This window comes from Parabacteroides sp. AM58-2XD (genome assembly GCF_003463685.1).
Lineage (GTDB): Bacteria > Bacteroidota > Bacteroidia > Bacteroidales > Tannerellaceae > Parabacteroides > Parabacteroides segnis.
Map to the genome: position 1 here is coordinate 1 of NZ_QSDP01000019.1, position 57671 is coordinate 57671.

A 57671-nucleotide genomic window follows, 5' to 3' on the forward strand; every position below is an offset into this window, starting at 1 on the left:
GAGAAATGTGGCTGAAGCCAAAAGAGAGAAACAACTTGTAAACCGTCAGCTGAAGCAGACGGCAAATGAACCTGTAATAGTCAAGTGACTCTGATTATGGTGGTTGTATAGGCGGGAATATGACACACCCCCTTCCCCCTCTCAAGAGGGGAGCCAGTTACAACCAGTTGCTATAAACAAACACTCATTTCTGATAAATTATGAACCGGAAAGATCGAATCAAGCAAGTGGCTCGTTTGGAGGAGGTAGTTGAACGCTATCTGCCTCTGAAACGGAGTGGAAGTTCGGCAAAGACTTTGGTAGGGCTTTGCCCGTTTCATGCCGACCGGCATCCGTCGTTGTGTGTAAATGTAAAAGAACAATACTATAAATGTTTTGCTTGTGGCGAGGGAGGCGACCTGTTCAAATTCGTACAGCGGATAGAAGGTTGCGATTTCCGTACGGCATTGAAGAAGCTGGCGGGGTGGTACGGTTTGCCGGATACCGGAGAGAATTACCAACCGGTCAAATATCCTCCGGTACGACCGAAGCGACAGCCGGTACCGGTAGAACCGGTCAGCCAACTCTGTATAAACAGCCTGCTCCGTAGCCACCGGATGATATTCGATTTGCTGGAAACCTATATTCCGGAAACGGATATTCTCCGCGAAACATATAAAACGTTTGAAGTTGGAATTGCTCCGGCTGCTCTGCCCGCCTCTTATGCGGATTTATGTGGCCGTATTATCTTTCCGGTACGGAATGAAAAGGGAGAACTAATTGCTTTTGCCGGACGATACCAAGGAGAAACGGAAGGGACGGATATCCGTAAATACGTCAATTCGCCGGATAGTCCGGTTTACCATAAAAGCGAAATTTTATATGGCTTATATCAAGCCCTGGAGGCAATCCGTGAACATCATTTTGTTTATATCACCGAAGGATACAAAGATGTGCTGGCCATGCATGCCGCCGGGTTCCGGAATACGGTGGCCTTATGCGGAACGGCATTAACCGAACAACATATAACGTTACTCTGCCGGTATACCCGGTACGCCATAATTATGCTCGACGGCGATGAAGCCGGGCAAACGAACGGGATACGATCGGCACGCTTATTGGTTGAAAAAGGCTTTTCGGTCGGACGGATCGTTCTTGAACCGGAGCATGATCCGGATTCCCTACTTGGTATGATGGGACGTGAAGATTTTACCGGATATATAAAAAGATTAACCCGTTTCAGTCGGTTGGAAGTTTATGAAACCGACCTGCTTCGGCAGATAAAAAAAAATATTGGAAGATTTACACCTGGCTTTGACGGTAACGGAACGGAAAGACTTATTTACCGGAATGATCCCCTTGCATAAACGCCTGGAGAAAGTTACGCAGCTACTGGCGCATTCTCCGGTATTGAAGGCGGAATGGTTATTGGATTAGTCGTTGAAAATAAATTCAAAACTTTTTTTAAAATAGAATATATGATTGTTGACCGAGAACGCAAAGTAATATACTTGCACAATCCGAAATGTGGCGGAACATTTTTAAGGAATATTTATATCGAGAAGTATGGAAAAACAGAAGCTACGAAATGGTGGAAACTTTTTTCAAAAGAATATGGAACAGATTTGGGGCATATAACGTATGATGATTTGCCACGTTTTATACCGGAATGGCAGGATTACAGGCTTGTTACGATGATCCGGAATCCTTATAATCGTTTTTATTCCGGAATAAAAGAGTTGAAAAAACAACTGGCTCCTTTTAACTTTTGTTCCATAAAAAACTTCAGATATTTTTATGAAAAGGAATGGTTAAGTTTGAACAAATACCAAAAAATATACGAATTATTGCGAAGTATATGTCCTGGGACATATACCGGTCTTCTGGTGAAGCTGAATCTCGCTTCACCAGAAGATGCATGTAAATATATTTCTTCATTAAAGCGTAGTAAGCAGGATGTTTTTTTGAGAAATAAAAGAATTCCCTGGATAGCTCCCCAAAGTAACTATATGGCTGACAAAGTAGAAATATTACGGTATGAATCGGAAAGCGATTGGGAAAAGTTGCTGGAAACTTTCGGTTTGTCTGCGTATAAAGATCGTTTGGCAATAGCAAAGGACTATGCGATACCGGACGATATTCGGAAGAAGATTGAAAAGCTATATCAGGAAGACCGGGAGTTGTTTCTGATGTATAGCGATTCTATAAAAACAAATTAAATATCCAAGATTCAAATGAATGTCGTACATGTTATTAATTCTATGAGTTCAACTTATGGAGGATCGGCTCGTGCAACCTTATTGACGGTTAGAGGGCTAAATGAACAAGGCGTAAAAGCGCAGGTGTTAACCAAGCAACTATTAAAGGGCGAAATACCGTTGTCTAATGAATCATTCATTCATTTTTTGCCTTTACCTCGTTTTTATTATGAACGGTGGGGATATGCGAAAGCCTTTCCACAGGCGCTGAAGTCAATCCACTCTGTGGATGCCTACCATGTGCAAGGACTTTGGCAATATCCAGGATATATTACTGCTAATCTGGCACGAAAAGAAGGAGTCCCTTATCTTATTACCTTGCATGGTTCTTTATATCCGGAGGCTTTAGCGCATTCTTCTTTGATAAAGAAAACGGCTTTGTCTCTGTTTCAATGTAAAATGTTACAGGATGCAGCCTGTATTCATACTACATGTACAGAGGAAATGGAGCATTACCGTTCATTAGGATTTACAAACCCTGTGGCTTTATTACCATATCCGATGGAGTGTAGTGAGAAAGCAGAACCTTCGTTGCCTGTTGGCGTGAAGCGTTTCGGATATTTGGGACGTATCCATTCTCGTAAGAGAGTAGAAAGGCTGTTTGAAATCTGGTATCGTCTAAATGAACCGGGGGAATTATTGGTTATGGGAGACGGCGAACCGGATTATATGCAGTTTCTTAAAAATGAAGTGAAGCGGTTAGGGTTGCAACAAGTTCGTTTTACCGGATTTGTAACCGGTGAAAAAAAGAACCGTTTACTGGCATCACTGACCTGTCTGGTTGTTCCCAGTGATTTTGAAAACTGCGGCCTAATTACTCCCGAGGCCTTATTACAGGAAGTGCCGGTTATAGCGACGACGGGTTCCCCTTGGCAGGAGTTGGAGACTCATCGTTGTGGCTATTGGGTGAATAATGATGTGGATACATTAACAGAAGCCGTGAGCAAAATTTTGAATTCGGATCATACAACTCTTCAGGAAATGGGGAAAAGAGGAAGGCAGTTGGTACTTGATAAATATGCCGTAGGGAGGGTTTCCGAGCAAATGGTACAACTATACGACTGGGTAACCGGGAAAATAGATAAACCTGATTTTATATATTATTGATGATGAAAAGGTAATTATATACTACTAAAAAATATTTTGAGCCATGGAATGAAAAATTCTTTGAGTTGATAGGACGGAGAATGGATTGGTAAAAAACGAATATAAAATGAATATAAAAGTTTCAGTAATAATTCCCATATATAACAGAGCTTACTGTTTGGCCCGTTGCCTGGACTCTGTTTTGTCCCAGACTTTTACGGATTGGGAATGTATTTTGATCGATGATGGTTCTACCGACGGGAGTTTATCGGTATGCCGCCATTATGCGGAGACAGACTCCCGTTTCAGGGTATATAATCAATCGAACAGTGGCGCTTCCGTTGCCCGTAACCGGGGATTGGAATTGGCATGGGGACAATACATTGCATTTATCGACAGCGACGATTGGGGGGAGAGTACTTATTTGCAACTATTATATGATGCTGCCGGCGAAGATACAATGTCGTTTTGCGGACAGGATGAATTTGATTGCCAGGGAATGCGAAGCAAGGAGATGCCGGTAAAAAGTGACGAGTCGTTTTCGTTGGATAATAGTGGAGCGGACTTGATTGCTTATTATTTTTTTGATTCGAAGCTCTTGTTCGGACCTGTGAATAAATTGTATGCACGAAAGATCATCGGGGATTATCACATTCGTTTCCCTGTCGGTATCGATTGGGGAGAGGATACGATTTTTAATTATACGTATTATAGTCATGTCAGTAAGCTGAAAGGTGTACCTTTTACTCTATATCATGTTATGAAACAACAGATTTCATTGACAACAGAGGCGAAATATGATTATTTCCTTTCTGATTCGAGACAAAAAAGATGGGATGGTTTCTCTGATTTTCTACAAAAGAAAGGTCTTAATCATCCCAGGCTGATGCAGGTTGCGGATAATTATTATATCTACCTCTTTTGTGAATCGACCGCCGGTTCGATTTTTGTACACGACCGATTGTCATGGATAGAGCGTTATAAACGGATGAGAGGGTTAGTCATGAATGCCGACCGAAGTAAATTCAAGAAGTATATCATTCGGCCGGGTGCATTGGCCTATAAGTCTGTTGCTGTGTATTTCAGACTTCCGGTTCTCCTTTTCTTGTTTTATGAAATTAAATATCTCTTTTTGAAAATCAAATAATCTATTAATAAATATTGAAGGATATGAATAAGAATGATTTGGCTAGAGAAATAGCGAGCCGCATGCCGGTAACGGTTACTATGGCTTCGAAATTACTGGATACCCTGTGTGTCGTAGTTGGAGAATCGATTCGGAAGGATGAGTCAGTCTTGATACAAAATTTCGGGCATTTCCAACCCTGGCAACAAAATGAACGTTTCGGACGCAATCCGCGTACGGGGGTAGAATGTCCGATTCACAAGCGGGTCAGCGTGAAATTTAAACCGGGGAAAAGATTACTGGAACTATTGAATGAGAGACATGAAGATAAAGACATATGTGATTAATTTGAAGCGATCCGCAGACCGCCGGGAGTATATCTTGAAAGAGACTGCCCGGTATGCCTGTATGGATGTCGAACTGGTGGAAGCGGTAGACGGATACCGGCTTTTACCGGAAGAAACGGAACGGAGGTTCGATGTCAAACGATTTACTTATCGTTATAAACGTTATCCGTTTCCGGGTGAGGTCGGGTGTACGCTAAGCCATCAGGAATGTTATCGCCGGTTATTAAATTCGGACGAAGAGGTCGCATTGATATTGGAGGATGATGTTGTTTTTCTTCAACCGGAGCTTGTGGATGCTGTTATGGCTGAATGTTGTGAGCTGCTGAAAAAGAAAAAAGGTGGAGTTTTTATCTATTCTCTTTTGCCTGTGAGTTCTACCAGGGGGAGAGATATGGGAAACGGATATAGCATTTATCGGGCTTGGTTCGGATTGGGAGCTTATGCCTATCTGATACACCGGAATGTTGCGAATAAACTGCTGACAGATATCCCGTCGGTACTGGTTGACGATTATCAGTATATGAATTTGAAGGGAATAAAGGTATATGGACTGTTCCCTCTATTTTCGACAGGCGATAGTATGGGAACGAATATTCAACAAGGCAAGCAGGATATAGAATACGTGACGAATATACCGGTTCGCTACAGATTGCAAAATCTGTTCAGAGGCGGGTGCCGGAAATTATTGCTTTTATTGCATATACTGTCTGTGAGATAACCGATTAATAAAATTAGATGTATGAAAATAATCAATTATTTATTTGCTGTATTGTTTTGTTCTCTTTTATTCTCTTCTTGCGGAAGAGTAAAAGATATCGCTTACTTGCAAGGAGATGACTTGTTTAAGCGGATGGAGGTCTCCGATTCCGTTGAAATAAAAATAAGGAAAAATGATATTTTGGATATTTCCGTTAGTTGTGCCGAACCTGAGTTATTACAGCCGTTTAACAACCTGTTATGGGGAAATAATTATTCCGGAAATTACGGAGGAGGATATAATAACCGTGGTTATCTGGTAGAACAGGACGGGACCATTAATTTCCCTCTGTTGGGAAAGCTCAAAATACAAGGATTGACCCGGCGCCAACTGATAGAGTTGATTCAGGACAAGCTGAAGAAAGGGGATTATATAAAAGATCCGGTGGTAACAGTTCGTTTTCAAAATTTTAGGATACAAGTGTTGGGCGAAGTGAATCGTCCCGGTTCATATAACATAACTTCTGATCAGGTCACTCTGTTCGAGGCTTTGGCGCTTGCCGGCGATTTGACAATCCATGGGCGTCGTAACCGGGTTGCCGTGGTCAGGGAAACGGATGGTGTACGGACGATTTTGTATCATGACCTGCGTTCGAGAGATGTTTTCAATTCTCCTAATTTTTATTTGCAGCAGAACGACCTGGTCTATGTGGAGCCTAACCGGGTACGAGCGGAAGCAAGTACCCAGAATCAGTTCACCAACGTCGGGACCTGGTTGTCTTTGATTTCGTTTCTGATGTCAACCTGCGTACTTATCTTTAAATAAAATACTTATGAATGATGATAAGCCTTATATAGAAGAATGGCATTTGAAAAGCGAGTTGAATATTCGTAAAGTCTGGGATGTATTGCTTATTAAATGGCATTGGTTTGCATTGTCGGTGTTCATCTGCCTCATGCTGGCTTTTGTTTACATACGTACTGTCCCGGTTGTTTATAAACGGGAAGCAGTTGTTCAGTTAAAAAATACAGCGAAATCGGAGGAAGCCTTCAATGAAAAACAGTTGTTTGAGGATGGCAATAATATCGACGAGGAGATTCTGATTTTTAAATCCCGTTTGTTGATGGGCGAAGTTATACGGCGGTTAGGATTGGATATCAACTATGCTGTGGATGACGGGTTGAAAAGCAGGGATTTATATACCGACTCTCCGGTGGAAATCAGTTTTCCGGATTCTTCTTTTTCCAAACCGGCTATTTTCTCCGTTATCCCTTTGCCGGAAGGCGGCTTTCGGATAAAAGGGCTGGAGGATGATCCGGATGGTGTGATGAAATATACTTTTGGCAAGCCGCAGAATAGCCCGCTGGGTAGGATGATTGTCAGGCGTACTTCTTTTTTCAATGACGAATGGCTGAATGTTCCGATACAGGTAACATGTAGTGATCGTAAATCGCTTATCAGTTTATATCTGGACGGGCTCGAAGTCGAGCGGTCGGCTAAAGATGTCAATTTATTAACGCTCACTTACCAGGATACGGATGCAAAGCGGGGAGAAGATATCCTGAATACGTTGATACAAGCGTATGTGGATGAGTCGATGCAGGATAAGAACATGATTATTCGCAGTACGGCACTTTTTATTGACGAACGTTTGCAGTTGATCAATGAAGAATTGGGCGATGTGGAGAATAATATTGAAAATTACCGGAAGCAGAATCAATCGGCGGATTTGGCTGAAGAAGCTAAAATCTATTTGGGAAACCGGAACAGGCATGATATGGAGATCACCGAATTGACCAACCAGAGGGAATTGGTTGAATTGGTACAGATGTATCTGCATGACCCGTTGAAAAACGAACATTTGCTTCCGGCTAACACTGGTATAACGAGTGTCGGTGTGGAGGGAATGATCGATAAATATAACACGACATTATTGGAACGGAATAAGTTGATGGTGAATGCGGGTGACAATAGTCCTGCCGTAAAAGAGCGAAGCAGCCAACTGGCCTCCTTACGGAATGCTATCGCCCAAAGCCTGAGAAATACGAAAGAGGCGATCGATATGAAGCTGGATTATACCCGTAGAATGCAGATGCTTGAAATCGGGAAGATCAGTAGTATTCCGACTCAGCAGAAATATGTTTTGTCGGTGGAACGTCAACAAAAAATCAAAGAAGAACTGTTTCTTTATCTATTGAACAAACGGGAAGAAAATGCATTGTCGCTGGCTACGGCCGACAGCAATCTGCGTATTGTGGATAGTGCTTATGCGGCCGAAATGGCGGGAGCAAATGCCTTGATTGTTTTATTGGTAGCCTTTCTGGTTGGTTTATTGGTTCCCGGTTTATGCTTCTATATCCGTCAGTTACTCGATGTAAAAGTACGTGGGCGTAGAGATATTGAGGAGAATTTGACCATTCCTTTTCTGGGGGAAATACCTCGTAAATCGAAAAAATCAGGTTTGGTGGTACACGAACAAGGGCGCGACGCTGTTTCGGAGGCGTTCCGTGTCATTCGTTCCAATCTGGACTTTATGCTGAGCAAGAAAGGAGAAGTACAGTCGATCATGTTTACTTCATTTAATCCGGGTTCGGGGAAAACTTTTATTTCAGCCAATTTGTCTGTGGCATTAGCATTGGCCGGTAAGCGGGTTATTTTGTTGGAAATGGATATTCGTAAAGGTTCGGCAAAGAGTGAAGATGGAACTGTGCCGGCAGGGATAACTAATTATTTATCCGGCAAGGTGTCGGGCATCAGGGATATTATCCGGAAAAGTGAATGGCATGATACCCTGGATGTTATTACCTCCGGGCCAGTTCCTCCCAATCCGGCAGAACTATTGCTCAGCAATCGTCTGGACATGCTGATGGAGGAATTAAGAAGGGAATATGACTTTATTCTGATAGATACTGTCCCTTATGGAGTAGTGGCGGATGCACAGGTAATTAACCGGATTGCCGATTTATGCATTTATGTGATCCGTGAAGGACGTTTCGACCGACGGTTATTGCCGGATGTCGAGAAACTTTATACGGATGGCAGATTGTCACATATGGCTGTTGTTCTGAATGAAGTCTGTTATGAGCAGGCAGGCTATTACGGCTATTATGGTTATTATGGCTATGGATACGGAAATAAAAAGGAATAGTGATGAAAATAAAGACTTATATAATAAATATGAAAGAATCCGTCGAACGAAGAGAACGGGTTCTGGAGGAGGTCTCCCGCTATTCTTTCCTGGATATCGAATGGGTGGAGGCTGTGAACGGGAAGCAACTTATGGAGGTACAGATAGGACAGTTATTTGACCGGAAAAGATTTTATTCAAGATATGACCGTGAACCGCTACCTGGAGAAATTGGCTGTACGCTAAGCCATAGGGAGTGCTATCGCAGATTGCTTTGGTCGGATTGCAAATATGCGTTGATCTTGGAAGATGATGTTTTTTTTCAGCATCCCGATGATGTTAATTGGATATTTGGAAATATGGATAAGGTAATGATTTCTGATAAAAGTTGTATTATCACACTGGCTTCCCATCAGCTTTATTTCACGAAAGATATTTCTAAGTTAGGAAGTTATTCTTTTTACCGGTTCATAAAAGCCGTGGGGACTTGTGCCTATTTGGTGAACCGGCATGCTGCTGAAAAATTATTATCGGTCAACAAACCGTTTATTGTTGCCGATGATTTTGAATATATGTTCAGGCATGGGATTTATCTGTTAGGGATATATCCGTATCTGGCATTTGGAGCTTCTTCCGAACAACTGGTTGAGTCGGAAATAATCCAGGATCGCAAATCATCCGGGATACGAAAGACTTCCTTTAAATACAGAATGACCAGATTTTTTGATTACAAATTATATGGTTTATTATGGAGGTTGAAGATCGTGAAATTCAGATTGTAAGTGGGCTATCACATTAATTGAAATGATCGGATGATACGTTTGTTAGCATTATATCTACTTTACTTATTTCAGAAAATCAGATATCTGGGCCGGGTTAATCTGGTCGGGTTCAGCATAATCCTTGCATTCAGGAATTCGTCTATTTCGATAGGTAAAGGGTCCGGACTCTGTAGTACGCCAGTATATAATTTGTTAGGCATGTATCAAAGGACGATACTGGTGGCAAGGCATGGAGGAACTATACATATCGGGGAAAATGTCGGTATATCCGGTTCGACGATTTATGCCATGAAAGAGATACGGATAGGAGATAATACGTTTATAGGAGCCAACTGTAAGATCGTAGATAATGACTTCCATGCATTTGAGCCGGGACTGAATTTTACGACCGATCCTCTTCATCTGAAAATGAAACCGGTTTCTATCGGCGAGAACTGCTTTGTCGGGATGAATTCAATTATTCTAAAGGGAACCGTTATCGGAAAAAACTCAATTGTAGGAGCCGGTAGTGTGGTGTGTGGCAAATTTCCGGAAAACGTGGTGATTGCCGGAAATCCTGCCAGGATAATAAAGTATAGGAGTATTGACAGTAAAGAATAATCAGATGAAAATTTCATTTATAGTGGTAGATATCACAGCCAAAGCCGGGACAGAAAGAACGACAACCTTATTAGCGAATACTATGGTGAGAAAAGGACATGAGGTGCGGATCATTTCCCTATTCCGTCAGAATATATCGCCGGCTTTCTTTCTTGAAAAAGAGGTGGGTATCGTTTATGTAACCAGTGAAGCGTATTCTATTCACAGTAGTCCATTTAAGCGTTTATTGCGGATAATCCGGTCTTTCTTTTCTTTTCGGGAAATGATACGTAAAAATGATTCCAGCCTGTTTATAGGGCAGAACTTTTTAGTTAACCTGTATTTATATTTTTCCGGTTTTTCTAAGAAATCGATTGCCTGCGAACATAACTTATATAATATCTATCCTTTGCCCATCCTTTTTTTTCGGGAATATGTCTATAAATCGTTTTATAAACTGGTGTCTCTCACTGAGAAGGATGCCGATAAATTCAGGCGGAGGCTGAAAAATGTCGAAGTCATACCTAATATGTTGACTTTTACACCAAAAGGGGAAGCTGATCTGACATTAAAAAGAATCCTCTCGATAGGGCGCCTTTCTAACCAGAAGGGATATGACTTATTACTGGAAGCTGTCAAATATATATGGAAAGATTATCCCGACTGGCATCTGGATATTTTCGGGGAGGGAGAGATGCATGCTTTTTTAGCGGAAAAGATAAAGATGTGTAATATGGAAAAATATGTATTCCTGAAAGGGTATACGCAAGATGTAATTTCTGAATATTTGTCTTCTTCCATTTATGTCATGTCTTCCCGTTTTGAAGGGTTTCCAATGAGTCTTTTAGAGGCGACTTCCTGCGGACTACCGGTTGTTTCCTTCGATTGTCCGGAAGGGCCTGCCGATATAATAGGAGAGGATAGAGGAATCCTGGTTCCACCGGAGGATATTTCCGGATTAAAGACGGCTCTTTTAAAGTTGATGGATAGTCTCGATAGGAGAAATGAGTATGGGGAAAATGGGAGATCGTTCGTATTTCAAAACTATAACTCCGAAGCGGTTTATAAAAAATGGGATATGCTATTCCAATCTTTTGTTAATTCTCAGAGTAAATAGAATATAAGTTCATTATTAATTTAATTCACAATTAACATGAAAACAGCATTAGTTTGTGGCGCCGGTGGTTTCATCGGTAGCCATATGGTTAAACGCCTCAAAAATGAGGGGTATTGGGTAAAAGGTGTCGATTTGAAGTATCCGGAATTTTCACCGACGGAAGCCGATGATTTTATGATCGGTGACTTGCGCGACATGGATGTATGTAACCGTGCCGTCGATCGTAAGTTTGACGAAATCTATCAGTTTGCTGCCGATATGGGGGGTGCCGGTTTTGTTTTTACCGGTGAGAATGATGCCGATATTATGCATAATTCGGTAATGTGTAACATTCATATGATGGATGTGGCTTATAAACGAAATGCGGGGAGAATTTTCTATTCGTCTTCTGCCTGTATCTATCCAGAACGTAACCAGATGGATGCTTTGCATCCGACTACTTCGGAGGATTCGGCCTATCCGGCAGGACCGGACAGTGACTACGGTTGGGAGAAACTGTTCAGTGAACGTATGTATATGGCTTACCATCGTAATAAGGGGCTGGATGTGCGTATTGCCCGTTTCCATAATATTTTCGGTCCGGAAGGAACCTGGGAGGGCGGACGTGAGAAGTCGCCGGCTGCTTTTTGTCGTAAGGTGGCTGAAACGCCCGATGGCGGAACGATCGAGATGTGGGGGGACGGAAACCAGACCCGTTCGTTTCTTTATATCGATGAATGCCTGGAAGGTGTGCGCCGCCTGATGAGTCAGGATGCGTTTATGGGACCGGTAAATATCGGATCGGACGAGATGATCAGTATCAACGGCCTGGCCGGAATGGTGATGGAGATTGCGGGCAAGAATTTGGATATAAAACATATTCCCGGTCCGCTGGGTGTTGTCGGCCGTAATTCCGATAACCGTCTGATTAAGGAGAAACTGGGATGGGCGCCTAACTGGCCGTTGTCTAAAGGGATGGCATTGACCTACCGATGGATAAATGAACAAGTACAGGAAAAGAATAAATGAAAATAGTCTGTATCTCACAGGTCTACTGGCCGGACACTGCTTCCGTGGCACAACATTTGGTTGATTTGCTGCAAGCTCTGTCCGACCACGGACATGATGTTACTGTCATTACCAGCCGTCATAATTATGAGCATCCGGAAATAATCTATCCGGCTGTGGAGTACTGTAACGGGGTCCGTATCTGCCGTATTTTTAATACCGGATTTGGCAAAAGGACGAAACTGGGACGCCTGGCGGATTTTCTGAGTTTCAATGTATTGATAATGTGCCGGCTGCTGGCGTTGAGACGGTCTGCATGCGATGTGATGCTCGGTTTGACCAGTCCGCCTTTGTTGTCGTATATCGGAATAAAGATAGCCCGGATGAAGAAAATACGTTTTGTATACTGGACGATGGATTTGCAGCCTGAACTTTCAATGGTTGCCGGTTATATTAAAACTGATGCGACTCCGGCGAAGGTTATGCAGAAGTGCGGAGATTATATATTCAGTCATTCCGATAAGATTATTGTCCTGGATGATTATATGAAACGGCATATTTCCGAACGTTTGCATACTGACGAGATGGGTATCGATGTGATTCCGGTATGGCCGGTGATGACTGCCGTTTATGAAGGCGGGCGGATGGAGAATCCGTTCCGGAGAGAAAACGGTTTTGGGGACAGGATCGTGATTATGTATTCCGGTAATCATTCTGTCATGCATCCGTTGACTACGTTGTTGGAGGCTGCGGTCAGGCTGAAAGAGGACAAGCGTTTTTTATTTGTCCATATCGGAGGCGGAGTCCGTCTGCAAGAAGTATGTGAATACAAAGAAAAATATCGGTTGGATAACATCCTGATTTTGCCTTATCAACCGCGTGAAAAGATTCATTTGTCATTGGGATCGGCAGATATCCAGGTTGTTTCTTTAGGGGAGGGTTGTGTAGGTTTTACGCATCCGAATAAGATATACGGAGCGATGTTCATTGGTAAGCCTGTATTGTATATCGGTCCTGACCGATCCCATATAACGGATATCCTGTGTCATTGTCTCGGAAATATATCCGTCTCCCACGGCGATTCGGATTTGTTGGTGCGGAAAATAGTGGCTTTTGCCGAAATGGATGAATCCGAGCGCAGCCGGGTTGGAATACGGAACCGGAGATATGCGGAAACTTATCTGCATCCGGATATTCTATTGGAGAAAATGATAGGCTCGATAGAGTCTGAGCCATTATAAGTTAATGGAAAGAGTTACTACAGGCTCCATAAACTAGTATAACCTTGGATTTAGTGCAAAAATACCTCATTATTGCCTTGGATTTAGTGCATTTGTGCTTTTATCATCTCTGAACATTTTCCATAAAAGAAACGCAGGTTGTGCAACTAGGATATCCAATTTGTTTATTCTATCTTTGTACAACCTGTTTTATTTATAAACGGGTTGTGTCTTATTGTTGAATTAAAATTTAATAGATAATTATGGATACCCCGAGATACAAAACGATTATCAGTGTATTGAACTCTTCTAATGAAGGTTTCGACGAGTATATAGAAATGAGTAAAAGAATCAGTCTGTTTGTGGAGACAGACGGGGCGAGTGAGGCTAATGGCATGATGGAGGAAAGCTATGTTGCCCAGTATACCGTACTTCAGGACATACTTTATAAACAAGCGCTGGAAAAGAAAAAGAACGAATCGTGTTGATGCGGTTTGTCATGATATAAATATTTAGTTGTGTTATTATGAAAAGCAAATGGTTGTGTCTCTTTTTTAGCTTAGGTCTTGTCGTGCAGGGTGTGTTTGCCCAGGAAAACCCGGTGAAGATGTGGTATGACGAGCCTTCGGACGATTGGATGAAATCGTTGCCGATAGGGAACGGACGGCTGAGCGGTATGGTGTTCGGTGGCGTAGAGAAAGAAAAGGTTGCCTTTAACGAGATTACGCTTTGGTCCGGGCAACGGGATGCGGGGCAGGAGAAGCCTTTTGGAAAAGAGGCTTTGAGAAATATACAGCAACTGTTCCTGGACGGTAAACTGGAGGAAGGGAATGCACAGGCTTCGGAGCAGTTGGTCGGTGTTCCTAATTCTTTTGGAACTCATGTGCCGTTCGGTGATATAGAGCTGGCTTTCGCACAAGGAAACAGAACTGTCGAAAATTATATACGTACGCTTGACCTGGCTAAAGGTGTTGCATCGGTTTCTTATCGGCAGGATGGGGTGACTTATAACCGTGAGTATTTCTGTTCTAATCCGGCTAATGTCCTGGTGATACGGTTGAGTGCTTCGGAGAAGGGAAAACAGAACTTTGAGGTTGGTTTGAATGTATTGAGAAAGTCTGACGTTACGACGGATAAGAATGCCATCAGTTTTTCAGGACAGGTCGATTTTCCTACATTCGGTTCCGGTGGTGTTCATTTTTACGGTGGGATAAAGGTTCTGGCGGAAGGTGGAAGCATCAGGCAGAACAAAAAAGTTTGTCGGTGGAGAATGCGGATGAAGTAGTGCTCATTGCTGACCTTCGCACCGATTTCGTTCCAGGGGATATGGAAGAAATGACTTCGTCTGCCTTGAACGGTGCTGAAAAGAAAGGATTTGACACGTTGAAACAAGAGCATGAAACAGATTTCGGCCGGTTATTCAACCGCGTTGCTCTTTCGTTGGGAGAAGGGAAGAATGAGATGGCTACCGATGAACGCCTGAATTTGTTGAAGGAAGGCAATGAAGACCCGGACCTGATTGCTTTATTTTTTCAGTATGGGCGTTATCTATTGATTTCTGCATCACGTGAAAACTCTCCGCTGCCTGCTAATCTTCAGGGTATATGGAATGATAATCTGGCGTGCAATATGCAGTGGAGTTGCGATTATCATCTGGATATCAATACGCAGCAGAATTACTGGGCGGCTAATGTCTGTAACCTCAGTGAATGTAATATTCCTTTGTTCGATTATATAGGAGCATTGGCCGAAGCCGGAACAAAGACTGCTAAGACTGTGTATGGTTGCGAAGGCTGGGTGGCTCATACCATGGCGAATGTCTGGGGATTTACTGCTCCGGGTTGGGGGACAGGCTGGGGACTTCATCCGACGGGAGGGGCATGGCTGGCTTCCCATTTATGGGATTATTACCGTTTTACCAACGATGAGGTCTTCTTATTGAGAGCTTATCCTGTATTGAAACAATCGGCTTTGTTTTTCCTCGATTATATGATAGAAGATCCGAATAGCGGTTACCTGGTGACCGGTCCGTCTACCTCTCCGGAGAATGCTTTCCTTTTGGACGGGAAGCAGTTGTCGCTTTCTATGATGCCGACATGCGACAGGGTGATTGTTTATGAGATACTGAATGCTTGCCAGAATGCTTCGGAGTTGTTGCAGGTGGATGAAGAGTTCAGAGGACGTGTGATAGATGCTATCGACAGATTGCCTCCTTTTAAAATAGGAAAATACGGACAGGTTCAGGAGTGGCAGGAGGATTATGAGGAGGCGGTTCCGAATCACCGTCATACCAGCCATCTGCTGGCGTTGTATCCTTATTCGCAAATCAGTTTGGACGGTACACCGGAGTTGGCGAAGGCGGCCGCTGTTTCTATCGACCGGCGCCTGAATGCCGCTGATTGGGAAGATGTGGAGTGGAGCCGGGCGAATATGATTAATTTCTTTGCCCGTTTGAAGGACAGTAAAAAGGCTTATGGAAGTGTGCTGGGGCTTATCAATGAGTTGAGCCGCGAGAATATGCTGACTATCTCTCCGAAAGGTATTGCTGGTGCGCCGACGGATATATTTGTCTTCGACGGGAATGAGGCGGGAACAGCCGGGATTGCTGAAATGTTACTTCAGAGTCATGAAGAGTATGCAGAGCTTTTACCTTGCCTGCCGGAAGAATGGAGTTCCGGTAGTTACAAAGGATTATGTGCCCGCGGAGGTTTTCAAATCGATCTTTCCTGGAGCGATAAGGCTGTTAAACATGCATTGGTTACTGCTAAGGTCAATAATACCTTAAAGTTGAAATTGCCCGAACGGACCGGGCATGAAAAGTACTATAAAAATAAGAAACAAATCGACCCTATCCTTCTTCCTTACGGTATTGTCAGGATCGACTTGCAAAAAGGGGATATCTTTGAAGTTGCTTACGATTGAGACAGTAGTCTGATGCCGGATTAATCCAGCATCAGACTCATATATGATTCCCGATTCGGGTATCCCATAACGATCCGGGTGAGTGTCTGAATGTCCATATCCTTCAGATTCTGTTCTGTAAACGGACTGTCTTTATGGGTGGACAGCCAATGATGTATCAGGCGCTCGATGTCGATTACGCGGGCCATTCCGACCGGACGGGTTGCCGGTACGACCGGAGGTGTTTTATAGATAGCCTTATTCACGTTGTTTTGCAAAGTGGCCTCTTGCAGTAAGAGGTTGGCTACCCGGTCATCATCATAAAAGAACTCTTTTACGTACACCTGTTTCTTGTCTTCGGAAAGTCCAGGTGTATGATCCGGCGGAAGAGTGAAGGCCATCCCTATCGGTTGGTCTTTTTCGTTTAATGCTGTCAGCATCTGTCCGCCATCCAGTTGCAGGTCGCGAAGAATGGTGACAAAGTCATCTTTGGTGTGCAGGACACAACATTGTCTTTCGCGGATTTTACGGTTGAAATAGTCGTACAGTTGATCCAGGGAAGGAACTTCCGGTGGTACAACGGTTATCTGAGGAGCGTAGACCGGTGTTTCCGGACGTATATACGTATCCTCGGAGCAGTCGAACGTTTCCGTATATCCCAGTTCCCGGTAATAATCGAATAACCAGGGATCGGCAGGAATCAGTGCCGCTACGGCAACCGAACGGTATTTCATTTCATCGAAAGCCTTTTGCATCAGTTGTTTCATCAGGCCTTTTCCCCGCATGGAAGGCAGGGTGCAAGCTCCGGAAATATAGGCTACGGATATTTCCGTACCATAATAAGTCATGGTATAAGGCAGCATCTGCAAGGCAGATACTACCTGTCCGTCCTTTTCGATGACGAGGGTATTTTCTTCTTTGTATACCCGGTCGAAATAAAGGCGTATAAACTCTTCCGTATCATTGAAGGAGAGACGCCACAGATCGATTATTTGCTGCTTGTTCATCTTGTTTATTATTTAGCGTTTTCTTAATCGCGGCACTTTTTTCCAATAGTATGACCGGGTTATAAGAAAGTTTCGCTTGACGCAATCCCGGGATGCCGAGGTCTTCTTCGCGGTTGACGTAGACGAACTCTTCCGGCAGGCGTGAAGCGAATTCCTGATTGATAACAGTGTAAGCGCCTTCATAGTTCACATCCGCCTTTTCCACATGCACCCCGAAGGTGTCGTGATTGATCTGTGCACCGAAGGTGAAAGCTATTACTTTGCCGTCCACCAGCAATGCTCCTCCGAGCAGGCCCAGTTCGTCGTAATGGTTGAGCGCGTAAGTCATCGAAATACGTTCGAAATTCAGGTCTTCCGCATCATCTTCCGTTTCATTGGCTTTATACCATTTACATTCCAGCTTCAGGCACTGCGGGATCAGTTCCGGAGTGATGGGGGCGTATTCGTATTCATATCTTTTCTTGAAATTATTGATATGGTTACGCTTGGATTGGAACTTCTTGCCTTTCAGCAATGCCAGGTCTTCACGCAGATAGATATAATCGAAATAGTCACGTTCGGGGATATAGAAAAATCCGCCGGGCAGCGCTTCTTCCAGGATGTCTTTGGCATCCGGTGTGATACCTAGCATACAGAGCGGGTGCCCGTGTTCCTGCGAATCGGCTTCGAGTAACTCCAACGCATGTTCAGGTCTCCTTTTCCGGCAGGTGTCATATAGACCAACCGGCTTTTGTCTTCTATCCAGAAACGGATCAGCAGGAAACCGTCGACAACGGCAAACTCCGTGTCGTACAGGAAACGCCAGCTACAGATATTGGCAAACGAGTAATCACAATTGCGATAATTGTGAGGATAGATAAATGACGTAATAAGTTCTTTATCCTCTATTGTAATTGGTTTAAAAGGAATCTTCATACTTTTCTTTTTGTCGTACAAATATAAAACTAATAAATGTCCGTTAATGTTTAAAACGGAAATAATAAAGGCAGCACAAATATCATAATAATTCCCATAATAATTTGCAACGGGAGCCCGACTTTTACGTAATCCATGAAAGTATATTTACCGGCCGACATCACAAGCGCATTGGGTGGTGTGGAGAACGGCGAGGCAAAACACATGCTGGCACCTACTGTAACGGCAAGCAGGAACGGGTAGGGGCTTACACCGATGAATATGGCAGACTGTAATGCGATGGGAGCTACGAGCACGGCTGTTGCCGTATTACTGATAAACATCGTCAGCAACGAAGTCGTGAAATAGATCCTGCCATCAGGACCAACGGGCCGTAATTGCCCAGTCCTCCGACAAGTCTTTCGGAAATAAGCGACGATGCTCCTGTTTTCTCCAGTGCCAGCGACATCGGCAGCATGGCGGCTATCAGAACGATACTTTCCCAGTTGATTGTTTTGTAGGCATCTTCCACATTCCGGAAGCATCCGGTCAGTACCATCAGTATGGCAGCTATCAATACGGCTGCGACCGGAGGGATAGGGATAAAGTCGAACACCATGGCGGCGATCATCAGGACCATGATACCGGCTGCAACGGGGGCTTTATAATCGAGTGTCACTTTGGAGGCCTCTTCGACGGGCTGGCCGAGTACGACCCATTGCGACTGCTTCTTGCTCATACGGGCAATATCGTCCCAGGTCCCTTGTATCAGCAGGATATCGCCGGCATGCATCTTTATATCTTTCACATCGGAAAGGATATATTCGTTTCCGCGTTCTATTCCCAGAATGTTTACGGAGTATTTATCGCGGAAGCCGGAGTCTTTAACGGCTCTGTTGATCAGTTTGGAGTCGGGTATCAAGAGGACTTCGGCAATACCGATTTCACGAACGCTCAGTTTCTCGTTATCTCCGGTAAATTCCGAAACTTTCGATTCCGTCAGGTCCAGCCGGTTCTCTTTTACGAATTTGTCTATATTATGGTAGTCTCCGAATACATATAATATATCTTCTTCCTGAATTTCCGTTTCGGGACCAGCCAGTTTCTGGTCGACTGTCTTCATGAAGCGGCTTTGTGAGGAAGACTTGCGCCGTATTTCCAGAATGGTGAGGTTGTACAGGCTGGTGATATTTAATTCATGCAGTTTCTTATTCTTTACCAATGAGTCTTTGTGAACACGTACACGGTACAGATTATCGGAAAGGCTGTATTTTTTTGATAGTTCCTGTGGTGAACGTCCGGTAGAAGCGTCGTTCTTTTTAGTATCCTCTTTCTTCGTCAGGAACCATTTGCTGAGTGGGATCAGAACAATGAGGCCTACCGTTATACAGACTATTCCGATCGGGGTGAACGAGAAAAAAGAGAGATCATTGTATCCGGCATTGGAAAGTGCTTCCTGCACCACAAGGTTAGGAGGCGTACCGATCAGGGTGGCCATACCTCCCATACTACTTGCAAATGCAAGCGGCATAAGGAAACGGCTCGGACTGATGTTGGCATTGACCGCCATGCTGACAACAATAGGGAGCATCAGCGCGACTGTCCCGGTGTTGCTGACGAATGCGCCGATAAAAGCTGTCACCAGCATGATTAATATGAATAGCTTGATTTCGCTCGTACCTGCCAGATGAAGTATTTTACTGCCGATCATTTTTGCCAGTCCGGTTTTGAAGATAGCTCCGCCTACGACAAACAAACCGACCATCATGATGACAACGGAATTGGAGAAACCGGAAAGCGCTTCCTCCGGTGTGAGGATATTAAACACCATTAACAAGACCAGTGCACAAAGTGCAACAAGGTCTGAACGTATTTTTCCATTGACAAAAAAGACTGCCGACAGGGCCAGAATAATAAGAGTTGTTATCATAAAATGTACTTAAAATGGTTTTTACTAAAACGAATCCCTCCAGTATAGTTAACTGAAAAAGACCCCCATATGTTTACCCGATACTTCGATTTTTATGCAAAAATAGTAGAAAACGGGATACAACCTGCATAAATAATTGCATGGCAGTAATGAATATACTATCTTCGCAAAATTGTTAACAACGACTGATGTAAAGAAATGAAGAAGTGTTTTTGTCTCATTGTGGTCTTATTGTGTTTTAGTCTGTCTGTAACTGCCGCTCCGTTAACCCGTATCAAAGGGAAAATTGTGGATGCCGGAACAAATAAGCCTTTGGATTTTGCAGACGTTCTCCTTTTTAAAAGGAGATGATAATCCTGTGTTTCATGCTTTGCCCGATATGGACGGAAGTTTTGGAATTGCAGATGTGAAGAACGGGGAATACAGCCTGATGATCCGGTTGGTCGGCTACGATTTGTTTACCCGGCAGAATATTGTGCTCGCATCATCGTCGGCAGTAGTCGACTTGGGGACGATTCCTATGAAACCGCTTGAAGTCGGGCTTGCCGAGGTGGAAGTCGTGGCGCAAAAGAAACAGGTCATCTATAAACTGGACAAGAAGGTGATCGAGGCCTCTTCGAATATGCTGGCAAGCGGAGGAACGGCTGTCGACATTCTGGAGAATACGCCGTCTATCCGCGTGGATGCCGAGGGCGAAGTATCTTTCCGTGGAAGTACGGGGTTTATGGTGTATGTAGACGGTAAGCCGAGCGTGTTCAGTGGGACACAGGCTCTGGAACAGATCCCATCCGGCCATATTGAAAATATCGAGATCATAACGACTCCTTCCGCCCGCCATGATACAGGGGGCGATGTCGGAATCATCAATATCATTACAAAGAAGCACGCACAGCATGGATTCAGCGGAATGGTCAACCTGACTGGTAGCACATTTTTGTCGAGAGGGGTGGATTTCCTGCTGACGCAACAGAACAAATCATCCCGCTGGTATTTTGGCGGAGGCTGGACTGACCGTTTGCGGAAAAGTGATTTTGACCAGGAAAAGACTACGATCGTTGCCGATACCGCAACGACATCCCATTCGAACGGTCCTCGTGAAAGTAATAATTTCAACTATTCCCTGAAAGCCGGCTGGATGTATACATTACCCCATACGACGTTCAATGCCGATCTGGAAGGTGGTTATGGTGGTCGTACCCGTACCGGTGACCTGGATTATATGGAGGAACGGGTGGTCGGCAGCCAGCCTTTTGCCAATGGCGATTATTATAGTCGCGACGATTATGACCTGCATGAAACTTATTATCAGGGGAGTGTCGGTTTCGACCATAAGTTCAATGATAAGGGGCATCAGCTGACCGGTAGTTTTTATCTGAAATACGGGGGGGATGCTATGGAGTATTTCCAGAGCGACTTGTTTAATAAAAAGAATGAGCGCGAACAGGGGCACCGTGCCTGGGAGGACGAACATCGCTGGACGGTTCGCGGTAATATGGATTATATCTATCCGTACAGTAAGACCGGCCATATTGAAGCGGGTTACCAGTATTTCTCTTACCTGGAGGACGGCGATTACAGCATGCAGTTCTGGAGTCCTGAAAAGCAGGAGTTTTATTGGCGGGACGATATCTACAATACTTTCTATTTCCAGCACGGGATCAATTCGATCTATGCGATTGTCGGCGACAGCTATAAATCGTTCGATTTCCAGGCTGGTGTAAGAGGGGAGCATACGCATCGTGTGCTTCGCAGTTCCATTCCCGGTAAAGACCGTGAATATAATAAGTTTGAGCTTTTCCCTTCGGTACATATGGGATATACGTTCCCGAAAGATCATAAGCTGATGGCTTCCTATTCACGGCGTATCACACGGCCGGAACTTTTCTTTATGGAACCTTATATTACCTATCGTGATTATTATTCGGCAGAAATCGGTAACCCGGATATCCGTTCGGAATATATCAACTCTTTCGAACTTAATTATAAGAAGAATATCGGTGAGCATACGGTTTCCGCTACGGTTTTCCATCGTAGCCGGAAAGATAAGATCGAGCGTTTGCGTGTCCCTTATGAAGCGGGTGTGACGTTGGATTCGATGGCGAATGTCGGTCATGATTATTCGACTGGACTGGAGTTGAGCGGCCAGGTTCAGCTTACCCGTTGGTGGAATGTGAACCTGAATGGCAGCCTGTATCATTACAAAGTAAAGAACCAGTACAAACTGAACGGAACGAACGAGAAGAGCACGAATTACGATATTATCTGGAATAATGCCTTCGACCTGGGCAAATCGACCCGTATCCAGCTGGACGGTAATTTTGTCGGCCCTTCCGTGACTACGCAGGGACGGACCGATGCTTTCTGGTATGTAAACCTGGCTCTCCGGCAGCAGTTGATGAACCGCAAATTATCCGCTACGCTGGCTTTCCGCGATGTCTTCAATTCAGCCCGTTATGTCAGCAAGATCACCACGTCCGACCTGCAATCCATTACTCGGATCCGTCCGAACTATCCGCTTATCACCTTGACGTTAAGCTATACCTTTAATAACTTTAAAGCAAAAACAACTCAGCGGAAGGAGGATCACGACTTGTTCGAAGGAACGAATCATTAATTGATATATTGGAATAAAAGGTAAGCATTCCCATCAAAGATCGTAGCCTGCTTTCCGAAATTGTCCGCAAATTTGGCCGGGCATGTATGTGATCCCAGGTCAAGCCCGGGATCATAGGATAGTGACTTTTTACGCTATATCAATCAGCTTATGTGTCTGTAAACTGAGTTGCCATTCCGGGTGTTGGAGGATATAATTGACTATCTCCATCGTGTTCCGGCAGGAGCAGGGTTGGAGGAAGTGGTATTTGGCTGGCAGTTTGATGTAGGATGACAGATCCTGTCCCAGATAAACAACCTTGACTTCATCCATATGGTCAATTTTGAGCGGTGCCCCTTCTTTGGGCGAACAAGTCACCCAGTCGATGCCTTTAGGCAACGGGCGTGTGCCGTTTGTTTCTATACATATATATTTACCCGCTTTGTGAAGCATGTCGATAAATGCTTCGTCGATCCATAAAGCAGGTTCCCCACCGGTCAGTATGACCATGTCTGACGGATAAGCGGAGATTGCCTCCAATATCTCTTCGTCCGACATCAATGTACCTTCTTCATGTTCGGTATCGCAAAACGAACATTTCAGGTTGCATCCGGAAAAACGGATGAAAACAGCGGCTCTGCCGGTATAAAAGCCTTCCCCTTGCAGGCTGTAGAAAATTTGATTAATCTTTCTCATAGATCGCAGTGTTTGATTCTGACTCTTTAACTTCAACTTTATAACAATTAGGTAACTGGTCGCATATCCAGCGGGCCATATTCTCGGCCGTCGGATTGAAAGGCAGGACCTCGTTCAGATTCTGATGGTCCAACTTGTTTTTTATTGATTCTTTGATGTGACTGAAGTCGACGACCATGCCATCGGCATTCAATTCTTTCGAGCGACAGTAAACAGTGATGATCCAGTTGTGACCGTGCAAGTTCTCACATTTGCTGGAATAGGAGAGACGCAGGCTATGTGCTGCGGAGATCTCCATCCTTTTAATTACAGTGTACATGCTTAATTATGCAATTTAAGACGTTTATATATCGTATCTAATGTCACCTCGATACGGGTGCAAAAGTACATAAAATCCCCGTGCCGTTAGCTATACCGTATTATAGGATTTATTAAAAAAAGATTTATATTTTTGCATGTGTTAGAAAGTTGAATTTTTTCGTTTAGGAATGCTAAAAACGATATACAGGAACAATAAGCAGTTGGTGGATTTTATTACTGCTTATGAATCAAGGAGAACCATGTTCGTTTTCGTGACAAACCGATAATTAAACGGTGAAGTTCAATTGTTAAAAAATAGAAGAAGCTGCAAATAAGTTTCGATAATTTTAAAAATGTGTTTTATAATATCTTTTTTTATTTGTTCAGTAACATAAAATCCCGCATCTTTGCATGCAGATAACCTAAACAATCTTTTTGCCTTAAAGACTAATACCTATTAAAAACCTATAAAGAGGGCCTTTGAGAAAAGGCCCTCTTTATGATTTTTAACCACTTAGTAACCTGTTTCTTCTATTTTTGACGATATTTTACCAATCGCTTCATTCAGTTTTTCTTCCGGAGGAATCACATTGAAGTTACCCCAGAAGCCTTCATCATAATTAAATTTTGTTTCAGAGAACACTGTCCGGGTCGATAATGTTTCTTTCCGGTCAAAACGGCTGACATTGAAAGTATCTGTTTTGCATGTCACCATCTCGAACCATACATGAAGGGGAGAACTGCCGAACAGCTGTTTTTTCTTTTTTACTTTGAAATGAAGGTCTCCTCTTACATGACTGATGTGATAAGTACCGTTCCAGGGTTTATAGGAAACGGTGTAAATAACCTTTTGCGGGATTATTTTCAGGTTACGGCTTTTCTTTTCAACCAGCATACCGGCTGCATCTTTTACATATTTAGGATGTATTTCGAATTCGGCCCGCAACAGCGCACTGTTTTCCGAATCGATATACAGGTTTCCCTTCAGGAGAGGGCTGTTGATGAAATCACGTTGTTCGAAAGAGATCACGTTTGCCATCCGGCCGTCTATTACCGTGATGTCGGAATGGGCATAGACATAGGGATAATTCACATCGCTTTCCGGCAGCAGGAAGTCGGGTGCATCCTTCATGATATCCAGCTGTATGCTGGCATTGATTCCGGACTTCATTTTTGCGATAATCGTATCTTTTTCCTGATTGTTGGTGATACGGCGCATCTTCAACAGCTTAACCTGGTCGGTGACCGGACGGTTGGTGTACGCACTTTTGTATATTTTAAAAACTGCTTCCGTCAGACTGACGAATTTGTTTTTTCGCTCGATGCCTTCCCAGTAGAAAGTAGTCTGGTAGACCGGTTCCTGGGAATAGTTCAGGCTTTTGTGTTCCTGCATTTCCCGTAACAAGCGCAAAGGATTCACGATACGGATAACCACTTCCTGTATGGGAATCACTTTCGGTTCCAGTGTCAGCATACTGTAACGTTCTGCCAACAGTGAACTTTCTATTGCATAAGGCAGGTAGCCGACATGCGAGAAGTTGATCTGCGACTGGCGCAGGCTGTCGGGCAAACGCAGCCTGAACTCGCCACCCTGGTTGGTGACATTGCCGATGGAGCCGTCGTCGCTGACGCTGACTGTGGCAAACGGTATCGGTTCGTTGGTATATTTGTCTCGCAGAATGCCTTCGAGGGTAAAATACGAAACTGTATCCGGAAGGGCTGGTTGCAGTGCCTCCTTTACGGGTAGCGGTTCTACCGGGCGGGAGATCAGGATATGATTGCCGATCACGCGGAGACCCAGGTCACGGTTACCGATAATATGGTAGATGGCCTCTTTAATGGTGTATTTGCCTCCCGGTATTTTTACTACCTGTTCGTTGTCGATGATTTTACTGTCGTAAATGAACAGGTAGCCGGAACGTTCGGAAACCTTTCCAAGTAACTGGTAAACAGTCTCCTTGCTTCGCGGAATTTGAATAAGGCGTTCGAGCACATCTTTATCGCCCTTATCATCTGCCTGCAAAGGGGTAGCTGTCATCAGCAGCATCCCGATGAGGATCAATAATAGACGATATGTAGCGCTCAGTTTCACCTTGTATCCTTTTTATCCCGTTAGTTCTCATGCAAAGTAATCACATTTTTGTCACGTGTACATTTCAGGTTCAGGGCAAAGCAGATTAACTCTGCCATTGATTCCGGCGAATTGTCGGAGAAGGTAACGGTGAGTTGCCTGTCCTCGAGTTCCGGTGTTGTCTGAAAACGGATATCTCCCGTATTGAGGTTGATAATGCGGAGGATATCGGCCAGCCTTTCATCCTTGAAACGTATTTGCCGGACATAGGTTGCAAATTGTCCGTGGTCTTTTGTTTCGCTTACTTCCAGCTTTCGTGAAGAGAGGGTGACGGTTTCACCTGCCTTTACGTAAACATCTTGTCCGTTCTGCTTCAGCGTCACCTTCACCATTCCCCTTTGTACGGACAGTTCAAACGGCTGGGTATTATCGCTCTTTACATTGAACGCCGTACCCAACACCTCGATACGTGTATCTTCGGTTTCAATAAGGAAAGGACGCTGGCGGTTGCCTGCAATGTCGAAAAGAGCATTTCCCTGTAAGGTGATCTCTCTCTTGTCCGCTTGAAAATGTTCCGGGTAATGGATGGCGGCGTTGCCTGCCAGATAGACGATAGAACCGTCTTCAAGCGTGGTGGCAAGTGTCGTTGTTTCCATGTTCTGCCGGGTAAGCAGGTTACGGTCGGTTTCCTTATTTGTTCGATTAAAATAAATTGTAGACAGATAAATGCAGAATACTAGCATTGCTGCTGTTGCCGAAATAATTTTCCAGAGTGGAGGACGGCGCATGTCTCCATAAGGATGATACTGCTCTTCTCCTTATGGTCCAGTAAGCCATCCTTTTCCAGGCGTTGGTAGACATTCTCCCATGCCCGGTCCGTTTTTCTGTTGTCCCTTTCTTTACGAGTCATACTGTTTGTGTATAATTCTCAATTTCTTTCCTGAGTGTTTGAAGTGCCTTGGTCATTTCAGCTTCCACTGTTTTGACGGACAGAGAGAGTGCGGAGGCTATCTCCGCGTATTTCTTACCTTCGAAACGCTGCATCCGGAAGATGCGTAAACGGCGTTCGGGCAGCTTATTGAGAGTCCTGTTTATCAGAGCTTCCAGTTCTTTGTATTCGAGTTGGTCCTGCGGGTCGGCCGGCTTGCTTTCCTGATTACCTGACAATACGTTTTCCCGGTAACGGTTGCGCACCTCCTGATGTTCGCAGTATTGGAGAGACTGGTTGCGCACGGCCCTGTACAGATAACTTTTCAGGGAACGGAACACTTGCAGTTTCTCCTTTTCTTTCCAGAATACGTAGAACAACTCTTGCACGATCTCTTCGGCGACGTCCATGCTGCCGGTGATACCGGCGGCGTAGAGGCAAAGAGGGGAGTAGTAGAGCCGGAAGATACCTTCGAAAGCTTTGACGTCCCCCTCTTTAATCTTTGTTAGTACGAATAAATCGTTCAGCATGCCGTGGATCTTAATGATTAGAGTCCTTCAAATGTACGAAAAGATATTGAAATTTATTTCTGTTGCTTTTTTAATTTGTTGACAGCACTTTCCAGTGATTCCGTAGGTTCGATGATATTGTAGGCTCCCCAGAAATCTTCATCCATAAAGTTTTCTACCTTGTCGGACAACGATTGTGTTTCCTTAAATGCCATCTTGTACGGAATGTTGGTTACGTTTTCTTCCTTTCCGTCCGTTACGACCATTTCCGAGATGATCGTGTAGTTGGTAGAGAATAATTTGCGTTTCCAGTCACATTTAAAACGTACCCCGTTGCGAATGTAATTCAGATAAGTTACGCCGTTGCGGTCCTTGTAGTTAACCAGATAGGCTACTTCAAGCGGGCGGAAACGTAATCCGAACGGTTTCTTCTTGAGGATGGCCTGGGTCGCTTTGTTGCGGTCGTCCATACTCAGGTTGAATTCGGCACGGGTAAATGAGAGTCGTTCCTTGTCTATGTAAAGTTTTCCGTAATACAGGGCATACGGCATGATGACCTGCGGCTTGAAACTGATTACATATTGCGGACGGTTGTCGATATTCGTTGATTCTTCCATTTTGAACAGATAGTAGGGCAGACATTCCCTGTCGAGCAATACATCGGGGTTCTTCACGATGTCGCAAAGGATTGACAGGTTGGGACCGCCGAGCAGTTTGACGGCAAGCGTATCGGTACTTCGCTGGCTCAATAGCTTGCGGCCTTTGTATATCTGTACACGGTCGCGGTCTATGGCTTCGTGATAAGGCGTTTTGTAAACGTCGATCACGGCTTCCGATATATTAATGTAGCGTCGGCCTTTCTGTGCCGTCTCACGATAGAAGCCGGTTAGCATATTCGTTTTCTTGCTGTAATTCTCCGGGATTTTCTTGATAGCCTCTTCCACGAGGTAACGCGGTTCTTTGGCATGGATGATGATCTCGTCGAGCATATTCTCGTAAGGCGTCATCCAGACGGTCAGGTCGGAGAGGTTCTTGCCGCTTACTTCTACCTTATTATTATAGTATCCGATATGGGATATTTCGACAGCTTTCACATGGGAAGCGTCTTTTATCTTGAAAGAGAATTCCCCGTCTTCGTTGGTGATAGTACCCGAAGTACTGCCGGGGATGGAAATGTTCACATACTCCAGCCGTTTCTTATTATTTTTGTCTTTGACAACTCCGCTGATGGTGATAAATTCCGGATCGGCATCGTCACGTACCAACTGGTCCTGCGCCTGCAACGGACTACTACCTGCCACCAATAATAAGATCAGCAAAAAACCGATGGATTGTCTACACAGTGTTTTCATCTTTGTATTGTTTTAATGGTGAATAATCGTGTTTGTACTTATAAGATCATTCAGGAAATGAATACCCTATGGAAAAAGTGAATTATTTTGATAAATCTTTCTATATTTGTAAGGCTCAGTCGGACAATTACATATACTAATATATTATCTTATGAAAACCAAACATGTAAATCGAAGAGATTTTTTTCGGCTTTCAGCCACTGCCGGCGTGAGCGCGATGTTAATTCCGGGGGCCAGGGCTGCAGGTCTTCCCCAGGTGACTGCTAATGAAAATGAGATTCCTGTCCGTACGCTTGGCAGGACAGGTGTAAAACTGCCGATACTGAGTATGGGTGTGATGCGTGCCGACAATCCGAATGTGGTAAGGGCTGCCTATAATTCCGGTATATTCCATTTTGATACGGCCCATGGCTATCAGGGCGGGAAGAATGAAGAAATGCTAGGGAAGTTCTTTGCCGGGAAGCCGCGTGATAGCTTCTTTATTGCTACAAAAGGAAAGTTCGATTATCCTTTGAGGGATGATTTCGAAGATGCGTATGAAAGATTGATTGACCAGAGTCTGAAGCGCTTGAATATGGAACAGGTCGATGTTTTCTACGCTCATGCTTTGGACAAAGTGGAAGAAATAAAGGATGAACGTGTGGTTGCCGTCATGAAGAAGTTTAAGGAGGATGGCAAAACCCGTTTCCTGGGTATTTCCATTCATGCCGGCAAGCCGGAATTGCTGGATGCTGCCGTTGAAGCCGGTATTTACGATGTTGTCTTGCTGAGTTATAATTTCAAACTGTCGAATCTGAAAGAGACGGAAGAGGCCATAGCCCGTGCCGCTAAAGCCGGTGTCGGTCTGGTTGCCATGAAGACGATGACCGGTGGTACCGAAGACGCTGGGGGAAAGAAAAAGATTAACGCGCAGGCTTGTCTGAAATGGGCCTGGAAGAACGAACATATCACGACTGCCATCCCCGGTTTCTCCAATTATGATGAACTGGATGAATGCCTGGTTGCTGCCCGCTCCCCGGAACTGACTGCCGGCGACCAGGAATATCTGGCTACCCTTTGCGGACAGGAAATGTTGTATTGCCAGCAATGCGGAAAATGCCGGGCGCAATGTCCTGAACATCTTCCTATTCCTGATATTATGCGGGCTTATATGTATGCTTACGGTTATAAATATTCGCGAATGTCGAAGGAAACACTTGGAGAACTGAATCTTTCGGCGGATATTTGTTCCAATTGCGAAACCTGCCAGGTGAAATGTCCTTCCGGCTTCGATGTTTCGACGAAGATTGCTGCGATAACGCCGGTGATGCAGGTGCCTGACGAATTTCTGACTTAATAAAACGAACGTATGAAACAGAGCAATTATTTGTTACTCTTTTTCCTGTTGTCCCTCTGTCCTTTAAAGGCGCAGACACCGGACGAGTTGAAATCGTGGCTGCCGGCAGTGGACGGCTGGGAGATATCCGGTGAGGTGGAGGTGTTTAATCCGGATAATCTCTTTGACCGCATCAACGGGGCGGCTCCGCTTTTCATCGAGAATAACTTCAGGGAAATGACTTCCATGGAGTATAAAAAAGGAAGCGAGTACATTACGATACAGGCTTACCGCCATGCAACACCGGAAGATGCTTTCGGAATGTATGCTGCCGAACGTTCATCCGACCTGGCATATTTACCTGTCGGGGGAGAGGCGCAGGGAGATAAGACGAATCTGTATTTCTTTGCCGGAAATATGTATTTGAAGATGTGGAGTAATGCATCCGGCGATGTGTCCGAAGAATTGCAGGCGATAGGCAAGGCGCTTGCCGGAAGGTTGGATGCCGATGCCGGCTATCCTTCTGTTATCCGTTTATTCCCTGCGGAGGGGCAAGTTCCTTATTCGGCTGCTTATATTACTTCAAATTTTATCGGCCATGAGTTTCTGCGTGCCGTATATACGGTGAAGTATGAAAAAGAAGGGCAGGCTTTCCAGTTGTTTGTATTGGACGGCGGTTCTTCTGCCGGGGTTAAAAATATATTGGCCCAGTATATGACTTTCACCAAACAGGCGGATGAATTAAAAGAGGGCGCGTTGTTGGTAAAGGACCGTTATAACGGGGACATCCCGGTACTTTGGAAAGGGCGTTACCTGATTGGCGTTTATAATGAGAATGGAGATACGGTTGCCGGTGGCGATGATTTATTGAAGGAACTGGCAGGAAAACTATAATATTATATGTCTGATTTTGATAAAGAGGATTTTGTGGGGGCTGTCTACCAGATGGTGAAAACGGTTCCGTACGGACGTGCCACCAGTTATGGTGCGATAGCCCGTGCCATCGGTTATCCGAATATGTCGCGGATGGTCGGCAGAGTGTTGGGAGGTTGTTCGGAAGTGGGAGTACCTGCTTACCGGGTGGTGAACAGTCAAGGAATATTATCCGGCAAAGATGCTTTCGGCACGCCGACTGCAATGCAGGAAAAACTGGAAGAGGAAGGCATCCGGGTTGAAAACAATCGTATAAAAGATTGGAAAAAGGTTTTTTGGAATCCTTTGGATGAGATATCCTTTGTTCCGTGAAGTGCCCAACTAACCGCCGGCCTATTAGTTATTAATCCATAAGTCGTTTCTTTTTAACCTGAAAGATATAATCCGATAGCTTTGCGATGGTGCTCGTTATGCTTATCGACGTAGGTCGTTAAGCTTATTGGCGACTGTCGGTAAGCTTAATGACGGAGGTCGTTAAGATAACAAGTTATATCTTTTACCTTAATAGCTAAGGACTTTAAGCATTCTTCCTTACTGGAAAAGCTCTACTGGAAAAGGAGGTGAATGGTTAAATCAAACCATTCATCTCCTTTCACCAACCATTCACCCTCTGTGTCGAACGTAACTACTCATATAACAATGCAATATGAATAGCAGGTGAAAGGTGAACGGTTTATTGGGCACATTTACATGTAATATGTTTTTACTTGACTGTAACCTGTAACGGTTGTTTTACCTTCTGAGCAAAGTCCTGGATATATTTGAACCATTCGGCAGAGTTCTTGAAACCCCATTTGCTCCATCCGGCTCCGGTATAATACGTATATTCGCTGCCCGGTGTATAAGTAGCATAAGCCAGTACATGACCGTCTGCTCCTCGTTGTTTTTTCTCTTCGTCGGAGAAGTTTACAGCTTTCGCATCACTCAGTTTTTCAGGGAAGACGGCTCCGATATAGATTTGTCCGTTTGTCGGGTCTTCCGGGTCGGCGTATGCAATGTAGCCGTTTGCGGCATCAGCCTGATAGTCTGTGCTCGGTTCGTGCAGTACGATACCGGTTACAAGCGGTGTCGCTTCATTCAGATTGGCAAACGTAAGCGTAATTTTGTTCAACTGCGAACCGGCATCCAGTGAAAGTATACGTGTTTCGATGATATTGTCATTCTCTTTCACTTTCAGCGGATTGTAAACCAACTTAACGGTGAAACGCAACGGGCCGTTATCCAGAATTTCGTAGTCTTTGTAACAATACGGATAAACGATGGAGTCGTTAGAAAGAAGGGCGGAAGTACCGGCACCCAGTGTCGGGCCTACTTTATAATAATCCAGTCCGTTACCATGGTCGATATGGTAAGAAATCGAATTGGCGAGTTTCTGTGCTGCTTTCTTGTCTGTTTTGCGTAGTTCGGCTATTTTGGCTCTCGATTCCGGGTCCAGTTCAGTCTTATAACGCATGTCTACAACCGGTTCGGAAACACATTTAGTCCAGATATCATATCCGAAAGCCTGTTCGCCGGTAGCTTGCAAAGCCGGACCATAGGTACGGAAAGCGATACGGTCGTTTTCCCAGGCAATATCGTCCACACGTTCCGGATAGAACTTACCGCAGGCAACTGTGGTGAAAGCCTCGGGAGTGCCCGGTTTGATCTTATAAGTAACACTGCTGTTTGCGTTCACATCAACAGGGAAAATAATTTTCTTGTCGTATGTGATCTGATAAGGAACCTGTGTCCCGTTATTGTCGGAAATGATGAAAGATTCGCCATTCAGTTTGGCAATGGCATCCATTGAAATTTCTGTGACCTCCTTTGAACGGTCGATGGCAGACGGGTTCGTAACCGTTACATCTACGCTTTGCTCCTGTGTACAGGCAAATGCGGTAGCTGCTAAAAATAAGCTGATAATCTTTTTCATAAATAATATATTGTAGTTTATAAATATTTCGCCCTTGTGACAAACAGTTCTGAAACCGGCAGTAAAAGTATGAATATTCGCGAAGTTTACAAAGTTCATCACCGGTAAACAAATATTTTTCTGCTTAATGGCTGTTCTTATCATGCAGTAAAATTGTCTTTTCACCGTTTCTATAGTATGAAGTTGAAGCAGTGTTTACTTATTCTGATGTTGACAGGTATTTTGCCGGTTCAGCTCTATGCACAGCATTGGAGTGAAGAAGATTCGGTGTGGTTGTCCCGTGTTTTATCCGGAAAGGATACGATACGCATTAATCCGGAGTTTCAGAAAGCTATCCGCGAAGGTAAATTGATCCATATGGAAGATGAACCCGGACAGCAGATACTGGAAGCCCCCTCTGAGTTGCCTCTCCTGAAAGATTTCTCCGAATATTTGCATGCAGATACGGATAGCATACATAATAACGTGGATTATAAGTCGATGCCTCCAAGTGTTTACCGTCTCTATAAGATGGAACTGGATACAATTCCGAAAATAAACAAAGAAGCCTATACGCCTCCTCCCACACGGCTTATCGACAAAAAAGAGATACAGGTAGGCAAGCTGCCGGTAACGGCTGCGGCAGGAGGGAGGAACCTGTATTCTTCAGATGTGGTAAAAGACGGACAGAAGCGGGGAACCGTGGGTGGGTCCGTCAAACTCTATTTTTCTCTGGACGATATATTGACATGGATATTTTCGAAAAAGGAGAGGAATAAGCGGAGGAACTGTAAACGTGATGATACCTGGCGTTACTATAATGCCATGCCCTGACAGGTTCACTTTTTCTTCCGGAATGATTTGTGCATCCAATTTAAAATGCTAATTTTGAGACTGCTATTTCTCTGTTCCTGAATTTATTCCGTGCAGATACAGTAGTCTAAATGATAGTCTGATGAAAAAGTTATGTTACTTCATATCATTTTTGTTCTTATTGCTGACGTTTGCCGGCTGTGAGAATGACGGCACGCTGAATGAAAACTCTGAAATAGTTGTGGTCGGTTTAGGTCATAAGGTTTATAACCTGCCTTTAGGAAATGAAATCCTTTTTACAGGAAACGATATAAAATGGTTTAACAGAGATACGAAAGAAATCAGGTTCTACGACCATTCGTCATTTAAGGAAAAGCTGGAGCAGTATGAAAAGATACTTGTTATATTGGCCGATACGGAGTTGTTTACGGCGACCAATGTCTCCGATGTGATGGCGAGTGTGAGTACGGTTTATAACGACCTGGTGTTGTATCATGATACTGCTGAGGATAAATACTATCTGAATGACAGTTATCCGGTAAATATCAATGTGGAGCAAGTCCGGTTGAACACAGAAATACGTGAAGAAAACTGGGGATTATTCCTTTACCAGTTAGGGATAGAAGGCCGCCTCAAATAAAAAACTTCCGCCGGCCTGTGAACGAGCCCGACGGAAGTCAGTAATTAAGTTATAGCATTTATTTATTTACCTATTCTTCTTCTTTTTTATTAAGCCTGTAACTAAGCGCTCCCGACGGGCATTTGTTGATCTGTGCGATCAATTCATCAGTGGTTGCATTTTCTATTTTAACCCAGGGTCTTTCCTTGGGGTTATATACCTGTGGCAATGTTTTTACACAAATACCCGAATGCTGACAAAGGTCAGGCTGCCATATAATTGTCAGTTCGCCGTTTGAATATTCAATTTTTTTCCCCATATCTATATCGCTTTATCCTATGTTAATACCTCTCATTACTATGCGCCGCCAGTCCGGATGCTTTTGGATGTATCCGGCAACGAAGGGACACAACGGAACCAGACGCAATTCTTGTTTTTCTATATCCTTCAGCACTTTTTCAGCCAGCTGCTGCCGACACCTTTCCCTTCGAGGGCTACGGGCACTTCGGTGTGTGTAAGGTATATCTCGCCGTTCTTGGTTTTTATATACTCAATTTTCGGAACGTATTTGCCAATGTGAAATTCGTATTGGTGTCTCTCTTCGTTATCAATTAATTCATAATCGTCCATATCGCCTAATTGTTTTATTTGATTCTATATAATTCAAACAGTTTAGGGAAAGGCTTTGTTTACGGTTTCCTACAATTCTTTTTATCAGAAAAATGAATGACGGAAGTTGCTGATTGTAAGCCTAAAGGTTATTTGTCTTTCAATTTATATTGAATAAGTATGGTTTTTGTGAAACATTTTTAGTGTCAAGGTTGTTTCATTTATAAAGCAAAGTCATTTGTTTTGTGCGAAAGTTGAGTAATAATGGTATAAGTAACTAATATAGGAGTCAAATGGAACATGTCCGTTTGATCCATTATTATTAGTTTTAGGTCACATATCAAAAAATGGAGTGTTATGAATAAGAATGACGTTGGTTCAAGTGCTGGTCAGATCTGGCGCTTGCTCGCAGAGAGAGGTAACATGTCTATCAGAAAGATTGGAGAGATGACTCATTGTAAGGAGTCTGTTATTTTTCTCGCATTGGGTTGGTTGGCCCGGGAAAACAAAGTACGTTTTTGTAGTGATGGCAGTGGGGCACTATCTGTCGAAGTAAATATTCCGCTAACAGAGACGTATTATTGATAGGAAGAGGATAATTTTTGAAGCGCAAACGGGAAAGGGATACAAAATGAATTGTAGCCCTTTTTGTTTGCGCTTCACTCTTCTATTGACGGTACTTGCAGCAAGCCGGGAGCTTGTTGTAAACACTGTCGTCTGCTTTATACTTATCGTTGTCGTGCCCGGCTTTGGCTATCGCTTTGGCAATGGCATCAGCAGAGGTCTGTTCTGGATTGAATTGCAGATGGACCATTTGCGCTTCTTTATCCCATGAGGCGGAAGTGACTCCTTTTACACTTTTGGCGGCATCTTCAATTCGTTGCTTGCACATGTCGCAGGCTCCTTTTACTCCGAACATAACATGCTCACTTTTAGCTGTCGTTGCTCCATGCATCTGGTGCCCTTCATGTCCGGTCATCGGGTGAGCCGTGTTTCCGTCATTATTCATCATAGATGTTTTTCCTTCCAGCTGTGCACTGGCGTCGATAGAGAAAACGCCAGTGGTTACAATTTCTTCTCCATCCGAAAGTCCTTTCAGTATCACATAGGCATTGCCTAACGACGGACCCAGTTCCACTTCACGCATTTGGAATGTCGGGGTAGACATGTCCGGTTGTTTGACGTAAACGATAGACCGCTTGCCTGTCCAGAGTACGGCTGTCTGGGGAACGACAATCTGATCTTTATATCCTTTCAGAGGAGCGTCGACGATGGCTGTCGCATACATCTCCGGTTTCAGTTCCATACCCGGATTTGCTACTTCGACACGAACCCGGGAGGTACGGCTGGTCGGATTGACAATCGGATCGATAAAGGCAATACGCCCTTTAAATACTTTGCCGGGGAATGCCTGCATGGTGAATGAGACCGGATCTCCTTTACTCAGGAAGGGCAGGTCTGTTTCATAGGCATCGAACATGGCCCATACCTTTGAAAGGTTGGCAACATCGAATAATACGGCTCCCTGCGAAACATAATCCCCCTGGCTGACCCGCTTTGACATAACGATACCGCTTGTATTCGATTTAATCTCTACAGTAGGAGAGGTGGTGCCGGATTGTTCGATAGCCGCTATCTGAGCATCCGTCATCTTCCAGAGTTGCAGTTTCTCGCGGGCAGCTTTGATTAAGGCGGGTTGCTGCATTTTGATAGCTTCCAGTAATTCCTGTTGTGCCGTAAATAAATCCGGCGAGTATAGGGTGACCAGCGTTTGTCCGGCACGGACCGTTTCGCCGGTAAAATCGACGGCCAGACTTTCTATGCGGCCTCCCACATGGGCGGTTTGCGATTGCAGGCTCCGTTCGTCCGGTGCTATTTTACCGTACAGGCGCACTTCCTTAACCGGGTTTTCTTTGCTGACACGTGAGGTTTGCACATTAGCCAGTGCTATTGCCTCTTCCGATAACTGGATGGCGGAAGGGTCTATATTCTCGTGGCTATTACCGCTTTTGCGTAAAGGAATCAGGTCCATACCGCATATCGGGCATTTTCCCGGTTTATCCTGTTTGATTTGAGGATGCATGGAGCAGGTCCATACGCCGTTTTCATCCTGTTGCAGGTCATGACTGTGGGGGTGTTCCGCAATGCTGTCATGGCTATGGTGTTCGTCGTTTACCTGGGGTGTTGTGGAGGACGGACTGAAGAATAACCAGCCCAGAAATAAACCGGCCATTACAAACAGGATATATTGTACTTGTTTGGTTTTAAACCATTCTTTTATCTTTTTCATGTCTTTATTCGTTTATTGAGGTTGCTACTAATTTTTCCATGCCGGCTATCCTTGTATTGTATTCCGCAATAGCTTCGCTTTTCTTGAGGCGGTAATCCAAAAGCTGGCGTTCTACCTGTATGACATCTGTCAGACTGGTTGTTCCGGCGGAAAATTCCCGAACAATCAGTTGCCAGGTGGATAATGACAACTCCTGCTGCTTTTGATAAAGAGCTATTTTCCGGGATGCATCCGCCAACTGTTGTTTAACCGTCTGGTATTCGGATTGCAGCTGATTCAGCGTATTTTCGTATTTCAGTTCGCTTGCCTGGCGGTAGTGCCGGCTTTCCTTTTGTTGTGCCTGATACTTTTTACGAAAGATTGGAATACTGATTTTAAACATAGGCATGACCATATCCATACCGTTCATGTTATCCATAGCCATATTGTTATTCGATTTTCCGACCAGTGAATATTGCAGGCCGATTCCAAACATCGGATAACTCATCTTTTTATCCATCTCTGCTTTTGCCCGGTAGGCATTCGCTTCGGCTTCGAGCATCGATAACATTGGGTTGGCTATCATGATACTGTCGGTCATAGCCTGGTCGTCAATCAGGAAATGCAGTTGTTGCAAAGAATCGGGAACAGCAACCTTCATATCTTGTCTGCGGTTTAACAGGGCATTGAAACGTGCTTCGGCTGCCGTTCTGTTGGAGACTATGAGCTCCAGATTATTCTGAAGTTCCGCTTTTTCTATCTGTATGCGCAGTACGTCCGACATGGTGCCTGAAGAACTGCCGGTACCCATAGAACTTCCCATAGGACCGGAAGCCATTTCCAGCATAGAGGAATTGCCAGCCGGACTACCTTGTGGAGCTGCTTGGGTGCCGCTTCCCATTCCTCCCATGTTATCCATACTGCTTCCATTGGAAGCGGGGGGAGTAACTGCATTGCCTGTAATGGGGGTAACTGTGGAGGCGGGTGCATTGGCTGACGGTGCGGAATAACGGTTGAGTGCCAATTTTTCCAATTGTTCCAATAAAGCAAGATTAGCTTGCGTGTTTTTATATTGTTCGTTGAGGTTACATAACTGGTACCACTGGCTCTTTACTTCATAAAACAGATTGTTCCTGGCTTCACGGAATTGCTCGTAGGCCATGCGTGACATTTCGGTCGCCTCATTGCGGGCCGCTTTACGCGTTCCGAACCAGGGGAACATCTGCATCAGGGTAAAGTCGGCAATCTGTTTACCGCTCAGTGTCTCCATCGGTTTGACAAAAACACCGATATCCAGTTCCGGGTCTTCGTAAGCTCCTGCCTGTGGAATCTTTTCCAGTGAAGCCTTATAGAGGGCAAAGTTGGAGTTTACCAACGGGTTGTTGCGTGCGGCTGTCTCCAGATACCACGACAGGCTGTCTGCCTGCTGTGAAAATGCCGGAAGGAAACCGAGCTGCAGGACTATTCCTGTTATATATGCTTGTACTTTTATCTTATTTCTCATCGCTTGTATTTATTTCAATGTTCTGTTTCTTTTGCTCTTTCTTAATCACACTTTCGCGCCACCAGCATTGCAGCACAGGGACTACGAACATAGTCATAGATTGTATCAGCATACCTCCGAAAGTGGGTATTGCCATCGGTACCATGATATCGGCTCCCTTTCCGGTAGAAGTCAGTACCGGCAGTAAGGCGATTAATGTTGTTGCCGTCGTCATGGCGGCAGGACGTACACGTTTGAGTCCGGCTGTAACGACTGCTTCCCGTATCGCTTCTTTAGTAGTCGGATTCTGTTGCAGGAAAGTCTGGTGGATGTATGTCCCCATCAGCACGCCATCATCGGTTGCGACTCCGAACAGGGCGATAAAGCCGACCCAGACAGCGACGCTCAGGTTGATTGTATGCATCTGGAAAAGGTCTCTCATGTTTTCTCCCCCTACGGAAAAGTTCATGAACCAATCCTGCCCGTACAACCAAAGCAGGATAAAACCTCCAGCAAAAGCGACAAATACGCCGGAGAAGTGGATGAGGGAAGCTATTACTGTTTTAAACTGGAAATAGAGTACCAGTAAAACGATTAGCAATGCCAATGGAACAACAATCGCCAACCGCTGGGTGGCTCGTTCCTGTTGTTCGTAATTGCCGGCGAATTTATAGGAGACGCCTTTTGCCAAAGTCAACTCTCCGTCTTTTATCTTTTGGTCCAGTACGCGTGTCGCTTCTTTTACTACATCTACTTCGGCTTTGCCGGATGTTTTGTCGAATATGACATAACCGACCAGAAACGTATTCTCACTTTGAATCATCTGTGCTCCCCGGGTATAGTCGATATCCGCCAGTTCTTTCAATGGAATCTGTGCGCCGGTAGCGGTAGGAACCAGTAACATGGATAAAGCCTCCGGATTATCCCGCAGTTCACGTGCATAACGGAGACGGACCGGGAAACGTTCCCTGCCTTCGACCGTAGTGGTCAATACCATTCCACCGACAGCAGCACTCAATATCTCCTGTAAGTCTTCTACATTTACTCCGTAGCGGGCCATATTATCCCTGTTCAACTTTATTTCCAGATAAGGGGCGCCGACTGCCCTGTCGTAGAAGACGGAAGATGGGATAACCGAAGGAACTTCTTTCAATGCCTGTTCTATCGCTTTTCCGCTTTGCTCGATTGTCTCCAGGTCCGGACCATATATCTTTAGTCCCATCGGGGCACGCATCCCGGTGGAAAGCATGACCAGACGTGCCTCTATCGGCTGTAATTTAGGAGCGGAGGTCAAACCCGGTAAATGGGTGACATTCACAATCTGCTGCCAGATATCGTCTGTGTTTTTAATTTCCGGACGCCATTGACGGAAATAATCTCCCTTCCGGTCAGGTATCAGGCTGTCGCGGGGGATAAGCCGGAAACCGTCGGCTGGATTATAAGTACCGCCGTCTTTTAAAAGATATTCTCCTTTCCCGTTTACCTTGAACCGTTCGCGCTGTCCGTCTTCATTCAATATATATTCCGGACGATAATTGATGGTGTTTTCAAACATCTGTGCCGGAGCCGGGTCGAGAGCCGAGTTGACACGTCCCCATTTCCCGATGGCTGTCTCTACTTCGGGAATAGCCGCCAGACGTTTATCCAGTGCTTCGATATAATCCAGGTTCTGTGCAATCCCGGTATGGGGCATACTGGTCGGCATCAGCAGGAAGGAGCCTTCGTTCAGGCTGGGCATAAACTCTTCGCCGATTTTTCTCCAAATCATAAAACCGAATACGATGGTAGCGGCAGGGATAATCATAAACTGCCAGCGGTGGCTGAGGCACCATCTCAGTATCTTTTCATAGTAAATAACCAATATCCACAGAAGAGATAAAATAATAAGGATACAGGCAGCAACAAATAATATATTGGCGGATAATCCGGCTTGCGGTCCCATCGGCAACCATTCTTCCGACAGGTAATAAATAGCAACCAGCAGCGTAATGCCTATATTGATATAGGTACTCATTTGGGGATTCTTCCAATAAGAAGCGAGCAGGTTATTCACACCGACAGCCGTAAGTCCCAGTGCCGGTATGCTCCATAGATAACCAGTAATACGATACCTGCTACAACTAACAAATAATTAGCCACCTTCCGTATCATTTTTGAATTTATCCTGACGGAGAACAGCAGATAAGAGAGCGTAGGTAATATTATTAACCCCAAAATAAAAGCGGAAGCCAGCGCATATGTTTTTGTATAGGCGAGGGGAGAAAACATCTTCCCTTCCTGTGCCTCCATCGCAAAGACCGGCAGGAAACTGACAATGGTTGTTATCATCGCCGTCGCGATGGCACCGGACACTTCACTTACTGCTTTGTAAATAAGGCTTACGAAGGCTTTACCTCTTTTAATGTCTTTGTTCTCCGGCATCTCCATATACCGGATAATACTTTCCACAAAAACAACCCCGACATCGACCATGACTCCGATTGCTATCGCAATACCCGATAATGCGACAATATTTGCCTCTATCCCGGTATATTTCATGAGGATGAAAGTCGCCAGTACGGCTATCGGCAACATGCTGGCAATGATGACCGAGGCACGCAGGTTCAGTACCAGTACGATAATTACAATGATACAAATCAATATTTCATGCGAAAGTGAAGTCTCCAGTGTCCCGATTGTCTCTTTTATCAGGTTGGTACGGTCGTAAAACGGAACAACGGTTACTTTCGAAACTGTCCCGTCCTCCAATGTCTTTTGGGGAAGTCCGGCTTCAATTTCTTTTATTTTCGTCTTAACATTGTCAATCACCTCCAGCGGATTAGCACCGTAACGGGCGATAACCACTCCGCCGACAGCTTCGATACCTTCCTTATCCAGTCCGCCCCGACGTGTTCCCGGGCCTATATTTACGAAAGCAACATCTGAAATACGGACTGGAACACCGTCGCGCACAGTGACGACAGCCTTTTCCAGGTCGGATACATCTTTAATATATCCCAATCCCCGGATCAGATATTCTACTTTGTTTATCTCCATCGTTTCCGCACCGATATCGAGGTTACTTTTCTTGACGGCGTTCATAATATCCATAACCGATATATTGAAAGCCGCATGGCATCCGGATTCAATTCGATTTGATATTCCTTTACAAAACCTCCGGCAGAAGCCACTTCCGATACTCCTTCGGCAGCCGAAAGGCTATATTTGATGTAGAAGTCCTGTATCGTGCGTAACTCTTCGGCATTCCAGCCTCCGGTGGGTTTACCCGTTTCCGGATTTCTACCTTCCAGCGTATACCAATATATTTGTCCCAAAGCCGTTGCATCAGGCCCGAGGGCTGGCTGTACACCTTCCGGCAATGTGCCGGAAGGCAGGGAATTCAACTTCTCCAGGATACGTGAACGGCTCCAGTAAAATTCTATATTGTCATCAAAAATGATATAAATGAATGACATTCCGAACATGGAACTGCTCCGGATACTTTTAACCCCAGGTATTCCCAGTAGGGAAGTTGTCAGCGGATAAGTGATTTGGTCTTGTATGTCTTTGGGAGACCGTCCCATCCATTCGGTAGCGACAATCTGTTGGTTGTCGCCTATATCGGGAATGGCATCCACCGGGATTGGATTACGGGGTATGATACCACCGTGCCAGTTGAAAGGAGATGTGGATATTCCCCAGACAACGACCAATAGTAATAATAGCATGGTTATCACCCTGTTCTCAAGGAAATAACAGATTATTTTATTTAGCATAGAGTACTGTTTTTTTATTCTGATGGATTTATTTGCTGCATACAACTTCTTAGAACGGGCAAACATTGTTTTCCAAAGAATGCCTATGCATATGAAGTTTCCTCTCGTGTTACACAAAAGGAACAGATTATAATCTTTTTTTGTTTATGGAATGTGAACAAAAGAGACTACCGACAGGTAGCCGGCATTCACTAAATCAGAAAAGAACAGTTTCGAATGCATAGTTCTGTACCACTACATTCGTCGGGTGGGGTATTATAAAAAGGATTGAATAGAGTTGAGCCGTCCGTTTCGGAGAGGACCAACAGGTCATTTATATCGAACAGCAAGGACAAAGCAACCGGAGTATAATCTATCACCGGTATCTGGTCGATATTCTGGTCGACTGTCATCTTCACCAACTGCGTATCTGTAGAACAGCAATGATGTGTTTGTTTCTTCTCCTTGCATGAAGGGCATATATCATTTTGCCACAGGTCAACTTCCACTATCTTACCCATGCAATGATGGATATTCAGGATTATTCCGCTGGAAACCCCGAGATACAGGAACGTTAGTATGACTAAAAGATATTTCTTCATGAACGCAAAGATACGATTGTTTTACCGGATATAAACATAAAATGTATGCAGCGCTTATTAAAGAATGTTTCATCTTGTTTTCAATAACATTTTCTTTAAATAAAAGGGAAAGTTTAGCATTATGTGTAACGCCTTGTTTTTTAAATTGCTATACTTCTCTTTTTAGCGTTTTTTTATGCGAGGAAACGGGAAATAATGTATGACCTGTCATTACTTTATTGTATCTTCACCGCGTAAACGAAAATGTATTTTGCACATTCAAAATAGTAAGTAGCAGAAGTTTTATGGTAATAGCTTATTTGAGAGTAACTATTGACAAGCAACATCTTGAAAGACAGAAAGATGAAATTACTCGTTATGCGTCAGCAAATGGTTTGGAAATCAGTAAATGGATCACTGATATAGTAGACGGAAAAAGAAAGGAGAGTGAACCGACTCTGTTCCGTGTGTTGGACAGAATGAAAAAAGGTGATAAAGTTATTATAACGGATATTGCCCGGTTTGGTCGTACCTTGTCCGAAGTAATGACCCTTTTGAGTAAATGTATGACCCTGGGGGTTCATGTATATAGTATAAATGACCGTTATCTTTTGGATGACAGCCTGAATACGGAGGTAGTATCGACCACCTGTAATCTGGTTTCGGAGATAGAACACAACCTGATGTCTGTCCGTACGAAAGAGGCGTTGAACCATAAGAAAGAGAAGGAGGGCTTGCAATTGGGACGTCCGAAAGGAACGGATGCCAAGCAATCTTTGCTGGATGCCAACAAAGATGAAGTGATGAACATGCTTGAAAGAGGGGACACTGTTGTCATGATCTGCAAGCATTTCAACGTGTCCAGAAATACTTATTACCAGTTCAAAAGGAATTACGGGATTTAGAACCAGTCTTTTTTTCGCATATAAATCCAGGTTAGTATGCCTGTGAGGAACATGATTCCCCAGGCAATACCATAGCCATATCTCCAGTCCAGTTCGGGCATCAGCTTGAAGTTCATACCCCATACGCCGACCAGGAATGTCAGCGGGATGAACAGGGTAGATACGACCGTCAACCGTTTCATGATCGCATTCATTCGCAGGTCATTGTTGGAAATATAAAGGTCCACCAATGAAGAAATGATTTCCCGGCAACTTTCTGTTGTCTGGATAACGAATTGTAACTGGTCGGCAAGGTCGTTGTAGATCGGAAGCATATCGGGACTGATTATTCCGTTCTCCGTACGCAGTAGTTTGGGGAACTGTTCCTTCAATGGCTGGCTGTTTTTGCGGATAAGCATATATTCATGCCGGCGTTGCTGGATCATCGAACCCATGTTTCCCTGGTCGCTTTTGATGTCGAGCAGTGTCTCTTCGATATCTTCCAGCATTTCTTCAACTTTGGAGGCCGTTTCCACCAGATTGGCAATGATCGTATTCAGCAGGAAAGCAAGCAGCAGTCCGCTGCCTTTTTTTCGCAGGTTCAGCATATCGGATTCCAGCGCTTTCATTGTGTTGGCGAATACCGGATTATTACTTTCAGTGAAAGTGATGACTACATTTCCGGTGACCAACAAGCTGATATGCTCGGAATGTATCTCCATATTGGCATCATAATAGCTGGAATTCAGGATAATGAGCACATGGTTCGCATATTCCTCGATCTTTACGACATGCTGAGGTGTCAGTATATCCTTGGCATCCAGATTGTGCAGGCCAAACTCTTTTACGATACGCGTAATGGTATCGGAGTCGGTCAGCCCGCTTACCTGAAACCAGTTTATTTTGTTCGGATCGACCAGCTTGCCGAAAGAAGAAGTACCCTTTTTTACTTCAGCCGTATGGAGTACATCGGCATTGTATTGGGTGAGACGAATGTCGGTTACAGTCTCATGCTCACCGGCATAATAATACTTATCCGACAGATGCCGGTTAGAAATATGTCTTTTTCTGTGCACATGTGTAGCTTCTTTTCGTCTCATAGATACCCTTGTTTAATCCAGTTCCACAACAGTGATGCCTGCACCTCCCAGTTGAACATGCTCATCGTGATAATGGCGGACACCGGGAACTGAATGCAGATAGTCGCGTATCAGTTGCCGCAGGATCCCTGTACCCGTGCCATGCAGGATACGCACCCTCGATGCTCCGACCTGGATGGCATCATCAATGAAATAGGTGACAGTTTGCAGTGCTTCATCGCCTCTCATACCTCTAACATCTATTTCCTGCTTAAAGTTCAATTTCTTCTCGTGCATATGGTCGGTCGTATCCGAGCTGACAAATGTACTTTTCTGGATTCCCTTCTTGATCTGTCCTTTGCTGACTTTCTCCAGTTGTTCCAGTTTAACCGTACTTTTAATCATGCCGAATGCTACGACCGCCTGTTTGCCCTGAAGTTCCATAACTGTTCCGGCAGAAACCTGTCCTTTCAGGCGGACATTGTCGCCCACTTCGATCACATCGCGGTTGAATGTCTGTTTGGCGGCAGGTGTATTCTGTTTTTGCTTTTTACGCTCTTTCCGTTCCTGCAACTTCGCCATCTTGCGGGCGATCTTGTCATCTTCTTCTCCGGCCGATTCGACAGAGGCCTTAAACTCTTCCAACGCTTTACGGGCAAGTTTGGTCTGTTCCTTTTCTGCTTGTGCTTCCTTGATTTCACGAACCGTATTCTCGATCCTGGCATTAGCTTCGGCCAGTATTCGTTGCGCTTCGGCTTTCGCTTCGCGCATGATCTCCTTTCGTTGCCTGTTTACCTCTTCCAGATCTTTTTCGTAACGGGAGGTGATATCTTCCAGTTTCTTTTCCTGCTGGCGGATATTCTGCCGTTTGCTTTCCCAGTAACGTTTATCGCGGACAATATCTTGCAGGTATTTGTCCATATCGATATAATCGGAGCCGACTTTGGCAGAGGCGTCTGCTATCACATCTTCCGGTAAACCGATCTTTCGTGCAATTTCGACAGCAAACGAGCTCCCCGGATTCCCGATAGACAATTTGAATAACGGCTGCATCAGATGGCGGTCATACAACATGGCGCCGTTTACGATGCCTTCCGTATCTTCGGCAAAATGCTTCAGATTCTGATAGTGCGTCGTAATTACACCGAAACTGCGGTTCCGGTTGAAACGGTCTAGCAAAGCCTCGGCAATGGCACCACCTATCTGGGGTTCCGTACCGCTACCGAACTCATCGATCAGTATGATTGTCTTTTCGTTACAGTTTCTGACGAAATACTTCATGTTGGTCAGATGGGAGCTATAAGTACTCAAGTCGTTCTCAATACTTTGCTCGTCACCGATATCAATAAAAATACTGGAGAATATACCGGTGCGTGAACTTTCGTGCAATGGAATCAATAATCCGCATTGCATCATATATTGTAGCAGTCCGACCGTTTTCAGACAGACTGATTTACCTCCGGCGTTCGGTCCTGAAATAATCAGGATACGCTTCTTTTCATCGAGTGTGATATCGAGTGGTATGACTTGCTTGTTTTGTTTCTGCAATGACAGGTAAAGCAGCGGATGAACGGCACGCGCCCAATCCACCTGTTGTACATTCTCCACAACCGGCTTGATCCCTTTTACCTGTTCGGCAAAGAGCGCTTTGGCACGGATAAAATCAATATCCGCCATAAACTCATATGATTGCAGGATATCCGGCACCATCGGGCGTACAATATTGGTAAACTCCGTCAGGATCTTCATGATCTCTCGGCGTTCGTCACCTTCCAGCTCACGCACCCGGTTGTTGGCTTCCACAACAACTTCCGGTTCAATGAAAACTGTCTTTCCACTGGCCGATTCGTCGTGTACGATACCTTTTATCTTTCTCTTAAAAGCTGGGGCTACGGGAATCATCAGACGACCGTCGCGCATGGTCGGGGTGACATCTTTGTCTACTACGCCTTCCGACTGTGCATTCCGCAGGATGGATTGCAGGCTGCGGGAAATACCGCTCATCGTGGATGAAATTTCTTTTCTGATCTGTGCCAGGGTAGGAGACGCATTGTCTTTTACTTTCCCGAACTTGTCGAGGATAGAATCTATTTTTCCGATCAACTGGGGGAAAACAAGAATGTCACCAGCCAGCGCTGTCAAAGCCGGATAAGCTATTTCTTCATCCTCTTCCGTCCGGAAGAAACGGACAATATCGTTGATTGTCTGTAGCGAACGTTTCAGGTCGAACAATTCCTTTTCGTCCAGCCAGGTTCCTTCCGGGCGTATCCGTTTCAACGAATAACGGACATCGAAAAAGAAACTGGCAGGAAACTCTACCTCTCCATGCAGGATACGGACAAACTCATCTGTCTGTTCCAGACGTTCAATAACGGTTGTATAGTCGGCAGAGAATTCCATCTCTGCAACCCGCTCTTGTCCCAGCGGGCTTAAACATTTATCGGAAATTAAACGGCGTACTTTATCGAACCCCGTTTTCTGTTCAAAGTTTTGTGGGTATATCACGTTTATTTATATGCTTTATTTTATCTCCACCGTAATCTCTCTGCGGATAGTAGGGCGGACGATCATTTCCATTTTGTTTTTGCCCCGTTTAATTTCAAACGTACAGGCATTGTTGCCGGTCGGGTTGATATAAGGAGCATAATAATATAGGTAGGAGAAACCTCCTACATTGCCTGACTTTTGTAGAGCGTCGGCAACCTGAGGGTATTGGAATGTATCCCAGAACATACAGCGTTTGAAGCCGTTTGCGTCCGTGAATTGTGTTTTAGGATCGCGGAATTTCATTGTTTTGGAAATGAAGTTCTTATAGCCTGCTGTAAATTCTTCGGCGGAATAATTCATTTTGTTGTCATTGATCTTTTCGATCACGTCACGCGGACGAAGTCCTGATACGTAAGCCGGCGAATTGCGGTCTACATCCGTGATGAGTTCCAGACGGTCGATGTCATAACTGATCCCGGTGTAATTATAAGTCTTCTGGTTTACCTTATATTGTACATTGCGACCATATTTTACATACGGATATTGCATCAGCATCAGCGGCACATGGATACGGGCATATTCTTCCAGCTTGTAGGAATCTTCCAGCAATTCGTTCGCCTCGCATTCCCAAAGGATGCGACCCGGAACAAATGCCTGGTCGATCATTCGGAAACCGAATTGTAACAGGTATTCTGCTTCAGCCTCTGCCGCCGAATTACCCAGGAACGGGAAAGAATCCATCTTACTCTGAGTAAAATTATAACGGAAAGTAGGCTCTTTCTCTATCTGGATCTTATTGGCTCCTTTGAAGTTCGGATTCTTATCGAAGAAGTAGAATGTCTGTATCAGAATATCCGGTTGTGCGATATCCAGCACCAGTCCTTTTTTAGTCATTTCTTTCTCGATGCAATCATTGATGGCACTTTCCAGTTTACGGTTGTTCTCATCTATCGCTGCGAAAGCAAATGTCTTGAATTTGCCGAAGCTTATAGAATCGGGTGTCACCACTGTCTTGAACGGACAGGTAAAAGTGCGCTCGCTGGTAGTCTCCAGACTGTACATGGAGAAAGCCGAAGCCAACTGGTCTTCAGTGATCGAGTTGACCTTCTTGCAATCCTTCTTAACCATTACCTGTTTGGTCGGGATGGAAAGATTGGAGATGGTTAGTATCACTTCATTTTTACCGGCAGGATTCAGTAACTGGGCTATCTCCTGAGGAGAAACTTCTGCCGACTGCACCCCGTCTATCGCTTCTACAATATCACCTTGCTTAATTCCTGCAAGTTCTGCCGAAGAATAAGGGATAACTCCTGTAATGACAGGTTTGAACTTTCCCCAGTTGTTACTTTGGCTGATATCATATGTGAATCCTAATCTACAGATTGACGCGCTACGGTTCTGTGCATAACCGGTTAAGAATGCAAATAACAATAATATGGATAAAACAATTCTTTTCATAATGCCAGTAATTCTATTATAGTATTAATAATACCTGTTTATACCTAAATCTATAGGCAAAGGTAAAGATATTTTTGTTGAGTATGAATAGTTGGCAGCATATTTGATGTTATTCCGGTGTATGATCGTAAGGATAACTTTTTCTGCATCCAAAGTGTTAGTAGATGAAAGTTGTCGTATTATGCTGACAATTAGGTAATAATAAAAAAATTAAGATAGTTATGAGCAAGATGAATTTTAACGGAAAGAAGGAAACGGCTGAAAAGAATGAATGTCAGAACAACGAAGAAGCGACAAATTTGCAGCAGGAACAGGAAAATGCGGCAGAAGAATGTGCGCAAACTGACAATGTGACCGAAGAGCTGGATGAGTTGAAAAAGAAGTATAACGAATTGAACGACTCTCATCTTCGCCTGATGGCAGAATTTGATAATTACCGCAAACGTACCCTGCGTGAAAAAGCAGACCTGATTAAGAACGGTGGTGAGGCAGCCCTGAAAAACTTACTTCCTGTAGTCGATGATTTCGAACGTGCATTACAGAATATCCGTAACTCGGATGATGTGGAAGCCGTGAAAGAAGGGGTAGAACTTATCTATTCCAAATTTATGGCTTATCTGGCCCAGCAGGGAGTGAAAGCTATTGAAGCGGTAGGCCAACCTTTCGACACCGAAATGTTTGAAGCTGTAGCTACTATTCCTGCTCCGGAACCTGGCATGAAGGGTAAAATCCTGGATTGTGTACAGACCGGATATACTTTAAATGACAGAGTGCTTCGTCACGCAAAAGTAGTAGTAGGAGAATAAGCAACATGCTAGAGGGCAAATAACAACAATACAAAGATGGCTAAAAGAGATTATTACGAAGTGCTGGAGGTGTCAAAAACCGCCACAGTAGAAGAAATTAAGAAAGCATATCGAAAGAAAGCAATCCAATTCCACCCGGACAAGAACCCCGGTGACAAACAGGCAGAAGAAAACTTCAAGGAAGCTGCCGAAGCGTACGACGTATTGAGTGATCCTCAGAAACGTCAGCGCTATGACCAGTTCGGGCATGCCGGAGTAGGAGGTGCATCCCAGGGAGGTGGCTTTGGTGGAGCCGGAATGTCAATGGAAGATATCTTCTCTCAGTTCGGAGACATCTTTGGAGGACATTTTGGTGGCTTTGGCGGTTTCGGTGGTTTTGGCGGAGGCTCACGTGGCGGTCGTCGTGTGAACCGCGGATCAGATTTGCGTGTGAAGGTAAAACTGAATCTGAAAGAGATCGCTAACGGAGTAGAGAAGAAGATAAAGGTTAAGAAATATGTACCTTGTAGCAAATGTCACGGTAGCGGAGCAGAAGACGACCACAGCTCCAAGACTTGTGAGACTTGCCATGGCAGTGGTGTCGTTACCCGTATTGCCAATACAATTCTGGGTCAGATGCAGACACAGTCTACCTGTCCGACTTGTGGCGGTGAAGGAAAGATCATCACTAAAAAATGTGCTCAATGTGACGGTGAGGGTGTTATGCGTGATGAAGAGATCATTACGATCAACATACCTGCCGGCGTAGCTGAAGGAATGCAGTTATCCATGAGCGGAAAGGGAAATGCAGCCCGCCACGGAGGAATAAACGGTGACCTGCTGATTTTGGTTGAAGAAGAACCGCATGCAGAACTGATCCGTGACGAGAATGACTTGCTGTATAACTTGTTGTTGAGTGTTCCCCAGGCTGCTTTGGGAGGAACCGTAGAAGTTCCGACCATCGACGGTAAAGCGAAGGTGAAGATCGAACCGGGTACGCAACCGGGTAAAGTCCTTCGCCTGAGAAATAAGGGACTTCCTTCCGTGAACAGTTATGGAACAGGTGATTTGCTGGTAAATGTCAGCGTATATATTCCTGAAACATTATCAGCGTCAGAAAAAGAAACGCTGACCGGTTTGGATAATTCACCGAACTTCCAGCCGAACCGTACAATGAAAGAGAAGATCTTCAGCAAATTCAGACATATGTTTGATTAGAAGTATTCAACTATTCTCAGATAAATAAGAAAAGAGTAAAGCCGACTAACAGGAAGTTGGTTTTACTCTTTTTTTATTTTAAGAAGACTTTTTAATTGAATAATAAAAAATATACATATAGGCGATTGAAGGAAGAATCATAGAGATGGCAACATTGGATATTTCCTGGATTACTCCCATAAGAGGGGTAACGACGGCCCCGCCTAAAATATTCATTACCATTACCGAACTGCCAATCTTTGTGTGTTCTCCCAACCCTTTCAGGCTTGATGCAAAAATAGTGGGATACATCAATGACATAAAGAAGCTGGTCGATAATAAGCACCATGTACCGAATACACCTGGCATTAATATGCAACAGATTGTCAGAATGATATTAATCAGACTGTAAAAGGCCATCAACCGGACCGGTTTAACCAGCTTCATCAACCAGGTTGCGGATAATCTGCCTAATGTAAAAGCAACCAAAGTGGCGGAGAGCATATAGCCGGCTGTTTTTTCTGTTATTCCTGCATATTGTTGTACATATAATATAAAGAAACTCCATGTCCCCACCTGGGCGCCGACATACAGGAATAAGGCGAGGGCTCCCTTCATGAATTCTTTATTTTTCAGCAGGATTTTCAGGGAGTCTCCTATACGGGTGGCTTGTTCCTTGGTCGTCTGCTGCTCCGGTAATTTTATTTTCCACAAAAGGATTGCCCATATACAGGCAAATACAGCCAGAAATAGATAAGGAGTGACAACACGTAAAGTCTCCACCTCTAAATATGCGGTATATTTGCCTGCCTCTTTCATTTCTGCGATTGTTTCTCCACTTAACTCTACTCCGGAGAAAATGAAAACCGTACCGATGATTACTCCGAAAATAGAACCCAGAGGATTGAATGCCTGTGCCAGATTCAGCCGTTGTTCAGCCGTTTCTTCATCTCCCGACTGTACAATAAAAGGATTGGCTCCTGTTTCGAGGAAAGTGAGGCCGGAAGCGATAATAAACAGGCAAAAAAGGAAAAAAGCATAACTACCGGCTATTGCCGCCGGCCAGAATAACACGCAACCTACGGCGAAAAGTAATAGTCCCCCGATCAGTCCCGTTTTATAACCATACTTTTGCATGATTGTAGCAGCCGGAAAAGCAAAAACGAAATAACCGATATAAAAAACAGATTGAATCAAACTCGCCTCCAATATGGATAGTTCGAAAGACTTCATAAATTGTTTTATCAGTATACCGTTTAAATTGTTGGGAATCCCCCACATAAAAAACAGGCAGGTGATTAAGATAAAAGGTATCAGATATTTTCGATTAACCATTTTCGTTTTATTTTCAATCATCATAAGAGTTCTGTTTTATAAGCCCGGAAGCTGTTATTTGTTTTATTTCGCCAGCCGACTTTTTTGCCGTGTCAAGCAAAGCTGCCATTTCTTCATTCGTTAGTAAAGGAACTGTTGCCAATGACCTGTTTAATCCCAATTCTGTGTATTTATCGGCACACATATTATTAAAAGCACAAAGTTCCCATTTATCAATAAGGTCTGAAAAAGAGTCGTTGAGTAATTTTCCGATGCCTGCTATATTTTCAACAGAGGCCGTCATTCCCGGAATTAAGGGGGTGCGGACCCATATTCGTGTATGTAGACGGCTCTTCCGAATCAATCCGGCAATAATGTGCAGGTTATCAATTACTCTCCTGTTATCTTTCCCTGTAAAAGCAATATGTCTCTCCGGATTTATCTCTTTAATATCGAATAGTAACAAATCCAGGAACGGCAACATCCGTTCATAGGCTGAAGAGGAAACCTGTCCGCATGTATCGAGGGCCAGATGTAAATCCCGCTCTTTCAACTTTCTCGCAAGAACGGTTATAAAATCCGGATACAGGGCTGGTTCACCTCCGGAAAATGTAACTCCTCCGTCCATGCTTTTTAGTAACGCTTCATCTTTCAGGATACAGGCCGATAACGTTTGGGGTGAATATTTATGACCGATGATACTTAATGCTTTTGATGGGCAATGTTCTACACAGGAAAAACACCGGATGCATTTATCCGTATCGATTACATACTCTCTTTTAAGGGAAAAATCAATCGCTCCGTTTTTACATGCCTTTTCACATTGCCGGCAACCGATGCAATCGCGCTTAGTCCATTTTAGTTCCGGAAACGGATGAATCGTTTCCGGATTATGACACCAGCGGCAGTGTAGCGGACAACCTTTAAAGAAAACAGTCGTTCGCAACCCCGGACCGTCATGTGAAGATAGCGGAGTAATCTTGACAAGATTCGCTGCCAGTTCTCTTTCCTGCATTACAAATTCTGATAATTGACCCTTTTTACAAATTCCTGCTGGAATTGTTTATCCATGAATACAAAATGTGCAGAATAGCCGGTCACTTTCACGACTATTCCCTTATATTCATCTTTGTCAGGGTGATGCATTGCGTCTTCCAGGGTCGCTATATCTACTACATTCAAATTGATTTGTACACCACCGCAGGTAAAGAAATGATTGGCAAAAGCCCGGACAAAAGTTCCGCGAGGTTTATCTTCGGGAAAGAAGCTCGGATGAAGTTCTATCTGGAATGAACCGCCCTGGTATTCACTGTAATTCAATTTGGTGAAAGAACGCATCGTGGGTAAAATCCCCTCTTTGTTCCGTCCATGCATCGGATTCATACCATGTGCTAGCGGTTCTTCCGCCTTTCGTCCGTCGGGTGTTGCTCCCAGCATCGGGCCGGCATACGTATGTCCCATGAACTGGAATAGAGATGGACGGTAATGGAATCCTTTTATATTATGCTTCTCTTCCAGTATTTCACGTATCAATGTACATATTTCAACGGTCATATCGTCGACGGAAGCATTATCATTCCCGAACTTTGGCATATTCAGAAAATCCTGCCTCATGATTTCCCTGCCTTCCCAGTTTGTAGTCAAAGCTTCTTCCAACTCATCCAAAGTATATTTTTTATCTTTGAATATCAGCTCACGTATAGCAAACATACTGTCGCATAAATTAGGAACACCCAATACATTCACCGAAGTATAATTGTTTGCCACAGCCCTGACGTCCGTTACGTCTCTGCCGTTTTCTATCGGGCCATGCATACAGAAGGACGTTACTATTTCCGGCCATACTTTGGGTTGCCATTTGTAGGTATTGTTCTTAAATTCGACCAATGCGTCCGTCGTTGCATCCAGTTCCCGGCGAAAATGAGCCAGGAAAGCATCCCAGTCGGACAGCTTGTTTTGAGCGGCATACCGTATCGTGCGTTGTAGCGGCTGGATAGGAACCAGGGAATTGGTATCCTGGTCGCTATATTCTTTTCCTACCGAACAATACCATTGGCATCCCGAATAGGCAATATTCCATGCATCTTCTTCCTTATATCCGGAGCGCAGTTCGCTGGCCCGCATCACATCATAGTTGACCAGCGTAGGAGCGCCGCAACCATGCCGTCCGACTACATCACAGGCATATTCCCAGAAATCGGGGTCGATATCGCTATGCCACATCACTCCCAGCTGGTTGTATCCACCCAGCATATCGTATGCTTCCACTCCAATCCAGCTTACTTCGTTGGTGGCATCTTTCAGTTCCTTATCCCGTCCGCCGAAGCAAAAATAGTTACCGCCATATTTCAGATACAACTCGGCAATCAGTTCGCGGGCAGTCTCTTTATTTAAAATGCCTTTTTCTACATCTGCCCGGTAAAAACGCAGTAGCAGCTGGTCCATGCGGCCGTAACCATTTCCATGCCCAATGATACGTTCCGCTATCTGGAAGAAGTTAATCCATTGTAATGCTTCCAGGAAGGTGGAAGGAGCATTAGACACCAGGTTCCGGCAACTCCGGGAAACCGATTCGTAAATAGCTTTTATCTCCGGGTCGCTTTCGTTCTTTGCCCGTATTCCGGCTTCCTCCGCATATCTCTCTACATAACGGATAATTGATTCACACACAATTTCTGCTGCACAGAGATATTCATAACTATATTGATTGTCGAATGATTGGTATTGTTCTTTATAATGACGTATCTTCTTTAAGATTCCGTTCCAACCCAAGTCGAGCCCAATGGATAAATCCGGACAAGTATGGGTCAGACTCATGCCACCGGCCCCCATTTCTCTTGCTTTAAAACCTAAATCCTGTTTTTCCTGCGGATATTTGAAATAACGCGCCTCGTCCAGCTGCCAGTAAAATTCTCCCACTATTTTCTCATAAGGGTGAATTGCAACCGGGCTGTGGTCCAGAAAGAAGGCATAATCCGTCGCAAAGTTTATCGGAGTATTGGAAAAGCCTGAGACTTTGGAAGGCATTTCTTTGGCAAAAGGAAAAGGGCCTCCGACATCAATACGGCAATTATGGTCATCCAGATTGATTCGTTCGCTTTCCGAAGCGGCAGTATCTCCCGTAGCGGGACTGAAAGTCGCCGCTTTGCCTGACCAGTGATATACCAGAAACTCAGGATTATCCACATAAATATCTCTCTTATGATGCTGTGCCAGTTCCAGATTCCGTTTATGTAAACGCTCAATCCGCCCGCTCTTTTTAAACAGTGTATTTTTCATGTTATTTATTATTTTCTTTAATCATCGTCCCTACTTCTTGCAACGTTTTCACATCTATATCACGAATACGGCCTTTGTAATCGGGACCTATATTGACGGAAAATATATTTTCATACTCTACGGCTTTCAGGTAATCTTCATATATTTTGGAAGCCGGGTGACACAAATTATCGTGCTTGGGCAGAGAATAGAACCACATGGCACCACCTTGATGCGGCGGAAGGAGAGGATAGGTAAATTCGGCAACCAGGTATCCGTTATAATTAGCTTCCTGTTCCTTATTGTACTTACTGGCTTCGCTGTCACCCAATCGTCCGGGTTTTCCCATTTCCCGCAGACATAAACGTCCGGATGGTTCTCCGTGGTTATAGCCTACAAAACAATTCGGTTGGAACTGGTGGACCCAACGGGTTGTCTCTGCATGCGAAAGTCCGCCGTCGCCCGTTGCATGGTCAAACCAGATAAGTTCTATGGGACCGTATTCTGTCAGCAACTCTTTCAATTGAGCCTTCTTAACTTCCGGATTATTACCGCCACGACCTCCTTTTCCGCGTTCGGCTTCCGGCCAGTTCCAATCGCCTTCCGAGAAATAAATCCCCAGTTTTATACCGTATTTGTCACACGATTTGCGAAGCATTGCCATTACGTCCTTTCCCAGCGGGGCATTTGTAATCTTGAAATCGGTAGTCTTCGTATCCCACAAACAGAAGCCGTCATGATGTTTGGTCAGGAAATAGATATAATTCATGCCTGCTTCTTTCGCGGTTCTGGCCCATTGGTCCGTGTCGCATTCCGTAGCACGGAAAAATTCGACAGGCAGTTCTTCTCCGGTCCATTCTTTTCCGGAGAAAGTACTTAAAGACCAACAAATGAACATACCGAATTTCATATCCTTCATCTCTTGTGCTCTGACATCGTTAGGAATAACCTCCTTGCTGATAGACGGTTTTGTCGACTGGCAAGAGGTGGCAGCCAACAAGCATAGCCCTAAAAGGCTTGTAAAAAATGTATTCATGTTATTCTGATTTAAAGTTTGGACAAACTTAGCTATTTGTGTGGCGGCAATCTTGCAAAAAAAAACTTTATATTTGTACAATCTTATCATAATGCATATTTTATATGATTTATTTATCCCAGACATACGAGATTCTTACCGGAGGCTTTTATACAGGAAGCGTTTCATGGAATAAAAAGCGGACAGAGGTGGATAATTGTTTTAAAATCTACCAGTTAACAGAAGGAGAGGTCCGTATTTGCGATGAACAGCAGGAATTTACTTTGCAGAAGGATAAGACTTATTTTATTAATGGCAATAAACTGACCCGTCAATACTGTAATTCTTCATTTTCTACTCACTGGTTGCATTTTATACCGAAAGATTTGGTTGTTTATCAGGGGTTATTGTCTTTGCCGCTTGTTGTGGAACTGCCTGACGTTGCAAAGGGACAAAATGTACTCATGCCGGATATAGAACAATTGCAATCTCAGAGTGCGGCTTCATGCTATAAATATACTTTTGAATTACTGAAGCTCCAGACGTTTATACAAGCCTTTATCATACGTATTTTTGAGCGATATCCTTTGGACGAGAATGAACAAACCTATAATATACAACGTTTGCAACCGGCAGTACGGTATATCAATAAGCATTTTACGGAGTCGATGAATCTGAAAATGCTTGCCGATTTGTGTTGTTTATCTCCGAATTACTTTCATAAGATATTTACAAAGCTGCTGAATACGACTCCGAACAATTATATCGCTTTATTACGGATGAATGCCTCTCTACAACTATTAATCAATGATAAATATACCATAAAGGAAATAGCTTACGAGCTGGGATTCACAGATGACGCCTACTTTTGCCGGGTATTCAAAAAGCACTACGGAATCACTCCCGGCGATTATAAGAAAAGGAGGGGAGAGGTTTTATTCTAAAAGCGAAATACTATAAAAAACTGCTTCCCGTAGAAAAGGTTCTATTGATTGATTGTGAGTTGATTACAGTTTCCTCGTAGTTTCGTGTTTAGGAAACTCCAGTTCCCTGCCCAGGAAACTACAATTTCCTGCGGAGGGAACTACAGTTTCCCAGGCAGGAAACGCGCGTTTCCTCCTAAGGAAACTGGAACGACTCTATAGGCGGGAATCAGAAAGTCCCGGACTCGTCCTTTAACCGGCTGATAGACTGCCGGTAACTGGTAATAATTTCTTCCATCACTTCGGCAACCGTCTCTTCTTTCCTGAACAGGGCGGCGACTTGTCCGATTTCCAGTTCTCCTTCTTCCAGATTGCCTTCGAACATGCCCTTCTTGGCTCTGCCTTTACCTAATAAGGCACGCATTTCTTCGACCGATGCGCCCCGTGCTTCGGCTTCCTCTACGGCAGTTGTGAAACCGCCTTTCACCAGGCGGGTGGGAGCGAGCTTTTTCAGCAACAGCTTCGTGTCGCCTTCGTT

The 57671-nt window shown here is 44.3% G+C and carries 47 protein-coding genes and 5 pseudogenes (1 of these 52 running past the window's edge); 27 read left to right on the forward strand and 25 right to left on the reverse strand.

The window, feature by feature from the left end; translation table 11 throughout:
* Positions 1 to 200: 200 nt before the first annotated feature.
* The 16 genes from DXA15_RS06435 to DXA15_RS06510 all read left to right on the forward strand — a co-directional run bounded on the left by DXA15_RS06435 (position 201) and on the right by DXA15_RS06510 (position 16227).
* Positions 201 to 1346 carry a DNA primase gene (locus DXA15_RS06435; RefSeq protein ID WP_233566924.1) on the forward strand — a complete coding sequence of 382 codons (1146 nt, stop codon included), beginning with the start codon at positions 201 to 203 and terminating at the stop codon, positions 1344 to 1346.
* 111 nt (positions 1347 to 1457) lie between these two features.
* Positions 1458 to 2198: a sulfotransferase family 2 domain-containing protein gene (locus DXA15_RS06440; protein ID WP_128133476.1), complete on the forward strand. Its 741-nt coding sequence runs from the start codon at positions 1458 to 1460 to the stop codon at positions 2196 to 2198.
* A gap of 42 nt (positions 2199 to 2240) precedes the next feature.
* Positions 2241 to 3344: a glycosyltransferase gene (locus tag DXA15_RS06445; RefSeq protein ID WP_233566926.1), complete on the forward strand. Its 1104-nt coding sequence runs from the start codon at positions 2241 to 2243 to the stop codon at positions 3342 to 3344.
* Between the two features lie 106 nt (positions 3345 to 3450).
* The gene (locus tag DXA15_RS06450; RefSeq protein WP_128133478.1) at positions 3451 to 4470 is read left to right on the forward strand and encodes a glycosyltransferase; all 1020 of its coding nucleotides are present in this window, start codon (positions 3451 to 3453) and stop codon (positions 4468 to 4470) included.
* A 23-nt stretch (positions 4471 to 4493) separates the two neighbouring features.
* Complete coding sequence (locus DXA15_RS06455; protein WP_128133479.1) at positions 4494 to 4796, forward strand: HU family DNA-binding protein; 303 nt, start codon at positions 4494 to 4496, stop codon at positions 4794 to 4796.
* On the forward strand, positions 4771 to 5514 hold the full coding sequence (locus DXA15_RS06460; protein WP_128133480.1) for a glycosyltransferase family 25 protein: 744 nt from the start codon (positions 4771 to 4773) through the stop codon (positions 5512 to 5514). The genes DXA15_RS06455 and DXA15_RS06460 overlap by 26 nt, the downstream gene beginning before the upstream one ends.
* A gap of 21 nt (positions 5515 to 5535) precedes the next feature.
* Positions 5536 to 6318: a polysaccharide biosynthesis/export family protein gene (locus DXA15_RS06465; protein WP_128133481.1), complete on the forward strand. Its 783-nt coding sequence runs from the start codon at positions 5536 to 5538 to the stop codon at positions 6316 to 6318.
* Positions 6319 to 6325: 7 nt separating this feature from the next.
* On the forward strand, positions 6326 to 8641 hold the full coding sequence (locus tag DXA15_RS06470; protein ID WP_128133482.1) for a polysaccharide biosynthesis tyrosine autokinase: 2316 nt from the start codon (positions 6326 to 6328) through the stop codon (positions 8639 to 8641).
* Positions 8642 to 8643: 2 nt separating this feature from the next.
* Entirely contained in the window at positions 8644 to 9402 is a 759-nt protein-coding gene (locus DXA15_RS06475) for a glycosyltransferase family 25 protein (RefSeq protein WP_128133483.1), read from the forward strand.
* Positions 9403 to 9621: 219 nt separating this feature from the next.
* Entirely contained in the window at positions 9622 to 10002 is a 381-nt protein-coding gene (locus DXA15_RS06480; protein ID WP_303645828.1) for an acyltransferase, read from the forward strand.
* A 4-nt stretch (positions 10003 to 10006) separates the two neighbouring features.
* The gene (locus DXA15_RS06485; RefSeq protein WP_128133485.1) at positions 10007 to 11098 is read left to right on the forward strand and encodes a glycosyltransferase family 4 protein; all 1092 of its coding nucleotides are present in this window, start codon (positions 10007 to 10009) and stop codon (positions 11096 to 11098) included.
* Positions 11099 to 11134: 36 nt separating this feature from the next.
* On the forward strand, positions 11135 to 12106 hold the full coding sequence (locus DXA15_RS06490) for an NAD-dependent epimerase/dehydratase family protein (protein WP_128133486.1): 972 nt from the start codon (positions 11135 to 11137) through the stop codon (positions 12104 to 12106).
* The gene (locus DXA15_RS06495) at positions 12103 to 13326 is read left to right on the forward strand and encodes a glycosyltransferase family 4 protein (RefSeq protein ID WP_128133487.1); all 1224 of its coding nucleotides are present in this window, start codon (positions 12103 to 12105) and stop codon (positions 13324 to 13326) included. The genes DXA15_RS06490 and DXA15_RS06495 overlap by 4 nt, the downstream gene beginning before the upstream one ends.
* Before the next feature lie 242 nt (positions 13327 to 13568).
* Positions 13569 to 13793, forward strand: a complete 225-nt coding sequence (locus DXA15_RS06500) for a hypothetical protein (protein WP_007659224.1) — start codon at positions 13569 to 13571, stop codon at positions 13791 to 13793.
* Between the two features lie 38 nt (positions 13794 to 13831).
* Complete coding sequence (locus tag DXA15_RS06505; RefSeq protein ID WP_128133488.1) at positions 13832 to 14590, forward strand: glycoside hydrolase N-terminal domain-containing protein; 759 nt, start codon at positions 13832 to 13834, stop codon at positions 14588 to 14590.
* A complete protein-coding gene (locus tag DXA15_RS06510) occupies positions 14569 to 16227 on the forward strand; it encodes a glycoside hydrolase family 95-like protein (RefSeq protein ID WP_128133489.1) in 1659 nt (552 codons plus the stop codon). Before DXA15_RS06505 ends, DXA15_RS06510 begins: the two co-directional genes overlap by 22 nt.
* 20 nt (positions 16228 to 16247) lie before the next feature.
* On the opposite strand, the gene DXA15_RS06515 is transcribed toward DXA15_RS06510, so the two are convergent.
* From DXA15_RS06515 to DXA15_RS06525, 3 genes and pseudogenes are all read right to left on the reverse strand, one after another.
* Positions 16248 to 17213 (reverse strand): GNAT family N-acetyltransferase, encoded by a 966-nt coding sequence (locus DXA15_RS06515; RefSeq protein WP_128133490.1) that lies wholly within the window; start codon positions 17211 to 17213, stop codon positions 16248 to 16250.
* A pseudogene (locus DXA15_RS06520) lies at positions 17167 to 18128 on the reverse strand (DUF2156 domain-containing protein). Before DXA15_RS06520 ends, DXA15_RS06515 begins: the two are co-directional and overlap by 47 nt.
* A 50-nt stretch (positions 18129 to 18178) precedes the next feature.
* Positions 18179 to 20037, reverse strand: a pseudogene (locus DXA15_RS06525) (SLC13 family permease).
* 198 nt (positions 20038 to 20235) lie between these two features.
* Here DXA15_RS06525 and DXA15_RS06530 point away from each other — a divergent pair.
* Positions 20236 to 22651, forward strand: a pseudogene (locus tag DXA15_RS06530) (TonB-dependent receptor).
* Between the two features lie 129 nt (positions 22652 to 22780).
* Here the strand turns inward: DXA15_RS06530 and DXA15_RS06535 are convergent.
* The 7 genes from DXA15_RS06535 to DXA15_RS06560 form a co-directional block, all read right to left on the reverse strand.
* The gene (locus tag DXA15_RS06535) at positions 22781 to 23326 is read right to left on the reverse strand and encodes a 7-carboxy-7-deazaguanine synthase QueE (protein WP_010803415.1); all 546 of its coding nucleotides are present in this window, start codon (positions 23324 to 23326) and stop codon (positions 22781 to 22783) included.
* Positions 23313 to 23645, reverse strand: coding sequence for a 6-carboxytetrahydropterin synthase QueD (gene queD / locus DXA15_RS06540; protein ID WP_128133491.1), 333 nt, complete (start codon positions 23643 to 23645; stop codon positions 23313 to 23315). The genes DXA15_RS06535 and queD overlap by 14 nt, the downstream gene beginning before the upstream one ends.
* 495 nt (positions 23646 to 24140) lie before the next feature.
* Positions 24141 to 25673 (reverse strand): STN and carboxypeptidase regulatory-like domain-containing protein, encoded by a 1533-nt coding sequence (locus DXA15_RS06545; protein WP_199676244.1) that lies wholly within the window; start codon positions 25671 to 25673, stop codon positions 24141 to 24143.
* Positions 25674 to 25738: 65 nt separating this feature from the next.
* Complete coding sequence (locus tag DXA15_RS06550; protein ID WP_233566928.1) at positions 25739 to 26353, reverse strand: FecR family protein; 615 nt, start codon at positions 26351 to 26353, stop codon at positions 25739 to 25741.
* A gap of 80 nt (positions 26354 to 26433) precedes the next feature.
* Positions 26434 to 26607 (reverse strand): hypothetical protein, encoded by a 174-nt coding sequence (locus DXA15_RS26065; RefSeq protein WP_233566929.1) that lies wholly within the window; start codon positions 26605 to 26607, stop codon positions 26434 to 26436.
* The gene (locus tag DXA15_RS06555) at positions 26604 to 27155 is read right to left on the reverse strand and encodes an RNA polymerase sigma-70 factor (RefSeq protein WP_128133493.1); all 552 of its coding nucleotides are present in this window, start codon (positions 27153 to 27155) and stop codon (positions 26604 to 26606) included. The genes DXA15_RS26065 and DXA15_RS06555 overlap by 4 nt, the downstream gene beginning before the upstream one ends.
* Positions 27156 to 27208: 53 nt before the next feature.
* The gene (locus DXA15_RS06560; RefSeq protein ID WP_046146898.1) at positions 27209 to 28486 is read right to left on the reverse strand and encodes a carboxypeptidase-like regulatory domain-containing protein; all 1278 of its coding nucleotides are present in this window, start codon (positions 28484 to 28486) and stop codon (positions 27209 to 27211) included.
* A gap of 151 nt (positions 28487 to 28637) precedes the next feature.
* Here DXA15_RS06560 and DXA15_RS06565 point away from each other — a divergent pair, with 151 nt between their 5' ends.
* From DXA15_RS06565 to DXA15_RS06575, 3 genes are read left to right on the forward strand one after another with little or no spacing between them, the layout of a single operon-like run.
* The gene (locus DXA15_RS06565; RefSeq protein ID WP_128133494.1) at positions 28638 to 29822 is read left to right on the forward strand and encodes an aldo/keto reductase; all 1185 of its coding nucleotides are present in this window, start codon (positions 28638 to 28640) and stop codon (positions 29820 to 29822) included.
* 12 nt (positions 29823 to 29834) lie between these two features.
* Complete coding sequence (locus DXA15_RS06570) at positions 29835 to 30695, forward strand: DUF6599 family protein (RefSeq protein WP_128133495.1); 861 nt, start codon at positions 29835 to 29837, stop codon at positions 30693 to 30695.
* Positions 30696 to 30701: 6 nt separating this feature from the next.
* On the forward strand, positions 30702 to 31046 hold the full coding sequence (locus DXA15_RS06575) for an MGMT family protein (RefSeq protein ID WP_128133496.1): 345 nt from the start codon (positions 30702 to 30704) through the stop codon (positions 31044 to 31046).
* A 391-nt stretch (positions 31047 to 31437) separates the two neighbouring features.
* Here the strand turns inward: DXA15_RS06575 and DXA15_RS06580 are convergent, their stop codons facing one another.
* On the reverse strand, positions 31438 to 32646 hold the full coding sequence (locus DXA15_RS06580) for a DUF4861 domain-containing protein (RefSeq protein ID WP_199676240.1): 1209 nt from the start codon (positions 32644 to 32646) through the stop codon (positions 31438 to 31440).
* 177 nt (positions 32647 to 32823) lie between these two features.
* Here DXA15_RS06580 and DXA15_RS06585 point away from each other — a divergent pair, with 177 nt between their 5' ends.
* Both DXA15_RS06585 and DXA15_RS06590 read left to right on the forward strand, forming a co-directional pair.
* A complete protein-coding gene (locus tag DXA15_RS06585) occupies positions 32824 to 33459 on the forward strand; it encodes a hypothetical protein (protein ID WP_128133497.1) in 636 nt (211 codons plus the stop codon).
* Between the two features lie 121 nt (positions 33460 to 33580).
* Positions 33581 to 34078 carry a hypothetical protein gene (locus tag DXA15_RS06590; RefSeq protein ID WP_128133498.1) on the forward strand — a complete coding sequence of 166 codons (498 nt, stop codon included), beginning with the start codon at positions 33581 to 33583 and terminating at the stop codon, positions 34076 to 34078.
* 70 nt (positions 34079 to 34148) lie between these two features.
* On the opposite strand, the gene DXA15_RS06595 is transcribed toward DXA15_RS06590, so the two are convergent.
* Positions 34149 to 34376 (reverse strand): (4Fe-4S)-binding protein, encoded by a 228-nt coding sequence (locus DXA15_RS06595; RefSeq protein ID WP_007659254.1) that lies wholly within the window; start codon positions 34374 to 34376, stop codon positions 34149 to 34151.
* Positions 34377 to 34388: 12 nt separating this feature from the next.
* Positions 34389 to 34687, reverse strand: a pseudogene (locus DXA15_RS06600) (GNAT family N-acetyltransferase).
* A 336-nt stretch (positions 34688 to 35023) separates the two neighbouring features.
* Between DXA15_RS06600 and DXA15_RS06605 the strand changes: the two are divergent.
* Positions 35024 to 35251 (forward strand): winged helix-turn-helix domain-containing protein, encoded by a 228-nt coding sequence (locus tag DXA15_RS06605; protein ID WP_007659257.1) that lies wholly within the window; start codon positions 35024 to 35026, stop codon positions 35249 to 35251.
* Between the two features lie 82 nt (positions 35252 to 35333).
* On the opposite strand, the gene DXA15_RS06610 is transcribed toward DXA15_RS06605, so the two are convergent.
* The 4 genes and pseudogenes from DXA15_RS06610 to DXA15_RS06625 form a co-directional block, all read right to left on the reverse strand.
* The gene (locus tag DXA15_RS06610; RefSeq protein ID WP_128133499.1) at positions 35334 to 36956 is read right to left on the reverse strand and encodes an efflux RND transporter periplasmic adaptor subunit; all 1623 of its coding nucleotides are present in this window, start codon (positions 36954 to 36956) and stop codon (positions 35334 to 35336) included.
* Between the two features lie 4 nt (positions 36957 to 36960).
* The gene (locus DXA15_RS06615; protein ID WP_128133500.1) at positions 36961 to 38439 is read right to left on the reverse strand and encodes a TolC family protein; all 1479 of its coding nucleotides are present in this window, start codon (positions 38437 to 38439) and stop codon (positions 36961 to 36963) included.
* Positions 38429 to 42173: pseudogene (locus DXA15_RS06620) on the reverse strand (efflux RND transporter permease subunit). The gene DXA15_RS06615 and the pseudogene DXA15_RS06620 overlap by 11 nt, the downstream one beginning before the upstream one ends.
* Before the next feature lie 191 nt (positions 42174 to 42364).
* Positions 42365 to 42754: a hypothetical protein gene (locus DXA15_RS06625; RefSeq protein ID WP_128133501.1), complete on the reverse strand. Its 390-nt coding sequence runs from the start codon at positions 42752 to 42754 to the stop codon at positions 42365 to 42367.
* Positions 42755 to 43038: 284 nt separating this feature from the next.
* Here DXA15_RS06625 and DXA15_RS06630 point away from each other — a divergent pair, with 284 nt between their 5' ends.
* Positions 43039 to 43638 (forward strand): recombinase family protein, encoded by a 600-nt coding sequence (locus DXA15_RS06630; RefSeq protein ID WP_128133502.1) that lies wholly within the window; start codon positions 43039 to 43041, stop codon positions 43636 to 43638.
* On the opposite strand, the gene corA is transcribed toward DXA15_RS06630, so the two are convergent.
* From corA to DXA15_RS06645, 3 genes are read right to left on the reverse strand one after another with little or no spacing between them, the layout of a single operon-like run.
* Positions 43635 to 44717, reverse strand: coding sequence for a magnesium/cobalt transporter CorA (gene corA, locus DXA15_RS06635; protein WP_128133503.1), 1083 nt, complete (start codon positions 44715 to 44717; stop codon positions 43635 to 43637). The two genes, DXA15_RS06630 and corA, sit on opposite strands and share 4 nt — an antisense overlap.
* Before the next feature lie 12 nt (positions 44718 to 44729).
* On the reverse strand, positions 44730 to 47201 hold the full coding sequence (locus DXA15_RS06640) for an endonuclease MutS2 (protein WP_128133504.1): 2472 nt from the start codon (positions 47199 to 47201) through the stop codon (positions 44730 to 44732).
* A 15-nt stretch (positions 47202 to 47216) separates the two neighbouring features.
* Positions 47217 to 48641: a PDZ domain-containing protein gene (locus DXA15_RS06645; protein WP_128133505.1), complete on the reverse strand. Its 1425-nt coding sequence runs from the start codon at positions 48639 to 48641 to the stop codon at positions 47217 to 47219.
* Positions 48642 to 48862: 221 nt separating this feature from the next.
* On the opposite strand from DXA15_RS06645, the gene DXA15_RS06650 reads away from it, so the two are divergent.
* Both DXA15_RS06650 and dnaJ read left to right on the forward strand, forming a co-directional pair.
* Positions 48863 to 49447, forward strand: coding sequence for a nucleotide exchange factor GrpE (locus tag DXA15_RS06650; RefSeq protein WP_007659266.1), 585 nt, complete (start codon positions 48863 to 48865; stop codon positions 49445 to 49447).
* A 36-nt stretch (positions 49448 to 49483) separates the two neighbouring features.
* On the forward strand, positions 49484 to 50644 hold the full coding sequence (gene dnaJ / locus DXA15_RS06655; RefSeq protein ID WP_010803395.1) for a molecular chaperone DnaJ: 1161 nt from the start codon (positions 49484 to 49486) through the stop codon (positions 50642 to 50644).
* A 78-nt stretch (positions 50645 to 50722) separates the two neighbouring features.
* Here dnaJ and fucP read toward each other — a convergent pair whose 3' ends face one another.
* Genes fucP through DXA15_RS06675 form a run of 4 tightly spaced genes read right to left on the reverse strand, consistent with a single transcriptional unit; the run spans position 50723 to position 56231 of the window.
* Complete coding sequence (fucP, locus tag DXA15_RS06660; RefSeq protein WP_128133506.1) at positions 50723 to 51982, reverse strand: L-fucose:H+ symporter permease; 1260 nt, start codon at positions 51980 to 51982, stop codon at positions 50723 to 50725.
* Complete coding sequence (locus tag DXA15_RS06665; RefSeq protein WP_128133507.1) at positions 51972 to 52952, reverse strand: glycyl-radical enzyme activating protein; 981 nt, start codon at positions 52950 to 52952, stop codon at positions 51972 to 51974. Before DXA15_RS06665 ends, fucP begins: the two co-directional genes overlap by 11 nt.
* Positions 52952 to 55216 (reverse strand): pyruvate formate lyase family protein, encoded by a 2265-nt coding sequence (locus tag DXA15_RS06670; RefSeq protein ID WP_128133508.1) that lies wholly within the window; start codon positions 55214 to 55216, stop codon positions 52952 to 52954. The genes DXA15_RS06665 and DXA15_RS06670 overlap by 1 nt, the downstream gene beginning before the upstream one ends.
* 1 nt (position 55217) lies before the next feature.
* On the reverse strand, positions 55218 to 56231 hold the full coding sequence (locus tag DXA15_RS06675; protein ID WP_158579641.1) for an alpha-L-fucosidase: 1014 nt from the start codon (positions 56229 to 56231) through the stop codon (positions 55218 to 55220).
* Between the two features lie 104 nt (positions 56232 to 56335).
* On the opposite strand from DXA15_RS06675, the gene DXA15_RS06680 reads away from it, so the two are divergent.
* Complete coding sequence (locus DXA15_RS06680) at positions 56336 to 57154, forward strand: AraC family transcriptional regulator (protein WP_128133510.1); 819 nt, start codon at positions 56336 to 56338, stop codon at positions 57152 to 57154.
* Between the two features lie 208 nt (positions 57155 to 57362).
* Here the strand turns inward: DXA15_RS06680 and DXA15_RS06685 are convergent, their stop codons facing one another.
* Positions 57363 to 57671: the final stretch of a nitronate monooxygenase family protein gene (locus DXA15_RS06685; protein ID WP_128133511.1), read on the reverse strand. Its footprint extends 642 nt past the window's final position; only the last 309 of its 951 coding nucleotides appear in the window; its start codon lies beyond the right edge, outside the window; the stop codon is at positions 57363 to 57365.

Coding starts and splice junctions, on each gene's coding strand:
- DXA15_RS06585 (WP_128133497.1), top strand. CDS start 32,824: ATGAAGTTGAAGCAGTGTTTACTTATTCTGATGTTGACAGGTATTTTG.
- DXA15_RS06580 (WP_199676240.1), bottom strand. CDS start 32,646: ATGAAAAAGATTATCAGCTTATTTTTAGCAGCTACCGCATTTGCCTGT.
- DXA15_RS06670 (WP_128133508.1), bottom strand. CDS start 55,216: ATGAAAAATACACTGTTTAAAAAGAGCGGGCGGATTGAGCGTTTACAT.
- queD (WP_128133491.1), bottom strand. CDS start 23,645: ATGTACACTGTAATTAAAAGGATGGAGATCTCCGCAGCACATAGCCTG.
- DXA15_RS06445 (WP_233566926.1), top strand. CDS start 2,241: ATGAGTTCAACTTATGGAGGATCGGCTCGTGCAACCTTATTGACGGTT.
- DXA15_RS06450 (WP_128133478.1), top strand. CDS start 3,451: ATGAATATAAAAGTTTCAGTAATAATTCCCATATATAACAGAGCTTAC.
- dnaJ (WP_010803395.1), top strand. CDS start 49,484: ATGGCTAAAAGAGATTATTACGAAGTGCTGGAGGTGTCAAAAACCGCC.
- DXA15_RS06590 (WP_128133498.1), top strand. CDS start 33,581: ATGAAAAAGTTATGTTACTTCATATCATTTTTGTTCTTATTGCTGACG.
- DXA15_RS06675 (WP_158579641.1), bottom strand. CDS start 56,231: ATGAATACATTTTTTACAAGCCTTTTAGGGCTATGCTTGTTGGCTGCC.
- DXA15_RS06475 (WP_128133483.1), top strand. CDS start 8,644: ATGAAAATAAAGACTTATATAATAAATATGAAAGAATCCGTCGAACGA.
- DXA15_RS26065 (WP_233566929.1), bottom strand. CDS start 26,607: ATGACTCGTAAAGAAAGGGACAACAGAAAAACGGACCGGGCATGGGAG.
- DXA15_RS06560 (WP_046146898.1), bottom strand. CDS start 28,486: ATGAAAACACTGTGTAGACAATCCATCGGTTTTTTGCTGATCTTATTA.
- DXA15_RS06455 (WP_128133479.1), top strand. CDS start 4,494: ATGAATAAGAATGATTTGGCTAGAGAAATAGCGAGCCGCATGCCGGTA.
- DXA15_RS06460 (WP_128133480.1), top strand. CDS start 4,771: ATGAAGATAAAGACATATGTGATTAATTTGAAGCGATCCGCAGACCGC.
- fucP (WP_128133506.1), bottom strand. CDS start 51,982: ATGATGATTGAAAATAAAACGAAAATGGTTAATCGAAAATATCTGATA.
- DXA15_RS06610 (WP_128133499.1), bottom strand. CDS start 36,956: ATGAAAAAGATAAAAGAATGGTTTAAAACCAAACAAGTACAATATATC.
- DXA15_RS06535 (WP_010803415.1), bottom strand. CDS start 23,326: ATGAGAAAGATTAATCAAATTTTCTACAGCCTGCAAGGGGAAGGCTTT.
- DXA15_RS06470 (WP_128133482.1), top strand. CDS start 6,326: ATGAATGATGATAAGCCTTATATAGAAGAATGGCATTTGAAAAGCGAG.
- DXA15_RS06605 (WP_007659257.1), top strand. CDS start 35,024: ATGAATAAGAATGACGTTGGTTCAAGTGCTGGTCAGATCTGGCGCTTG.
- DXA15_RS06495 (WP_128133487.1), top strand. CDS start 12,103: ATGAAAATAGTCTGTATCTCACAGGTCTACTGGCCGGACACTGCTTCC.
- DXA15_RS06645 (WP_128133505.1), bottom strand. CDS start 48,641: ATGAAAAGAATTGTTTTATCCATATTATTGTTATTTGCATTCTTAACC.
- DXA15_RS06625 (WP_128133501.1), bottom strand. CDS start 42,754: ATGAAGAAATATCTTTTAGTCATACTAACGTTCCTGTATCTCGGGGTT.
- DXA15_RS06630 (WP_128133502.1), top strand. CDS start 43,039: ATGGTAATAGCTTATTTGAGAGTAACTATTGACAAGCAACATCTTGAA.
- DXA15_RS06575 (WP_128133496.1), top strand. CDS start 30,702: ATGTCTGATTTTGATAAAGAGGATTTTGTGGGGGCTGTCTACCAGATG.
- DXA15_RS06680 (WP_128133510.1), top strand. CDS start 56,336: ATGATTTATTTATCCCAGACATACGAGATTCTTACCGGAGGCTTTTAT.
- DXA15_RS06505 (WP_128133488.1), top strand. CDS start 13,832: ATGAAAAGCAAATGGTTGTGTCTCTTTTTTAGCTTAGGTCTTGTCGTG.
- DXA15_RS06435 (WP_233566924.1), top strand. CDS start 201: ATGAACCGGAAAGATCGAATCAAGCAAGTGGCTCGTTTGGAGGAGGTA.
- DXA15_RS06565 (WP_128133494.1), top strand. CDS start 28,638: ATGAAAACCAAACATGTAAATCGAAGAGATTTTTTTCGGCTTTCAGCC.
- DXA15_RS06465 (WP_128133481.1), top strand. CDS start 5,536: ATGAAAATAATCAATTATTTATTTGCTGTATTGTTTTGTTCTCTTTTA.
- DXA15_RS06440 (WP_128133476.1), top strand. CDS start 1,458: ATGATTGTTGACCGAGAACGCAAAGTAATATACTTGCACAATCCGAAA.
- DXA15_RS06615 (WP_128133500.1), bottom strand. CDS start 38,439: ATGAGAAATAAGATAAAAGTACAAGCATATATAACAGGAATAGTCCTG.
- DXA15_RS06490 (WP_128133486.1), top strand. CDS start 11,135: ATGAAAACAGCATTAGTTTGTGGCGCCGGTGGTTTCATCGGTAGCCAT.
- DXA15_RS06595 (WP_007659254.1), bottom strand. CDS start 34,376: ATGGGGAAAAAAATTGAATATTCAAACGGCGAACTGACAATTATATGG.
- DXA15_RS06665 (WP_128133507.1), bottom strand. CDS start 52,952: ATGCAGGAAAGAGAACTGGCAGCGAATCTTGTCAAGATTACTCCGCTA.
- DXA15_RS06550 (WP_233566928.1), bottom strand. CDS start 26,353: ATGGAAACAACGACACTTGCCACCACGCTTGAAGACGGTTCTATCGTC.
- DXA15_RS06545 (WP_199676244.1), bottom strand. CDS start 25,673: ATGCTGCTGATGACAGCTACCCCTTTGCAGGCAGATGATAAGGGCGAT.
- DXA15_RS06515 (WP_128133490.1), bottom strand. CDS start 17,213: ATGAACAAGCAGCAAATAATCGATCTGTGGCGTCTCTCCTTCAATGAT.
- DXA15_RS06485 (WP_128133485.1), top strand. CDS start 10,007: ATGAAAATTTCATTTATAGTGGTAGATATCACAGCCAAAGCCGGGACA.
- DXA15_RS06500 (WP_007659224.1), top strand. CDS start 13,569: ATGGATACCCCGAGATACAAAACGATTATCAGTGTATTGAACTCTTCT.
- DXA15_RS06570 (WP_128133495.1), top strand. CDS start 29,835: ATGAAACAGAGCAATTATTTGTTACTCTTTTTCCTGTTGTCCCTCTGT.
- DXA15_RS06650 (WP_007659266.1), top strand. CDS start 48,863: ATGAGCAAGATGAATTTTAACGGAAAGAAGGAAACGGCTGAAAAGAAT.
- corA (WP_128133503.1), bottom strand. CDS start 44,717: ATGAGACGAAAAGAAGCTACACATGTGCACAGAAAAAGACATATTTCT.
- DXA15_RS06555 (WP_128133493.1), bottom strand. CDS start 27,155: ATGCTGAACGATTTATTCGTACTAACAAAGATTAAAGAGGGGGACGTC.